The sequence below is a fragment of the Pseudomonas sp. YNh genome, from assembly GCF_037993085.1.
Classification (GTDB): Bacteria; Pseudomonadota; Gammaproteobacteria; order Pseudomonadales; family Pseudomonadaceae; genus Aquipseudomonas; species Aquipseudomonas putida.
In genome coordinates this window covers 1-56,084 of sequence record NZ_JBBMRJ010000013.1, presented here as the reverse complement: position 1 = coordinate 56,084, position 56,084 = coordinate 1, and the positions used below count along the sequence as shown (strand labels likewise).

52 protein-coding genes and 1 pseudogene (1 of these 53 running past the window's edge) are annotated in these 56,084 nt (G+C 63.6%); 32 read left to right on the top strand and 21 right to left on the bottom strand.

From position 1 onward, the window contains the following. From WF331_RS15280 to WF331_RS15235, 10 genes are all read left to right on the top strand, one after another. A protein-coding gene (locus tag WF331_RS15280; protein WP_016501206.1) for a hybrid sensor histidine kinase/response regulator crosses the window boundary here: on the top strand, positions 1-1,294 show its 3' portion. The gene continues 1,004 nt to the left of window position 1, outside the view; only the last 1,294 of its 2,298 coding nucleotides appear in the window; its start codon lies beyond the left edge, outside the window; the stop codon is at positions 1,292-1,294. Then, positions 1,291-2,304, top strand: a complete 1,014-nt coding sequence (gene wspF, locus WF331_RS15275; RefSeq protein ID WP_016501205.1) for a Wsp signal transduction system protein-glutamate methylesterase WspF — start codon at positions 1,291-1,293, stop codon at positions 2,302-2,304. The genes WF331_RS15280 and wspF overlap by 4 nt, the downstream gene beginning before the upstream one ends. Before the next feature lie 51 nt (positions 2,305-2,355). Beyond that, complete coding sequence (wspR, locus tag WF331_RS15270; RefSeq protein ID WP_016501204.1) at positions 2,356-3,360, top strand: Wsp signal transduction system regulator diguanylate cyclase WspR; 1,005 nt, start codon at positions 2,356-2,358, stop codon at positions 3,358-3,360. Between the two features lie 179 nt (positions 3,361-3,539). After that, positions 3,540-4,635, top strand: a protein-coding gene (gene prfB / locus WF331_RS15265) for a peptide chain release factor 2 (RefSeq protein WP_114942480.1) whose coding sequence is annotated in 2 segments (ribosomal slippage) — positions 3,540-3,611 and positions 3,613-4,635 — 1,095 coding nt in all. Because the reading frame shifts where the segments join, the coding sequence is not laid out codon by codon here. A gap of 71 nt (positions 4,636-4,706) precedes the next feature. Beyond that, positions 4,707-6,209, top strand: coding sequence for a lysine--tRNA ligase (gene lysS / locus WF331_RS15260; protein WP_016501201.1), 1,503 nt, complete (start codon positions 4,707-4,709; stop codon positions 6,207-6,209). Positions 6,210-6,419: 210 nt separating this feature from the next. Continuing rightward, positions 6,420-7,124 (top strand): TetR/AcrR family transcriptional regulator, encoded by a 705-nt coding sequence (locus WF331_RS15255; RefSeq protein ID WP_041167855.1) that lies wholly within the window; start codon positions 6,420-6,422, stop codon positions 7,122-7,124. Between the two features lie 29 nt (positions 7,125-7,153). After that, positions 7,154-7,702: a hypothetical protein gene (locus WF331_RS15250; RefSeq protein ID WP_016485172.1), complete on the top strand. Its 549-nt coding sequence runs from the start codon at positions 7,154-7,156 to the stop codon at positions 7,700-7,702. Positions 7,703-7,856: 154 nt separating this feature from the next. Then, a complete protein-coding gene (locus WF331_RS15245) occupies positions 7,857-9,134 on the top strand; it encodes a flavohemoglobin expression-modulating QEGLA motif protein (RefSeq protein ID WP_016501199.1) in 1,278 nt (425 codons plus the stop codon). Then, on the top strand, positions 9,106-10,029 hold the full coding sequence (locus WF331_RS15240; RefSeq protein ID WP_041167854.1) for an alpha/beta hydrolase: 924 nt from the start codon (positions 9,106-9,108) through the stop codon (positions 10,027-10,029). The genes WF331_RS15245 and WF331_RS15240 overlap by 29 nt, the downstream gene beginning before the upstream one ends. Further along, complete coding sequence (locus tag WF331_RS15235) at positions 10,026-10,352, top strand: hypothetical protein (protein ID WP_016501197.1); 327 nt, start codon at positions 10,026-10,028, stop codon at positions 10,350-10,352. The genes WF331_RS15240 and WF331_RS15235 overlap by 4 nt, the downstream gene beginning before the upstream one ends. 176 nt (positions 10,353-10,528) lie before the next feature. On the opposite strand, the gene WF331_RS15230 is transcribed toward WF331_RS15235, so the two are convergent. The 3 genes from WF331_RS15230 to WF331_RS15220 all read right to left on the bottom strand — a co-directional run bounded on the left by WF331_RS15230 (position 10,529) and on the right by WF331_RS15220 (position 12,405). Continuing rightward, a complete protein-coding gene (locus tag WF331_RS15230; protein ID WP_340623058.1) occupies positions 10,529-11,320 on the bottom strand; it encodes an OmpA family protein in 792 nt (263 codons plus the stop codon). Between the two features lie 50 nt (positions 11,321-11,370). Beyond that, positions 11,371-11,784, bottom strand: a complete 414-nt coding sequence (locus tag WF331_RS15225; RefSeq protein ID WP_014592166.1) for a DUF4398 domain-containing protein — start codon at positions 11,782-11,784, stop codon at positions 11,371-11,373. Positions 11,785-12,060: 276 nt separating this feature from the next. Then, positions 12,061-12,405 carry a hypothetical protein gene (locus tag WF331_RS15220; RefSeq protein WP_016501195.1) on the bottom strand — a complete coding sequence of 115 codons (345 nt, stop codon included), beginning with the start codon at positions 12,403-12,405 and terminating at the stop codon, positions 12,061-12,063. A gap of 261 nt (positions 12,406-12,666) precedes the next feature. On the opposite strand from WF331_RS15220, the gene ppc reads away from it, so the two are divergent. The 7 genes from ppc to WF331_RS15185 all read left to right on the top strand — a co-directional run bounded on the left by ppc (position 12,667) and on the right by WF331_RS15185 (position 19,912). Continuing rightward, on the top strand, positions 12,667-15,294 hold the full coding sequence (gene ppc / locus WF331_RS15215; RefSeq protein WP_340623057.1) for a phosphoenolpyruvate carboxylase: 2,628 nt from the start codon (positions 12,667-12,669) through the stop codon (positions 15,292-15,294). 257 nt (positions 15,295-15,551) lie between these two features. Further along, on the top strand, positions 15,552-16,202 hold the full coding sequence (gene adk, locus WF331_RS15210) for an adenylate kinase (RefSeq protein ID WP_016501192.1): 651 nt from the start codon (positions 15,552-15,554) through the stop codon (positions 16,200-16,202). A gap of 192 nt (positions 16,203-16,394) precedes the next feature. After that, positions 16,395-17,069, top strand: a complete 675-nt coding sequence (gene tsaB, locus WF331_RS15205) for a tRNA (adenosine(37)-N6)-threonylcarbamoyltransferase complex dimerization subunit type 1 TsaB (protein WP_016501191.1) — start codon at positions 16,395-16,397, stop codon at positions 17,067-17,069. A 131-nt stretch (positions 17,070-17,200) separates the two neighbouring features. Beyond that, on the top strand, positions 17,201-17,491 hold the full coding sequence (locus WF331_RS15200) for a hypothetical protein (protein ID WP_016501190.1): 291 nt from the start codon (positions 17,201-17,203) through the stop codon (positions 17,489-17,491). A gap of 3 nt (positions 17,492-17,494) precedes the next feature. Further along, the gene (locus tag WF331_RS15195; protein WP_340623056.1) at positions 17,495-18,364 is read left to right on the top strand and encodes a DUF72 domain-containing protein; all 870 of its coding nucleotides are present in this window, start codon (positions 17,495-17,497) and stop codon (positions 18,362-18,364) included. 28 nt (positions 18,365-18,392) lie between these two features. Next, entirely contained in the window at positions 18,393-19,223 is an 831-nt protein-coding gene (locus WF331_RS15190; RefSeq protein ID WP_016485183.1) for an isocitrate lyase/PEP mutase family protein, read from the top strand. Continuing rightward, positions 19,223-19,912: an extensin-like domain-containing protein gene (locus tag WF331_RS15185; RefSeq protein WP_340623055.1), complete on the top strand. Its 690-nt coding sequence runs from the start codon at positions 19,223-19,225 to the stop codon at positions 19,910-19,912. The genes WF331_RS15190 and WF331_RS15185 overlap by 1 nt, the downstream gene beginning before the upstream one ends. 2 nt (positions 19,913-19,914) lie before the next feature. Here the strand turns inward: WF331_RS15185 and WF331_RS15180 are convergent, their stop codons facing one another. Further along, complete coding sequence (locus WF331_RS15180) at positions 19,915-20,535, bottom strand: energy transducer TonB (protein ID WP_340623054.1); 621 nt, start codon at positions 20,533-20,535, stop codon at positions 19,915-19,917. A 103-nt stretch (positions 20,536-20,638) separates the two neighbouring features. Here WF331_RS15180 and WF331_RS15175 point away from each other — a divergent pair, with 103 nt between their 5' ends. Further along, complete coding sequence (locus WF331_RS15175; RefSeq protein WP_241799656.1) at positions 20,639-21,415, top strand: class I SAM-dependent methyltransferase; 777 nt, start codon at positions 20,639-20,641, stop codon at positions 21,413-21,415. 129 nt (positions 21,416-21,544) lie between these two features. Here WF331_RS15175 and WF331_RS15170 read toward each other — a convergent pair whose 3' ends face one another. Next, positions 21,545-22,186, bottom strand: coding sequence for a TetR/AcrR family transcriptional regulator (locus tag WF331_RS15170; protein ID WP_041167852.1), 642 nt, complete (start codon positions 22,184-22,186; stop codon positions 21,545-21,547). A gap of 547 nt (positions 22,187-22,733) precedes the next feature. On the opposite strand from WF331_RS15170, the gene WF331_RS15165 reads away from it, so the two are divergent. Then, positions 22,734-23,834: an efflux RND transporter periplasmic adaptor subunit gene (locus WF331_RS15165; protein ID WP_016501184.1), complete on the top strand. Its 1,101-nt coding sequence runs from the start codon at positions 22,734-22,736 to the stop codon at positions 23,832-23,834. Between the two features lie 6 nt (positions 23,835-23,840). Next, on the top strand, positions 23,841-26,906 hold the full coding sequence (locus tag WF331_RS15160) for an efflux RND transporter permease subunit (protein WP_340623053.1): 3,066 nt from the start codon (positions 23,841-23,843) through the stop codon (positions 26,904-26,906). Positions 26,907-27,040: 134 nt separating this feature from the next. Here the strand turns inward: WF331_RS15160 and WF331_RS15155 are convergent, their stop codons facing one another. The 3 genes from WF331_RS15155 to plsB all read right to left on the bottom strand — a co-directional run bounded on the left by WF331_RS15155 (position 27,041) and on the right by plsB (position 30,726). Then, entirely contained in the window at positions 27,041-27,730 is a 690-nt protein-coding gene (locus WF331_RS15155; protein ID WP_016501182.1) for a DUF4197 domain-containing protein, read from the bottom strand. A gap of 33 nt (positions 27,731-27,763) precedes the next feature. Then, positions 27,764-28,162 (bottom strand): YbaY family lipoprotein, encoded by a 399-nt coding sequence (locus WF331_RS15150; RefSeq protein ID WP_016501181.1) that lies wholly within the window; start codon positions 28,160-28,162, stop codon positions 27,764-27,766. 77 nt (positions 28,163-28,239) lie between these two features. Then, on the bottom strand, positions 28,240-30,726 hold the full coding sequence (gene plsB / locus WF331_RS15145; protein WP_049276667.1) for a glycerol-3-phosphate 1-O-acyltransferase PlsB: 2,487 nt from the start codon (positions 30,724-30,726) through the stop codon (positions 28,240-28,242). A 232-nt stretch (positions 30,727-30,958) separates the two neighbouring features. On the opposite strand from plsB, the gene WF331_RS15140 reads away from it, so the two are divergent. Beyond that, positions 30,959-31,168 (top strand): cold-shock protein, encoded by a 210-nt coding sequence (locus WF331_RS15140; RefSeq protein WP_016501179.1) that lies wholly within the window; start codon positions 30,959-30,961, stop codon positions 31,166-31,168. A gap of 90 nt (positions 31,169-31,258) precedes the next feature. On the opposite strand, the gene WF331_RS15135 is transcribed toward WF331_RS15140, so the two are convergent. The 4 genes from WF331_RS15135 to WF331_RS15120 all read right to left on the bottom strand — a co-directional run bounded on the left by WF331_RS15135 (position 31,259) and on the right by WF331_RS15120 (position 36,409). After that, positions 31,259-31,636: a hypothetical protein gene (locus WF331_RS15135; protein ID WP_016501178.1), complete on the bottom strand. Its 378-nt coding sequence runs from the start codon at positions 31,634-31,636 to the stop codon at positions 31,259-31,261. A gap of 17 nt (positions 31,637-31,653) precedes the next feature. Continuing rightward, the gene (locus tag WF331_RS15130; RefSeq protein WP_284399834.1) at positions 31,654-32,466 is read right to left on the bottom strand and encodes a putative RNA methyltransferase; all 813 of its coding nucleotides are present in this window, start codon (positions 32,464-32,466) and stop codon (positions 31,654-31,656) included. After that, positions 32,466-33,617: a succinyl-diaminopimelate desuccinylase gene (gene dapE, locus WF331_RS15125; protein ID WP_016501176.1), complete on the bottom strand. Its 1,152-nt coding sequence runs from the start codon at positions 33,615-33,617 to the stop codon at positions 32,466-32,468. Before dapE ends, WF331_RS15130 begins: the two co-directional genes overlap by 1 nt. Positions 33,618-33,817: 200 nt before the next feature. Continuing rightward, positions 33,818-36,409 carry a glycosyltransferase gene (locus WF331_RS15120; RefSeq protein ID WP_340623052.1) on the bottom strand — a complete coding sequence of 864 codons (2,592 nt, stop codon included), beginning with the start codon at positions 36,407-36,409 and terminating at the stop codon, positions 33,818-33,820. Positions 36,410-36,528: 119 nt separating this feature from the next. On the opposite strand from WF331_RS15120, the gene tcdA reads away from it, so the two are divergent. Further along, entirely contained in the window at positions 36,529-37,338 is an 810-nt protein-coding gene (tcdA, locus tag WF331_RS15115) for a tRNA cyclic N6-threonylcarbamoyladenosine(37) synthase TcdA (RefSeq protein WP_162465285.1), read from the top strand. A gap of 109 nt (positions 37,339-37,447) precedes the next feature. Here tcdA and WF331_RS15110 read toward each other — a convergent pair whose 3' ends face one another. The 6 genes from WF331_RS15110 to graT all read right to left on the bottom strand — a co-directional run bounded on the left by WF331_RS15110 (position 37,448) and on the right by graT (position 41,262). After that, positions 37,448-37,858 carry a SufE family protein gene (locus WF331_RS15110; protein WP_284399829.1) on the bottom strand — a complete coding sequence of 137 codons (411 nt, stop codon included), beginning with the start codon at positions 37,856-37,858 and terminating at the stop codon, positions 37,448-37,450. Continuing rightward, complete coding sequence (locus WF331_RS15105) at positions 37,855-39,060, bottom strand: cysteine desulfurase (RefSeq protein ID WP_016501172.1); 1,206 nt, start codon at positions 39,058-39,060, stop codon at positions 37,855-37,857. Before WF331_RS15105 ends, WF331_RS15110 begins: the two co-directional genes overlap by 4 nt. A gap of 77 nt (positions 39,061-39,137) precedes the next feature. Further along, the gene (gene dapD, locus WF331_RS15100) at positions 39,138-40,172 is read right to left on the bottom strand and encodes a 2,3,4,5-tetrahydropyridine-2,6-dicarboxylate N-succinyltransferase (RefSeq protein ID WP_016485200.1); all 1,035 of its coding nucleotides are present in this window, start codon (positions 40,170-40,172) and stop codon (positions 39,138-39,140) included. Between the two features lie 31 nt (positions 40,173-40,203). Then, on the bottom strand, positions 40,204-40,551 hold the full coding sequence (locus WF331_RS15095) for an ArsC family reductase (protein ID WP_003252272.1): 348 nt from the start codon (positions 40,549-40,551) through the stop codon (positions 40,204-40,206). 124 nt (positions 40,552-40,675) lie between these two features. Then, complete coding sequence (graA, locus tag WF331_RS15090) at positions 40,676-40,975, bottom strand: type II toxin-antitoxin system antitoxin GraA (protein ID WP_003252274.1); 300 nt, start codon at positions 40,973-40,975, stop codon at positions 40,676-40,678. A gap of 8 nt (positions 40,976-40,983) precedes the next feature. Further along, a complete protein-coding gene (gene graT, locus WF331_RS15085; RefSeq protein ID WP_174369746.1) occupies positions 40,984-41,262 on the bottom strand; it encodes a type II toxin-antitoxin system toxin GraT in 279 nt (92 codons plus the stop codon). A gap of 252 nt (positions 41,263-41,514) precedes the next feature. Here graT and WF331_RS15080 point away from each other — a divergent pair, with 252 nt between their 5' ends. Beyond that, positions 41,515-43,161, top strand: coding sequence for a Na+/H+ antiporter (locus tag WF331_RS15080; RefSeq protein ID WP_016501171.1), 1,647 nt, complete (start codon positions 41,515-41,517; stop codon positions 43,159-43,161). A gap of 141 nt (positions 43,162-43,302) precedes the next feature. On the opposite strand, the gene dapC is transcribed toward WF331_RS15080, so the two are convergent. Genes dapC through map form a run of 3 tightly spaced genes read right to left on the bottom strand, consistent with a single transcriptional unit; the run spans position 43,303 to position 48,056 of the window. Next, a complete protein-coding gene (dapC, locus tag WF331_RS15075) occupies positions 43,303-44,499 on the bottom strand; it encodes a succinyldiaminopimelate transaminase (RefSeq protein ID WP_016501170.1) in 1,197 nt (398 codons plus the stop codon). Positions 44,500-44,529: 30 nt separating this feature from the next. Continuing rightward, positions 44,530-47,232 (bottom strand): [protein-PII] uridylyltransferase, encoded by a 2,703-nt coding sequence (locus WF331_RS15070; RefSeq protein ID WP_016501169.1) that lies wholly within the window; start codon positions 47,230-47,232, stop codon positions 44,530-44,532. A 41-nt stretch (positions 47,233-47,273) separates the two neighbouring features. Continuing rightward, complete coding sequence (gene map, locus WF331_RS15065) at positions 47,274-48,056, bottom strand: type I methionyl aminopeptidase (RefSeq protein WP_016501168.1); 783 nt, start codon at positions 48,054-48,056, stop codon at positions 47,274-47,276. Between the two features lie 345 nt (positions 48,057-48,401). Between map and rpsB the strand changes: the two genes are divergently transcribed. From rpsB to WF331_RS15020, 9 genes and pseudogenes are all read left to right on the top strand, one after another. Beyond that, positions 48,402-49,139 carry a 30S ribosomal protein S2 gene (rpsB, locus tag WF331_RS15060; RefSeq protein ID WP_016501167.1) on the top strand — a complete coding sequence of 246 codons (738 nt, stop codon included), beginning with the start codon at positions 48,402-48,404 and terminating at the stop codon, positions 49,137-49,139. Positions 49,140-49,324: 185 nt separating this feature from the next. Then, positions 49,325-50,188: a translation elongation factor Ts gene (tsf, locus tag WF331_RS15055; RefSeq protein WP_016501166.1), complete on the top strand. Its 864-nt coding sequence runs from the start codon at positions 49,325-49,327 to the stop codon at positions 50,186-50,188. Positions 50,189-50,367: 179 nt separating this feature from the next. After that, positions 50,368-51,111, top strand: coding sequence for a UMP kinase (gene pyrH / locus WF331_RS15050; protein WP_009686950.1), 744 nt, complete (start codon positions 50,368-50,370; stop codon positions 51,109-51,111). Next, on the top strand, positions 51,108-51,665 hold the full coding sequence (frr, locus tag WF331_RS15045) for a ribosome recycling factor (protein ID WP_016501165.1): 558 nt from the start codon (positions 51,108-51,110) through the stop codon (positions 51,663-51,665). Before pyrH ends, frr begins: the two co-directional genes overlap by 4 nt. Positions 51,666-51,680: 15 nt before the next feature. Then, a complete protein-coding gene (gene uppS, locus WF331_RS15040) occupies positions 51,681-52,436 on the top strand; it encodes a polyprenyl diphosphate synthase (protein ID WP_016485210.1) in 756 nt (251 codons plus the stop codon). Beyond that, a complete protein-coding gene (locus WF331_RS15035; RefSeq protein WP_016501164.1) occupies positions 52,436-53,251 on the top strand; it encodes a phosphatidate cytidylyltransferase in 816 nt (271 codons plus the stop codon). Before uppS ends, WF331_RS15035 begins: the two co-directional genes overlap by 1 nt. Then, complete coding sequence (gene ispC / locus WF331_RS15030) at positions 53,248-54,438, top strand: 1-deoxy-D-xylulose-5-phosphate reductoisomerase (protein ID WP_016501163.1); 1,191 nt, start codon at positions 53,248-53,250, stop codon at positions 54,436-54,438. The genes WF331_RS15035 and ispC overlap by 4 nt, the downstream gene beginning before the upstream one ends. Positions 54,439-54,508: 70 nt before the next feature. Next, complete coding sequence (rseP, locus tag WF331_RS15025; protein ID WP_016501162.1) at positions 54,509-55,861, top strand: RIP metalloprotease RseP; 1,353 nt, start codon at positions 54,509-54,511, stop codon at positions 55,859-55,861. 73 nt (positions 55,862-55,934) lie between these two features. Beyond that, positions 55,935-56,084 (top strand): annotated as a pseudogene (locus WF331_RS15020) (POTRA domain-containing protein); the annotation flags it as partial.

The following is a 56,084-nucleotide window of genomic DNA, read 5'->3' as shown; positions in this document are numbered from 1 at the left end:
CGATGTGCTGGAAAAGCTTGAAGCACCGTTGACCCACCTGCTGCGCAACGCGGTTGACCACGGCATCGAGCTGCCGGAGCGTCGCCTGCTGGCGGGCAAGCCAGAGGAAGGCGTGATTCGCCTGCGCGCCTCGCACCAGGCCGGCATGCTCAGCCTGGAACTGATCGACGATGGTGCCGGCATCGACCTGGAGCGCTTGCGCAGCAGCATCGTCGAGCGCGCCCTGTCGCCTGCCGACACGGTGGCGCGGATGAGTGATGCAGAACTGCTGACGTTCCTTTTCCTGCCCGGCTTTAGCCTGCGCGACAAGGTCACCGAGGTATCTGGGCGCGGCGTGGGGCTGGATGCGGTGCAACACATGATCCGCGAGCTACGCGGCTCCATCGAGCTGACCCAGGTGGCGGGTCAGGGCTGTCGCTTCCATCTGCAGGTGCCATTGACCCTGTCGGTGGTGCGCAGCCTGGTGATCGAGGTGGGTGGCGAGGCCTATGCCTTCCCGCTTGCCCACATCGAACGCACGCTGGAAGTGACCACCGAGCAGATCGTGCAGATCGAAGGGCGTCAGCATTTCTGGCACGAAGGCCGGCTTATCGGCCTGGTGGCGGCCAGCCAGTTGTTGAACCGGCCTGCCGGCCAGGCGCAAGACGGCAGCCTGCGGGTGGTGGTGATCCGTGAGCGCGAGCAACTGTACGGCGTGGCCGTGGAGCGGCTGATAGGTGAGCGGGTACTGGTGGTGATGCCGCTCGACCCACGGCTGGGCAAGGTGCAGGACATTTCTTCCGGCGCCTTGCTCGATGACGGCTCGGTGGTGTTGATCGTCGATGTCGAAGACCTGCTGCGTTCGGTGGAGAAACTGCTCAGTACCGGCAGCCTGGAGCGCGTCGAACGCGGGAGCAGCGGCGCCCGTGGTGTGGTGCGCAAGCGCATCCTGGTGGTCGACGATTCGCTGACCGTGCGCGAGCTGCAACGCAAGCTGCTGGGCAACCGTGGCTACGATGTGGCGGTGGCGGTAGATGGCATGGACGGCTGGAACGCCCTGCGCAGCGAGGACTTCGACCTGCTGATCACTGACATCGATATGCCGCGAATGGACGGCATCGAGCTGGTGACCCTGGTACGCCGCGATCAGCGCCTGCAGTCGCTGCCGGTGATGGTGGTGTCCTACAAGGACCGTGAGGAAGACCGACGGCGTGGCCTGGATGCAGGCGCCGACTACTATTTGGCAAAGGCCAGTTTCCACGACGATGCGTTGCTGGATGCTGTGGTGGAGCTGATCGGAGGTGCTCAGGGATGAAGATCGCCATCGTCAATGACATGCCTATGGCCGTCGAGGCGCTGCGTCGGGCGGTCGCCCTGGAGCCTGCGCACCAGGTGGTGTGGGTGGCCAGCAATGGCGCCGAGGCGGTGCAGCGTTGCGCCGAGCAACTGCCGGACCTGATCCTGATGGATCTGATCATGCCGGTCATGGACGGCGTGGAGGCCACGCGGCGGATCATGGCCGAAACCCCCTGCGCCATCGTCATCGTCACGGTCGACCGCAAGCAGAACGTGCACCGGGTGTTCGAAGCCATGGGCCATGGCGCCCTCGACGTGGTCGACACCCCGGCACTGGGCGCTGGCGATGCCCGCGAAGCGGCGGCGCCACTGCTGCGCAAAATCCTCAATATCGGCTGGCTGGTCGGCCAGCAGCGCACGCCAGCGGCAAGGCCGGTGGCTACACCGCTGCGTGAGGCCTCGCAGCGTCGCGGGCTGGTGGCGATCGGTTCGTCGGCGGGTGGCCCGGCAGCCCTCGAAGTGCTGCTCAAGGGCTTGCCTGCTGCGTTTCCGGCGGCCATCGTGCTGGTCCAGCATGTGGACCAGGTGTTTGCTGCCGGCATGGCGGAGTGGCTCAGCAGCGCAGCCGGCCTGCCGGTGCGTCTGGCCCGTGAAGGCGAGCCGCCGCAGCCGGGCCAGGTATTGCTGGCCGGCACCAACCACCATATTCGCCTGCTACAAAATGGCCAACTGGCCTACACTGCCGAACCTGTCAATGAAATCTACCGGCCCTCGATCGATGTGTTCTTCGAGAGCGTGGCACGTTACTGGAATGGCGATGCGGTGGGCGTGCTGCTCACCGGCATGGGGCGCGACGGCGCCCAGGGCCTGAAGCTGATGCGTCAGCAGGGGTTTCTGACCATTGCCCAGGACCAGGCCAGCAGCGCAGTGTACGGCATGCCCAAGGCCGCCGCGGCAATCGATGCCGCAGTGGAAATTCGCCCGCTGGAACGCATCGCCGGGCGCTTGATGGACTTTTTCGCAAAATGACGAAATGTATTGAATCACGCCGCCAGAACGGCAGTGATCGGGTGAACAGGTATGAATGACTTACCGATCGAAGGTTTTGCCACCACCAACGAAAACTCTGCGATGGTGCTGCTGGTCGACGACCAGGCCATGATCGGCGAGGCGGTGCGGCGTGGTCTGGCCAATGAAGACAACATCGACTTCCACTTCTGTGCCGACCCGCACCAGGCGGTGGTCCAGGCCATGCGCATCAAGCCCACGGTCATCCTCCAGGACCTGATCATGCCTGGCCTGGACGGCTTGACCCTGGTACGCGAATACCGCAACAACCCGGCCACCCAGGACATCCCGATCATCGTACTGTCGACCAAGGAGGACCCGCTGGTCAAAAGCGCGGCGTTTGCCGCCGGGGCCAACGATTACCTGGTCAAGCTGCCGGACACCATCGAACTGGTAGCGCGCATTCGCTACCATTCGCGCTCCTACCTTACCCTGCTGCAACGCGACGAGGCTTACCGCGCCCTGCGCGTCAGCCAGCAGCAGTTGCTCGACTCCAACCTGATGCTGCAGCGGCTGATGAACTCCGATGGCCTGACCGGGCTGTCCAACCGCCGCCACTTCGACGAGTACCTGGAGCTGGAATGGCGGCGCGCCATGCGTGAACAGCAGCAGTTGTCGTTGCTGATGATCGATGTGGACTATTTCAAGGCCTACAACGACAGCTTCGGCCACCTGGCCGGCGACGAGGCCTTGCGCCAGGTGGCCGAGGCGATTCGTGGCTCATGCTCGCGGCCGACCGACCTGCCGGCCCGCTATGGCGGCGAGGAGTTTGCCCTGGTGCTGCCCAACACCTCGCCAGGCGGGGCACGCCTGGTGGCTGAAAAGCTGCGTCAGACCGTTTTCGGCCTTGGCATCCCGCACAGCGCCCCGGTGGCCGACTCGCACCTGACCGTGAGCATCGGCCTGGCCACCCATACCCCGGCCGTGGGCAGCCACTGCCGGCAACTGATTTCGGCGGCGGACAAAGGCTTGTACCAGGCCAAGAACAGCGGGCGTAACCAAGTCGGCATCGCCTGAGAAACGGTGCACGGCCCCTTTTAGGAGCGGCCTAGTGTCGCGATGGGCTGCGCAAGGCCGCTCTTGCAAGGGCGGTGATACGTTCTGCGAATGTGACCGCCCGGCGGGTCTGCCGCCGTGCCGCGGACTCGGTTATACTCGCGGGCTTTTCACCGAATTCGTACGAGAGCCGCGCGCCCATGGAAATCCAACCGATTCTGAACACCATCAAGGACCTCACCGAGCGTTCCCAGTCCATTCGGGGGTATCTTTGACTACGATCACAAGCATGACCGCCTGATCGAAGTCAATCGCGAGCTGGAAGACCCAAACGTCTGGAACAAGCCCGAATACGCCCAGGAACTGGGCCGCGAGCTCGCTGCCCTGAAGCAGATCGTCGAAACCCTGGATGAACTGTCCGGTGGCCTGAACGACTGCCGCGACTTGCTGGACATGGCCGTCGAAGAAAAAGACGAAGCCGCTGTCGAGGACGTGACCGCCGAGCTGCAGCGCCTGGAAGAAGCCCTGGCGAAGCTTGAGTTCCGCCGCATGTTCAGCGGCGAGATGGACATGAACAACGCCTACCTGGACATCCAGGCAGGTTCCGGCGGCACCGAAGCCCAGGACTGGGCCAACATTCTGTTGCGCATGTACCTGCGCTGGGCCGACAAGCGCGGTTTCGACGCCACCATCATCGAGCTTTCCGAAGGTGAAGTCGCCGGCATCAAAGGCGCTACCGTGCACATCAAGGGCGAGTACGCCTTTGGCTGGCTGCGCACCGAGATCGGCGTGCACCGCCTGGTGCGCAAGAGCCCGTTCGACTCCGGCGCCCGTCGTCACACCTCGTTCTCGGCGGTATTCGTGTCGCCCGAGATCGACGACAAGGTCGAGATCGACATCAACCCGTCCGACCTGCGTATCGACACCTACCGCTCCTCGGGCGCCGGTGGTCAGCACGTGAACACCACCGACTCCGCGGTACGTATCACCCACGTGCCGACCAACACCGTGGTGGCTTGCCAGAACGAACGCTCCCAGCACGCCAACAAGGACACCGCCATGAAAATGCTGCGGGCCAAGTTGTACGAGCTGGAAATGCAGAAGCGCAACGCCGCTTCGCAAGCGCTGGAAGACAGCAAGTCGGACATCGGCTGGGGTCACCAGATCCGCTCGTACGTGCTCGACGCGTCGCGGATCAAGGACCTGCGTACCAACGTTGAACGCAGCGACTGCAACAAGGTGCTCGACGGTGATATCGACGAATACCTGGAAGCCAGCCTGAAACAGGGCCTGTAAGCTTCACTCCTGCTGAAAGACCCTCGCCTGCGGGCGAGGGCAATGAATTCCCTGATGGAAGATGTGACGACATGAGCGACCTCAAGACCGACTCGCAAGACCTGCAACAGGAAGAAAATGCCCTGATCGCCCTGCGCAAGGAAAAACTTGCCGCCGAGCGCGCCAAAGGCAACGCCTTCCCCAACGACTTCCGTCGCGACAGCTACTGCAACGACCTGCAGAAACAGTACGCGGACAAGACCAAGGAAGAGCTGGAAGCAGCCGCGATTCCGGTCAAGGTTGCCGGCCGTATCATGCTCAACCGTGGCTCGTTCATGGTTATCCAGGACATGACCGGTCGCATCCAGGTCTACGTCAACCGCAAGACCCTGTCGGAAGAAACCCTGGCCGCAGTCAAGACCTGGGACCTGGGCGACATCATCAGCGCCGAAGGCACCCTGGCACGTTCCGGCAAGGGTGACCTGTACGTCGAAATGACCAACGTGCGCCTGCTGACCAAGTCGCTGCGCCCGCTGCCCGACAAGCACCACGGCCTGACCGACACCGAACAGCGCTACCGCCAGCGTTACGTCGACCTGATGGTCAACGAAGAAACCCGCCACACCTTCCGTGTGCGTTCGCAGGTGATCTCGCACATTCGCAAGTTCCTCACCGAGCGTGACTTCCTCGAAGTCGAGACGCCGATGCTGCAAACCATCCCGGGCGGCGCGGCGGCCAAGCCGTTCGAAACCCACCACAACGCCCTGGACATGGCCATGTTCCTGCGTATCGCGCCGGAGCTGTACCTCAAGCGCCTGGTGGTGGGTGGCTTTGAGAAAGTGTTCGAGATCAACCGCAACTTCCGTAACGAAGGTGTTTCGACGCGTCATAACCCCGAATTCACCATGCTCGAGTTTTACCAGGCCTACGCCGACTACAACGACAACATGGACCTCACCGAGGAACTGTTCCGCGAGCTGGCGCAGTTGGTACTGGGCAGCACCGACGTGCCTTACGGCGACAAGGTGTTCCACTTCGGCGAGCCGTTCGTGCGCCTGTCGGTGTTCGACTCGATCCTCAAGTACAACCCGGAACTGACCGCTGCCGACCTGCAGGACGTTGACCGCGCCCGCGACATCGCCAAGAAGGCCGGTGCCAAGGTGCTGGGCCACGAAGGCCTGGGCAAGCTGCAGGTGATGATTTTCGAAGAGCTGGTCGAGCACAAGCTGGAGCAGCCTCACTTCATCACCGAGTACCCGTTCGAAGTGTCGCCGCTGGCTCGTCGCAACGACGACAACCCGGCCGTTACCGACCGCTTCGAGCTGTTCATCGGTGGCCGCGAAATCGCCAACGCCTACTCCGAGCTCAACGATGCCGAAGACCAGGCCGAGCGCTTCCTGGCCCAGGTGGCCGAGAAGGACGCTGGTGACGACGAAGCCATGCACTACGACGCCGACTTCGTGCGTGCGCTGGAGTACGGCATGCCGCCGACCGCCGGTGAAGGCATCGGCATCGACCGCCTGGTCATGTTGCTGACCAACTCGCCGTCGATCCGCGACGTGATCCTGTTCCCGCACATGCGTCCACAGGCCTGAGTGAATTGAACAAGCCGCCTTTCGAGGCGGCTTTTTCTTGCCTGAAGCTTTATGTTGTCTGTACTGGCTCCATCGCTGGCAAGCCAGCTCCCACAGGTGCTGCATAGGTCCTGACTATGGTGCGGGCCCGTGGGAGCTGGCTTGCCGGCGATGAGGCCAGTGCAGGCCGCAGATGACTTGAACCGTGAGGTATGCCCTGTGACACCCGCCATGCCTGATCAAGGCGCCGCCGGCATCGCTACCGCCGTCGCCGAAAACGTGCAATACCAAGGTCGCAAGACTGCCCGCCAAGGCAGCGAACAGCGCCGCCAGCTGATCCTCGACGCCGCCATGCGTATCGTCGTGCGCGATGGCGTGCGCGGTGTGCGCCACCGTGCGGTGGCCGCCGAGGCCGCTGTGCCGCTGTCGGCCACCACCTACTACTTCAAGGACATCGAGGACCTGCTCACCGATACCTTCGCCCAGTATGTCGAGCGTAGTGCCGCCTACATGGCCAAGCTGTGGGCCAACACCGAAGTGGTACTGCGCCAGTTGCTGGCCCAGGGTGACGGCAGCCCGGCGGCACGGGCGCGGCTGGCTGACGAAGTGGCGCGCATGACTGCCGACTATGTTCAGCGGCAACTGCTGAACCGCCGCGACTTCCTGATGGCCGAACAGGCCTTCCGCCAAGAGGCGCTGCTGTGCCCACGCCTGGCTGAGCTGGTGCGTGCCCACGAGCAGATCCTGCTGCACGGCACCCGTCAATTGCTGCAGGTGGTGGGGTCGCGACAACCAGAACAGGACGCCCAGATGTTGACGGCGATTATCGAGCAGATGGAATATCAGGGCCTGCTCAAGGATGCGAACGCGCAAGCCGATGGGCAGATGCTCGCTATGCTTACCCGATACCTGCAGCTGGTGCTGGCATCGGCCTGAGCCGAGACCGATTTTTCAAGGAGAACCTGATGAAAGCCTGGCGTGTGGTGTTGTTGACTCTGTCATTCCTGCTGCTGGGCGGTTGTCTGGTGACCTTCCATGAGCCCTTGCCCAGCAACCAGGCGGCGCCCAAGGCGCTGCTCGGCAAGTGGAGCAGCAAGGACGCCTGGGGCGAGCCGTTGAAGCTGACCATCAGCCGCAGCGGCGGCGGTGCCTACAAGGCGGTGGCCACGGCCAAGGGCAAGGCCCCCGAGGAATACGTGTTCACCGTGTCGCGCCACGGCAACCGCTGGTACCTGTCGGCCGGCGTGCCCAAACGCCTGGGAGGCAACTTCCTGATCGGCGGTTTCGACATCGTCGAGGGCAAGGAGCTGGTGGTCTACAACCTGGATGTCGAGCAGGTGCAGCAGGCGGTGGACAAGAAGGAACTGACCGGGCGCAGCACCGAGGTGCCTGAAGACAACGGCGACGGCGTGCTGATCGATAGCCCCTCGGCGCGGGTGCTGGCGTACCTGGACGACCCGGCCAACTCCGACCTGTTCGTCGAAGTGGCGCGGTTCCAGCGGACTGGCAAGTAGTTACCTGTGCCGGCCTCTTCGCGGCTAAAGCCGCTCCCACAGGTACTGCACCAGGCTTGAGACCTGTGCGGTCCCTGTGGGAGCGGCTTTAGCCGCGAAGAGGCCAGCACAGGCAACACAAGGCTTGGCTCATTGTTGCAATAAGGAGTCCCCAGTGGACGAATACCAGCAAACCATCCGCGCCCTGTCAGACCGCATCGTTGCGGCGCAGACCCCGATCCGGGTCCTGGACGCGGTTAAATGGGACGAAAACATTCGTCAGGGCTTCCTCAAAGCCAAGGGCAAGGAGCCGCCGGCCGTCGACCGTGCCTATTACCAGTCGCGCCCGCTATCGTTCGACTCCGGCGCGGTGAAGGCCGAGTTCCAGGGCATCGAGCGTGACATCATCCGCCAGCTAGGTCAGTTCAACCCGGTCGGGCAGATCATGAAGCGCATGTGCCGTGAGTACCGCATGGTGGTGCGCATGCTCGAAGCGCGCGGTACCGAGGACTTCGGCCTGATCTCCCAGGAGCTGTATGGCGCTGCCTCCGACGCCTTCCATGCCGGTGACCCGACCCTGGCCGACCTCGGTCTGATGCTGTCGGATTACCTCAACAATATCGATGGCCGGGGCGACCTGAAGGACGAGCCGAAGAACCTCACCGCCAAAGAGGCGGTGGAGATCCTCCAGCGCCGGCTGAACAAGGTGTTCGGCGAGGCCGAGGAAACCATCCGCGTGTTCGAGTCCGACGGTATCGTCGCCGATGCCGCGGCCGGTGCCGACTACATCAAGGTGCGCGCCGATGCCATGTTCAATGCCCGCGACGTGCGCGCCCTGGAGGTGCACGAAGGGCTGGTGCATGTCGGTACCACGCTCAATGGCCTGAACCAGCCGATCTGCACCTTCCTGGCCAAGGGCCCGCCCTCGTCGACGGTGACCCAGGAAGGCCTGGCCATCCTCATGGAAGTGATTGCCTTCGCCTCCTACCCCAGCCGGCTGCGCAAGCTCACCAACCGCACTCGCGCCATCCACATGGTCGAGGAGGGCGCCGATTTCCTCCAGGTGTTCGATTTTTTCCGTGGGCAAGGCTTCGAGATGGCACAGAGCTACAGCAACGCCAGCCGGGTGTTCCGCGGTTCGGTGCCCAATGGCCTGCCATTCACCAAGGACTTGTCCTACCTCAAGGGCTTCATCATGGTTTACAACTACATTCAGTTGGCCGTGAAGAAGGGCAAGCTCGAACAGATCCCGTTGCTGTTCTGTGGCAAGACCACCCTGGAAGACATGCGTACCTTGCGCCAGCTGGTGGAGGAGGGCCTGGTTGCGCCGCCCAAGTACTTGCCCGAGCAGTTCCGCGACCTTAACGCGCTGTCGGCCTGGATGTGCTTCTCCAACTTCCTCAACCACCTGAGCCTGGACCGTATTGAAGCCGACTACGCGAACATTCTCTGAGTGCTGCCGCCTGCTGGCCCTGGGCTTGGTCCTGTTGGGCCTTGGCGGCTGCAGCAGCCTGCTGTTCTACCCCGAGCGTGGGCAGGCCTTTACGCCTGAGCGGGCCAAGCTGGCGTACCGCGATGTAACGTTGACCACAACTGATGGCATCCGCCTGCACGGTTGGTGGTTGCCGGCCAAGGCCGGGGTCGAGGTCAAAGGTACGGTACTGCACTTGCACGGCAACGGCGGCAACCTGCCGGGGCACCTGGGTGGCAGCTACTGGCTGCCGGAGCAGGGCTATCAGGTGCTGATGATCGATTACCGCGGTTATGGCCTGTCGCAGGGGGCGCCAAGCCTGCCAGAGGTGTACGAAGATATCGCCGCCGCCATGGCCTGGCTGGACCAGGCGCCCGAGGTAAAGGGCAAGCCCCTGGTGCTGCTGGGGCAAAGCCTTGGCGGCGCCATGGCCATTCATTACCTGGCGGCCCACCCCGAGCAGCGCGAGCGCTTCAGTGCCCTGGTGTTCGATGGCGTACCGGCCAGTTACCGTTCAGTCGGGCGCTTTGCCCTCAGCACGTCGTGGATGACCTGGCCGTTGCAGGTGCCGCTGTCGTGGCTGGTGCCGGACGGCGACAGTGCAATCCGTTCGATCGAGCAACTGAGCAGCCCGCCCAAGCTGTTCTTCCACAGCATCGACGACAACCTGGTGCCGATGGACAACGGTATTCGCCTGTACCAGCACGCGCCACCTCCGCGGGTGCTGCAACTGACCCGCGGTGGCCACGTGCAGACCTTCGCCGACCCCACATGGCGCCAGGTGATGCTGCGTTTCCTCGACGACCCTAGCCATTTCAACGGCCTGCGGCGGCTTGCCGAAGTGCCCAATTTCCCTGACGAGAAGAACAAGCAATGAGTGAAGAACGCAACGCCATCCCGCTGATCCTGACCGGCGTCGGCAGCATCATCGTGACGGTGGGGGCCTTGTGGTACTACGGTTACCTGCATTTCGCCAAACCCGAGGATGCCCTGTTGCTGCAGGACTTCACCATGCTCAAGACCATCCCGGGCGAGGACTACAAGGTTTCGCTGGACCCGGCGCCGCAAGTGGCCCAGTGCGTCGATGGCGTGCTGGTGTTGTTCGACACCGAGCAGAAAGGCCTGACCGGCGTGCTGGTGGACAACCGCAAGCGTGCGGTGCGCTGCATGGGCGAGGAAACCCCGCAGCAGGTGAAGTGAGCCAACCTTTTCAGCGCCTGTTCCGGCCCATTCGCGGCTAAAGCCGCTCCCACAGGGACCGCTTCAGTTTCGGGGGGGGGCAATACCTGTGGGAGCGGCTTTAGCCGCGAAGAGGCCGGTACAGGCAAAAAAAAGCCCCACGTCGAGCGCGGGGCTTTTTTTTCAGCTAGCCAGCCTTACCGCTGAACCTGGCTCCCCGAACGGGGTGCCACTGGCTGGTTGTCGTTGGAGATGGTCACCTCCACGCGACGGTTTTGCGCACGGCCCGAGTTGCTGCCGTTGTCCGCTACCGGGTACTCCTTGCCATAGCCCTGGGAGACGATGCGCGCCGGGTCTACGCCGGTACGTACCAGTGCCATGCGTACGCTGTTGGCGCGGCGCTCGGACAGGGTCTGGTTGTAGTTGGCCGAGCCGACGCTGTCGGTGTAGCCCTCGACAATCACCTTGCGCTCCGGGTTTTCCTGGAGGAACTGGGCCAGCTTGGTGACGTTCGGGTAGGCGTTGCTCTTGAGCTCGGCCTTGTTGAAGTCGAACAGCACATCGCCAAAGGTCACCAGCGTACCGCGGTCGGTCTGCTTGGCGTTGAGGCTGTCCTGCAGCTTGGCGATCTGCGCGTCGCGGGCATCCAGCTTGGCCTGTGCGCGTTGGGCCGAGGCGTTTTTCAGCTCGCCTTCGGCGGTGCGCAGGGCAATGGTCTGCTTGGCCACTTCAACACGCTGGTTGGTCAGGTAGGCGAGTTGGTCGACCTTCTTCTCGTCTTCACGGTCCATGTAGGCCTTGTCGGCCTTGTTCAGCCAGTCCTGGGCGTCCTTGGTCTCCAGTGCCGCGACCTTGCTCGATTGCGGATCGCTCTGCAGCGAGGAGAAGTTGGTGCGGGCCGATTCCAGGTTGGCGTTAGGGTCGTGCGAGCAGGCAGCAAGACCAACGCTGAGGGCCAGCAGGGCGGGAATCATTACGTAATTGCGCATAGTGTTCATCCTTTGATCGTGTGCGAAGGCTAAGGTTGGCGGTGCAGGGCTCACTGAGCGCTGCGCAGGCCTTCCTCACGTACGTCCTGAACGCCCTGGCGGGCATCCTGCACGGCCTTCTGGGCCTTGGCCGCCTGGGCCTTGCGTTCGGCGAGGCGGGCGTCCCACTCGGCCTGTTGGGCCAGGCGCTTGGCCTCGTCGTACTTCTTGTCGTGCATGGCGATTTCGGCTTGCTTGAACTTGTCCTGGGCCGCTTTCATTTCCACGGCGGCGAACTCAGTGCCACCCGCGCTCACGGCGGAGTTCACGGCGGACTGGGTGACAGCATACTGCTCGGTAGGCGGGTTGCCCGCACAGCCGGCCAGGACCAGGCTACTGCCCAGGGCCAGCGCGGCCAGCTTGAACCCGCGCACATGAGTGGATGACAGTTTGCTAGTGCGGGTCTTCATGGTGGTCAGTTCCATTGGATCACTCCTGATTACGACGATGTCCGTAGCAGTCCATCGCTTATTCCCTGACAAAACCGCGCGCTTCAGCTGAACGGTGCACGAGGGCGGTGTGCAGGGTTTTAGCGTGATGGCTATTGGCTCCGACTCGACCGTTTTTGGAATGGTTCAGAAAAAAGTGCACTGAACGAGGAATTATTTCTGACTGATCGGTCAGCGCGATTTGACTGGAACTTTCGCAGGCAAAGGCGGTATTCCGGGCCTTGCCGAGGCCCGGAACGGTGGGGCGGGTGGTTATCTTTCGCTATCGTCGTCGGTGGTGCTCAGGCTGTGCAGGTGCTGTCGCGAGAGGGACAGAAAGCGCGGAGTAGAGCCGACATCCTCGTACAGCGGGTCACCTTCTTCATCGGTGGCGATGACCTGGTGACCCTGCACATAGGGGAAGCTGGCTTCCAGCTCTTCGAGGGCGGCCGCCACCAGTTCGCCGAGCAGTTCCTCGGCGGTCCGCTTGGGGTACATGTCGATCAGCGCGGCCAGGCGCGCCTCGGACTCCAGGTCCAGGTGCAATACATGGCCCGTGCGGCTGAGAGTGCCGGCGGCATTCTGTTCCCAGTGCTGGGCGAGTTCACGGATTTTCATGATGACCTCTGTTGACGCCTGCTAAGGCTGCATTGCATGGGAGTGCTTGCTTTCACTTTAGTTTGCTTTGGCTGATCACGGCTTGCCATTGGCGTTCGGCTGGGGGCACTCTTCAGTGCAGATGCAGTGCCTGTGGGAGCGGGCATGCCCGCGAAGAATCAAAACGCGGTGCCTGGCACCGGCTGCGCCGGTGTTCACGGGCATGCCCGCTCCCACAGGGATCGCGTGGAGCCTGAAAGGGATGCGACGGAGAGAGGGCCGATGACTGATATCGATGTGCGTTTGCGTGAAGATGTCCATGTGTTGGGTGAGCTGCTCGGCGAAACCATTCGCCAGCAGCATGGCGATGCGTTCTTGCAGAAAATCGAAGACATCCGCCACAGCGCCAAGGCCGACCGCCGCGGCCCCGGCGAGCAATTGACCTCGACCCTGGCCGACCTTGCCGAAAAAGACTTGCTACCCGTCGCCAGGGCCTTCAACCAGTTCCTCAACCTCGCCAACATGGCGGAGCAGTACCAGTTGATCCGCCGCCGCGACGCCGGCCAGCCCGAACCCTTCGAGGCCCGTGTGCTGCCCGAATTGCTGGCGCGCCTGAAGCAGGCCGGGCATAGCAACGATGCCCTGGCCCGGCAACTGGCCAAGCTCGACATCCAATTGGTGCTTACGGCGCACCCCACCGAGGTGGCCCGTCGCACCTTGATCCAGAAGTACGACGCCATCGCCGGCCAGCTGGCTGCCCAGGACCACCGTGACCTGACCCCGGACGAACGCCATCAGGTGCGTGAACGCTTGCGCCGGCTGATTGCCGAGGCCTGGCACACCGAAGAAATCCGCCGCACCCGGCCGACGCCGGTAGACGAAGCCAAGTGGGGCTTCGCGGTGATCGAGCATTCGCTGTGGCACGCCATCCCCAGCCACCTGCGCAAGGTCGACAAGGCCCTGCTGGATGCCACCGGCTTGCGCCTGCCGCTGGAGGCCGCGCCAATTCGCTTTGCCTCGTGGATGGGCGGTGACCGTGACGGCAACCCCAATGTGACTGCCGCCGTTACCCGGGAAGTGCTGTTGCTGGCGCGCTGGATGGCCGCCGACCTGTTCCTGCGCGACATCGATGCACTGGCCGCCGAGTTGTCCATGCAGCAGGCCAGTGACGCGTTGCGCGAACGGGTGGGCGACAGTGCCGAACCCTACCGCGCCGTGCTCAAGCAACTGCGCGACCGCCTGCGGGCGACGCGTGCATGGGCGCATACCGCTTTGACCAGCAGCCAGCCGGCCAGCGCCGAGGTGCTGGTGGATAACCGCGACCTGATTGCGCCACTGGAGCTGTGCTATCAGTCGCTGCACGAATGCGGCATGGGCGTTATCGCCGAAGGGCCGTTGCTCGATTGCCTGCGCCGCGCCGTCACTTTCGGCCTTTTCCTGGGCCGCCTGGACGTGCGCCAGGACGCTGCCCGCCACCGTGACGCGCTGACCGAAATCACCGACTACCTGGGCCTGGGCCGCTATGCCGACTGGGATGAAGATCGCCGCATCGAATTCCTTCAGGCCGAGCTGAAAAACCGCCGCCCGCTGTTGCCCGCGCACTTCAGGCCGCAGGCAGACACCGCCGAGGTGCTGGCCACCTGCCGGGAAGTCGCCGCCGCGCCCGCTGCCTCGCTGGGCTCCTATGTCATTTCCATGGCCGGTGCCGCTTCGGATGTGCTGGCGGTGCAACTGTTGCTCAAGGAAGCCGGCCTGACCCGCCCCATGCGTGTGGTACCGCTGTTCGAGACCCTGGCTGACCTGGACAACGCCGGGCCGGTGATGCAGCGCCTGCTCGGCCTGCCGGGTTACCGGGCCGGGCTGCGCGGCCCGCAGGAAGTGATGATCGGCTACTCCGACTCGGCCAAGGATGCTGGCACCACGGCGGCGGCCTGGGCGCAGTACCGGGCCCAGGAAAACCTGGTGCGCATCTGCGCCGAACACCAGGTCGAACTGCTGCTGTTCCACGGCCGGGGCGGTACGGTAGGGCGCGGCGGTGGCCCGGCCCACGCAGCGATCCTGTCGCAGCCACCGGGTTCGGTGGCGGGGCGGTTCCGCACCACCGAGCAGGGCGAAATGATCCGCTTCAAGTTCGGTTTGCCGGGCATCGCCGAGCAAAACCTGAACCTGTACCTGGCCGCTGTGCTCGAAGCCACGCTGTTGCCACCGCCGCCCCCGCAACCGGCCTGGCGCGAGGTGATGGACCAGTTGGCTGCTGATGGCGTCAAGGCGTACCGCAGCGTGGTGCGCGACAACCCCGATTTCGTCGAGTACTTCCGCCAGTCGACGCCAGAACAGGAACTGGGGCGCCTGCCGCTGGGCAGCCGCCCGGCCAAGCGCCGGGCAGGCGGGATCGAAAGCCTGCGGGCCATCCCATGGATCTTCGGCTGGACCCAGACCCGGCTGATGCTGCCGGCCTGGCTGGGCTGGGAAACCGCGCTGAGCAATGCCTTGGCCCGTGGCCAAAGTGAGTTGCTGGCACAGATGCGCGAGCAGTGGCCGTTTTTCCGTACCCGCATCGACATGCTGGAAATGGTGCTGGCCAAGGCCGATGCGCAAATAGCCGAGGCCTACGACGAACGTCTGGTGCAACCGCACTTGCTTCCTTTAGGTGCACACCTGCGCGACCTATTGTCGCAGTCTTGCCAGGTGGTACTGGGGCTGACCGGGCAGCAGGTGCTACTGGCGCACAGCCCCGAGACGCTGGAATTCATCAGCCTGCGCAACACCTACCTGGACCCGCTGCACCGCCTGCAGGCCGAGTTGCTGGCCCGCTCGCGCAGCCGCGAAGCCGCTCTGGACAGCCCGTTGGAGCAGGCCTTGCTGGTGACCGTGGCGGGTATTGCCGCCGGGCTGCGCAATACCGGCTGAAGGTGTGCCCAAGCCAGCAGGGGTGAGTGGCGTGCAGGCCATGCACGGGTAAGGGGAGGGTGGTTGCGCCGGGCGCAACCACCTGCCCGGTCGGCCACAAGTGGCGCATTCCTGCAACTTTGGGACGCTTGTATGGCTGCCGGGCGCTGTGTATCTTGAGCAGCCTTCTGACCGTTTTATGGTCATACCCGATTTTCCGGACTTGGCCCTGGTTGCCGAATCCATTGAATTTCATAAAAAAATTTGAGGAGCACAAGATGCGCGTAATTCTGCTGGGAGCTCCCGGGGCCGGTAAAGGTACTCAGGCAAAGTTCATCACCGAAAAGTTCGGTATTCCACAGATCTCCACCGGCGACATGCTGCGTGCCGCCGTCAAGGCCGGCACCCCGCTGGGCCTGGAACTGAAGAAAGTCATGGATGCCGGCCAGCTGGTCTCCGACGAGCTGATCATCAGCCTGGTCAAGGAGCGCATCGCCCAGCCTGATTGCGCCAACGGCTGCCTGTTCGACGGCTTCCCACGCACCATCCCGCAGGCCGAAGCCATGGTCTCTGCCGGTGTCGACATCGACGCCGTGGTCGAAATCGCCGTGGACGACGAAGAAATCGTCGGCCGCATGGCTGGCCGCCGCGTACACCTGGCCTCGGGCCGTACCTACCACATTCAGTACAACCCGCCGAAAGTGGAAGGCAAGGACGACGTCACTGGTGAAGACCTGATCCAGCGCGACGACGACAAGGAAGAAACCGTTCGTCATCGCCTGTCGGTCTACCACACCCAGACCAAGCCGCTGGTGGAGTTCTACCAGAAGCTGTCGGCCGCCAATGCCGGCAAGCCGAAGTACAGCCACATTGAAGGTGTCGGTTCGGTCGACGCCATCACTGCCAAGGTCCTGGCAGCCCTGAGCTGATCAGCGCCTGACGCCCCCCGACAACGGCCCGCTAGCGGGCCGTTGTCGTTTCCGGCCTGCGATCCACGGCCTGGCGCTCCTACAGGGACCGCGCCAGGCCACCTGCAAAGGCCGCACAGCGCCCCTTCGGGACACAACGCCGCTGCTGCTCTATACTGCCGCTCTTTTCATTCGCACCTGGATACCCGTTCGATGACCACCCTGCTGGCCCTGGATACCGCCACCGAAGCCTGTTCCGTCGCGCTGCTGCATGACGGCAAGGTAACCAGCCATTACGAGGTGATCCCGCGTCAGCACGCGCAGAAGCTGCTGCCGATGATCAAGCAGTTGCTGGCCGAATCCGGCGTTGCGCTGAATGCACTGGATGCCATCGCCTTTGGCCGTGGCCCGGGCGCTTTCACCGGCGTGCGCATTGCCATTGGTGTGGTCCAGGGCCTGGCCTTCGCGCTGGAGCGCCCGGTGCTGCCGGTGTCCAACCTGGCCGCGCTGGCCCAGGGTGCCTTGCGCGAGCAGGGCGTGCAGCAGGTGGCGGCTGCCATCGATGCGCGCATGGATGAAGTGTACTGGGGCTGCTACCAGGCCACGGCCGGCGAAATGCGCCTGGTCGGCCGCGAGGCGGTGTTGCCGCCCGAACAGGTAGCGCTGCCGGCGGGCAGCAGTGGCGAGTGGTTCGGTGCCGGTACCGGATGGGGCTATGCCGAGCGCCTGGCGGTACAGGTGGCGGCCAGCAACCCTGGCGCCTTGCCCAATGCGCTGGACATTCTCAGCCTGGCTACCTTCGCCTGGGCTCGTGATGAGGCAATCGTTGCCGAGCAGGCGCAACCGGTATATCTGCGCGATAATGTAGCTACGCCCAAGAAGCACTGAGTGCTGTTCGTCGGTTATCGCCGATCACTCTAAAACCTTTTGCGCGATCTGTGGTCCAGTTATCAGTCAAGCATTAGCGACGGAACCCTGATGCTGCTAAATTGCCATCATTGGTCCTGAGTGCTCATGCCATGCGTATCGACGGTTTCTCTTCGCAGTCCTACCCGGTCAAGCGCACCCCGCGCAAGGCACCGGCGCGTGACGAGGCCATCGATGATGCCGAGCTGATTGAAGACAGCCAGGGCGCCCCCGTGGAGGCCACCGCCCGCCGCCGCAGCGGTGGCCTGCCAGCCCGCCAGCAGGACATGGTCTTCCCCCGCGCCCGTGACCGGCGCACCGCCACTGCCTTGGCCAGCTACCTGAGCACCGCCGGTTTCACCGACTGGGACATGGAAGTACTGGGGCTCGACCTGTACATTTAGTGGATGAGTCCACCACCACTGCCTTATTTTCTCGGTTGCCCGTCCTGGAGCGAAAACGCCTGGCGCGACTACCTCTATCCCGCCGACGCCACCAGTAACGAAATGCTTGGCCTCTACAGCCAGGTGTTCAACGCCGTCGAGGGCAATACCACCTTCTATGCACGCCCCGCTCCCGGCACCATTGCCCGCTGGGCGCAGGTGATGCCCGGGCACTTCCGTTTCACCGCCAAGTTTCCCCGGGACATCAGCCACGAGGGTGACCTGCGTGCTCAACTGGAGCCTGCCTTCGACTTCACACGGCTGATGGCCCCGCTGGGCAAGCGCGTTTCGCCGTACTGGCTGCAGTTGCCGGCCAAGTTCGGCCCGGCGCGCCTGGGCGAGCTTTGCCACTTCCTCGACGAGATCGGCCTGCCGGTGGCCGTGGAAGTGCGTAACCAGGCCTTCTTCGCCAAGGGTGAAGAAGAACGCCTGCTCAACCGCCTGCTGCACGAACGCGGCGTGGAGCGCATCTGCCTGGACCCGCGGGCGTTGTTCAGCTGCACCTCGCGCGACCCTGCCGTGCTGCATGCGCAGTCGAAGAAGCCCAAGGTACCACCACGCCCTGCGGCCTTCAGCCAGCACCCACAGGTGCGCTTCATCGGCCATCCGGAGCTGGAGGCCAATCACACCTTCCTCAGCCCTTGGGTAGAAAAAATCGCCGATTGGATCGAGGAAGGTCGCAACCCCTATATCTTCCTGCACACTTCGGACAATCGCCTGGCTGCGGCGTTGGCCCGGCATTTCCATCAACGCCTGATGGCACGCCTGCCAGGTCTTGCACCTTTGCCGGAATTGCCGCGCGCGCCCGAGGTCGAACAACTGGGCTTACTCTGACCTTTCCCTGACTGCCGGAGGTTGAACCATGGATGTGCAAACCCTGCGAGCCGAAGCCTTCAAGGCTTTACACGAGCGCGAAGGCGCGTTCGTCATCCCCAACCCGTGGGACGCCGGCTCCGCCAAGCTGCTTGCCAGCCTGGGTTTCGAGGCGCTGGCCACTACCAGTGCCGGCCTGGCGTTCAGCCTGGGCCGGCCAGACGCCGAAGGCGCCTTGAGCCTGGACGATACCCTGGACAATGCCGGCGAGATCGTCGATGCCACTGCGTTGCCAGTGGCCGCGGACCTTGAGAACGGCTTCGGCGACATGCCTGAAGATTGTGCCCAGACCATCTTGCGTGCGGCAGAAATCGGCCTGGTAGGTGGCTCCATCGAGGATGCCAGTGGCCGCAGTGATGCGCCCATCTATGACCTCGGGCTGGCCGTGGAGCGCGTGCGCGCCGCCGTGCAGGCTGCGCGTAGCCTGCCGTTCCCGTTCACGTTGTGCGCCCGGGCAGAAAACCTGCTGCATGGCCGCATGGACCTCGACGACACCATCCTGCGCCTGCAAGCCTATGCCGAGGCCGGCGCCGATGTGCTCTATGCCCCCGGGCTGCGCACCGTCGAGGAAGTACGTGCGGTGGTGCAGGCGGTCGCCCCGCGGCCGGTGAATGTATTGATGGGCATGGCGGGTGTGCCACTGAGCGTGAACCAGTTGCAGGACCTGGGCGTGCGCCGCATCAGCGTCGGCTCGTCGCTGGCCCGTGCCGCGCTGGGGGCCTTCCACCGTGCTGCGTTGGAGATTCGCAACGAGGGTACGTTCGGCTACGGTGAGCAGGCACTGCCGTTTGCCCAGCTCAACGACCTGTTCCGCCGCTGATGCGGGCAATGCTGGCGCTGCTGGCCGGCCTGTTGGTGCTGGCCGGCCTGGCCTGGCACTTCGGCTGGCGCCTGCCTGCCGTGTGGAACCCCTGGGCGCCGCTGGATGTGCGTCAGCCGCCCAACCTGCTGACGCCGTACAAGCTTTCACGCCTGCGCGATGACCCGGCCTTGTGCCGGCAGGCACTGGAAACCAGCCAGCTGCGTTACCGGGCGCAAGCCGACAGCCCGGCTGCGGCCAACTGCCCGTTGCAGAACGTGTGGCGCATCGAGGGCGGGCAGGCGCGGCTCAGCAGCAGCTTCCTGGCCAGTTGCCCGCTGGCGGTGGCCTACGCGCTGTTCGAGAACCATGGCTTGCAGCCGGTGGCGCAGCGGGTGCTGGGCCAACCGGTGACCCAGGTCGATCACCTGGGCAGCTTCGCCTGTCGCAATGTCTACCACCGCAAGCAGGGCCGCTTGAGCCAGCACGCTACCGCCAATGCGTTGGACATCAGCGGTTTTCGCTTGCAGGACGGCCGGCGCATCGTGCTGGCGCGTGACTGGCAGGTGGGTGGGCAGAAGGCAGAGTTCTTGCGGCAGGTGCAGCAGGCGGCTTGCGAGAGCTTCAGCACGGTACTGGGGCCGGATTACAACGCCGCGCACCACAATCACTTCCACCTGGACATGGGGCGCTGGCAGATCTGCCGTTAGCTTCAGGCGTGAACGCGCACGTTGTTCAGCACCACCGGGCGCGCCCAGTGGATGTCGAACTCCAGGTCGTTTTGCTGTTTGGCCAGGGTGGCGTCGTCGAACGGTTCGGGTGCCGGGTCCAGCAGGTTGGTCTCGAACTCGGCAATGGGCAGGAACAACGACCGCGGGGCAGGGCCCGGGCCGGGCTCGGCAATCGGATGGCCCTGGCTCATCACCACCGGGCGCATCCAGCTGTTGCTGGTGTCGAGCTGGCGCTGCTGTTCAATCAGTTCCATGGCACTGAACGGCTCAGGCGCAGGCGGCAGCAGGCTGGCTTCAAGCTCTGCCTTGGGCAAGAACAGCGGCTCGGGCGGTGTTACCTCGGTGTCCAGCACCGGGCAGGCGCGTTGGGCGTCGATCAGGGCCAGCGCACGGGCGCCGCCGATGGGTTCGCCGCTGTCGTGGTCGTACTGCACGAACGACTGGCTGACGCTGTCTACGGGCTCTTCCTGCTGCTCGGCCATGGCCCGGGCAAAGAAATCCTGCCACAGGTGGCTGACGCCCCCGAGTGCCTGGGTGTTGTGCTGACTGTAGTTGCCGATAGGCGACAAATAGGTCAAGCCGATAGGAAGAGTATCTGACATGGCAGTCGCGCGCGTTGTGCTCTGGCAGAATAGCGGGATATTGCCTGTATCGGCCGTGGCTGCTGATTCATTAAGGCTTGGTTTGATTTTTTAGGTGTGGACGATGGAAGAGCAAGGCACGGGTATCAGGGTCGAGGCGATGTCGGCTGAGTATGCGGAGCAGGCCAAGGTCTGGGCTGAACGCCTAAGCCTGCCGCTACAGGACGAGAGCGCCGGCTTCGCCGTGCAGGTGGGCGCCGAGGGTTTGCAGATCCAGCAGCTTGGGCCGCAGGCACCAGGGCCGGTGCGGGTGGACTTTGTCGAAGGCCAGGCCGCGCACCGGCGCCAGTTTGGTGGTGGCAACGGGCAGATGATTGCCAAGGCCGTGGGCATTGCCCAAGGCGTGCGGCCACAAGTGCTGGATGCCACGGCAGGCCTTGGCAAAGATGCGTTCGTGCTGGCCAGCCTGGGCTGCCAGATGACCCTGATCGAGCGCCAGCCGCTGATTGCCGCGCTGCTGGAAGATGGCCTGGCGCGGGCGCGCTCGGATGACGAGGTGGGCCCGATTGTCGGGCGCATGCGCCTGCTGAGCGGCAACGCCATCGAGCGTATGCGCGCCTGGGAAGGCGAAGCGCCGCAGGTGATCTACCTCGACCCGATGTTCCCGCACCGCGACAAGAGCGCCCTGGTGAAAAAGGAAATGCGCGTGTTCCGGCCCTTGGTGGGTGACGACCTGGATGCCCCGGCCCTGCTCGAAGCAGCCCTGGCGCTGGCCAGCCACCGGGTGGTGGTGAAGCGCCCGCGCAAGGCGCCGATCATCGACGGGCCGAAGCCGAGCCATAGCCTGGAAGGCAAGTCGAGCCGGTATGACATTTACCCGAAGAGAGCCTTGAAGGCCTGAATTTCGTTATATCTGTGCTGGCCTCTTCGCGGGTAAACCCGCTCCCACAGGATCGACTTGGCGTTGAATCCTGTGCAGTACCAGTGGGAGCGGGTTTACCCGCGAAGAGGCCGCACAGGCATCCAGATATCAGGGTTTGAACGCCCGCAAGAACACCCTCACCACCTCGCGCACATGTGCCTCGGCCTCTTCGCCCTGCAGCGGCCCCGCGCACCCCAGCAGCAAGCGATAATCCGGTGCCCCCTTGACCAGGCAGAAGAAGTGCTCCGCCGCACGCAGCGGGTTGTCGATACGCAGCAGCCCGCGTTCATTGGCCCCGCGCAGCAGCGCTTCCATCCCTGCCAGCACGCGCTTGGGGCCGGCTTCGTAGAAGTACTCGCCAAAGCTTGGGTCCAGGCTCCCCTGGGCCATGATCAGGCGGCTGAGCTTGACCGCTTCGTCGCTGCTGATCAGTGCCTGGAAGCCACGGGCAATGGTCAACAATACCTCCTCCACCGGTGCCCCCTCGGGATACTCGAACAGCAGGTCAGGTAGCTGGATCTGGCAGGTGGCCATGACCGCTGAGCAGAACAGGGTCTGCTTGTCGGTGAAGTGGCTGTACACGGTAAGTTTTGAAACACCTGCCGCCGCAGCGACCGCATCCATGCTGGTGTTGGCGTAACCAAGGCTGAGGAACAGGGCCTTGGCTGCTTCGAGAATCGCCTCGCGCTTGACCAGGTCCTTTGGCCGGCCTGGGCCGATGGGTGCGTCGTTGGGCATTGTGGTCTGCATCTGGTTTAAGGATCACCATCTTAACGGGTCGGGCGCGATCCGGCTAAAACCAGGTCACATTGCCTGCTGTCTGCCAGCGGACAGTTGTCCGCCAGTGATGCCGTCGCTCAGGCGTCAGCGAGGTGTCGACACCACCCCCGACAAACCGAACACCACAGATATAGCGCTATCCTCGACACCGACGCAAATCCCTGTGGGAGCGGCGGTGCGGCGGTCCGATTTACCCGCGAAGAATACGACGCGGTGCATGGCACCGGCTTCGCCGGTGTTCGCGGGTGAACCCGCTCCCACAATGTACGCGCTGCGCTTGCGATCACTGTTTCATGACCACCCGCGCAGCCCTGGCCTCAGGACTGCTTGGCACCCCACCAATCTGCCACACGTATGGCGGATGCGCCGTGCGGGCGGCGCTCGATCTCCAAGGCGCCAAAAAGACTTCAGCCGTACCCCTGGAAAAACCACCGCAAACCCTTCCCGGCATCGCTAACCTGACTTAATATACTCGCCAGTACAAATATTCGAAGTGCCCTCCGCGAAAGGATTCATCATGTTGCGCCATGCCTTGTCCATCGCCTTGCCCGCCGTTGCCGCGTTGCTACTGACGGCATGCGGTCAGGAAGCCACCCCGCCTGCCGCGCCGCGCCCGGCGCTGGTGGTGCAGCCGCAGCCGGCCGAAGCGGCTGCCGACAGCTACCCCGGCGAAGTACGTGCGCGCTTCGAGCCGGACCTGGCCTTCCGCATTGGCGGCAAGGTCACCAAGCGTCTGGTTGAGGAGGGGCAGCGAGTCAAGGCCGACCAGCCGCTGGCTGAGCTGGACCCGCAGGACGTGCGCCTGCAACTGGAAGCCAACCGCGCCCAGATGGCGGCTGCCGAGGCCAACCTGGCGCTGGTGCGCGCCGAGCGTGACCGCTACCAGAAGCTGCTGGACCGGCAGATGGTCAGCCATTCCCAGTTCGACAATGCCGAGAATTTGTACCGCGCCGGCCTTGCCCGGCTGAAACAGGCCAAGGCCGAGTTCGACGTGGCTGGCAACCAGGCCGAATATGCCGTGCTGCGCGCGCCGCAGGCCGGGGTGGTTGCCAAGCGTCAGGTAGAAGTGGGCCAGGTGGTTGCCGCCGGGCAAACCGTGTTCACCCTGGCCGCCGATGGCGAGCGCGAAGTGGTGATCGGCCTGCCGGAGCAGCAGTTCGCCCGCTTTGCCGTGGGGCAACCGGTCAGTGTGGAGCTGTGGTCACACCCGCAAGCGCGCTTTCAAGGGCGTATCCGCGAGCTGTCACCGGCCGCCGACCCCCGCTCGCGCACCTTTGCTGCGCGCATCGCCTTTACTTCGGCCGCCACGCCGGCGGAGCTGGGCCAGAGTGCCCGGGTGTTCATCGCCCATGATGGGCTGATCCCGTTGGCAGTGCCGCTGTCAGCGGTTACAGCGGAAAACGGCCAGGCCTATGTGTGGCGCGTCAACAAGGACAGCCGCCTGGAGCGGGCCGAGGTGCGTCTGGGGGCTTATGGCAGCGACAGTGTGCCAGTGCTCGAAGGCCTCGCCGCCGGTGACTGGGTGGTCGCCGCCGGTGGCCATGTACTGCGTGAGGGCCAGGAAATACGCCCTGTGGACCGCAGCAACCGTGTAGTGAAGCTGACGGCCAAGGAGTAAGTCCCGATGGGTTTCAACCTTTCTGCCTGGGCGCTGCGCAACCGCCAGATCGTCCTGTTCCTGATGATCCTGCTGGCGGCCATTGGCGCCATGTCCTACACCAAGCTCGGCCAGAGCGAGGACCCGCCATTCATCTTCAAGGCCATGGTCATTCGTACCCTGTGGCCGGGCGCCAGCGCCGAGGAAGTGTCGCGCCAGGTCACCGAACGTATCGAGAAGAAGCTGATGGAAACCGGCGAGTACGAGAAGATTGTCTCGTTCTCGCGCCCCGGCGAGTCGCAAGTCACTTTCATGGCCCGCGACTCGCTGCATTCCAAGGACATCCCCGAGCTGTGGTACCAGATCCGCAAGAAGGTCGCGGACATTCGCCACACCCTGCCACCGGAGATCCAGGGCCCGTTCTTCAACGATGAGTTCGGCACCACCTTCGGCAATATCTATGCGCTGACCGGTAAGGGCTTCGACTACGCGGTGCTCAAGGACTACGCAGACCGCATCCAGATCCAGCTGCAGCGGGTCAAGGATGTGGGCAAGGTCGAGCTGGTGGGCCTGCAGGACGAGAAAATCTGGATCGAGCTGTCCAACCTCAAGCTGGCCACCCTCGGCGTACCCCTGGAGGCCGTGCAGCAGGCCCTGCAGGAACAGAACGCGGTGAGCACCGCCGGCTTCTTCGAGACGCCCAGCGAGCGGCTGCAACTGCGGGTGAGCGGGCGCTTCGACAGCGTGGAGCAGATTCGCCAGTTCCCCATCCGCGTAGGTGACCGCACGTTCCGCATCGGCGATGTGGCCGAAGTGCACCGTGGCTTCAATGACCCACCCGCGCCACGTATGCGCTTCATGGGCGAGGATGCCATTGGCCTGGCCGTGTCGATGAAGGACGGCGGCGACATCCTGGTACTGGGCAAGGCCCTGGAAGGCGAGTTCGAGCGCGTGGCGCGCAACCTGCCGGCTGGCATGGAGTTGCGCAAGGTCTCGGACCAACCTGCGGCGGTCAAGGCCGGTGTGGGCGAATTTGTCCAGGTGCTGGTCGAGGCACTGGTCATCGTGCTGCTGGTGAGCTTCTTCTCGCTGGGCCTGCGCACCGGCCTGGTGGTGGCGCTGGCCATCCCGCTGGTGCTGGCCATGACTTTCGCCGCCATGCACTATTTCGGCATCGGCCTGCACAAGATTTCCCTTGGTGCGCTGGTGCTGGCGCTGGGCCTGCTGGTGGACGACGCGATCATTGCCGTGGAAATGATGGCGATCAAGATGGAGCAGGGTTACGACCGGCTCAAGGCAGCCAGCTATGCCTGGAGCAGCACTGCCTTCCCGATGCTTACTGGTACCCTGATCACTGCAGCAGGCTTCTTGCCCATCGCCACTGCTGCTTCCAGCACTGGCGAATACACCCGCTCGATCTTCCAGGTGGTGACCATCGCCCTGTTGACCTCGTGGGTGGCGGCGGTGGTGTTCGTGCCCTACCTGGGCGAGCGCCTGCTGCCAGACCTGGCCAAGCTGCACGCTGCGCGTCATGGCAAGGACGGCCACGCGCCAGACCCTTACGCCACGCCCTTCTACCAGCGTGTGCGGCGGGTGGTGGAGTGGTGCGTGCGGCGGCGCAAGACGGTGATCCTGCTGACCATCGCGGCCTTTGTCGGCAGTATCCTGCTGTTCCGCTTCGTGCCCCAGCAGTTCTTCCCTGCCTCCGGGCGCCCGGAGTTGATGGTTGACCTGAAGCTGGCCGAAGGCGCCTCGCTGGCCAATACCGCCGAGCGGGTCAAGCAATTGGAGGCACTGCTCAAGCAGCAGGACGGTATCGATAACTACGTGGCCTACGTGGGCACCGGCTCGCCGCGCTTCTACCTGCCGCTGGACCAGCAGCTGCCTGCAGCCAGCTTTGCCCAGTTCGTGGTGCTGGCCAAGTCGATGGAGGACCGCGAGCGCCTGCGCAGCTGGCTGATCAGCACCGTGGACCAGCAATTCCCCGACTTGCGTGCCCGCGTCACGCGCCTGGAAAACGGCCCGCCCGTGGGTTACCCGGTGCAGTTCCGGGTCACCGGCGAGCACATCGAGAAGGCCCGTGCGCTGGCCCGCGAAGTGGCCGACAGGGTGCGCGAGAACCCGCATGTGGTGAACGTGCACCTGGACTGGGAAGAACCCAGCAAGGCTGTGTTCCTCGAAATCGACCAGGACCGCGCCCGCGCCCTGGGCGTGAGCACCGCGCACCTGGCCAGCTTCCTGCAAAGCTCGTTGACTGGTACCACGGTCAGCCAGTACCGCGAGGACAACGAGCTGATCGAGATCCTGTTGCGCGGCACCCAGCAGGAGCGCGGTGACCTGGGTAACCTCGGCAGCCTGGCGTTGCCGACCGACAATGGTCAGAGCGTGGCGCTGTCGCAGGTAGCGACCCTGGAGTACGGCTTCGAGGAAGGCATCATCTGGCACCGCAACCGCCTGCCCACGGTGACCGTGCGCGCCGATATCTACGACAAGGAGCAACCGGCCACGCTGGTGAAACAGATAGAGCCGACCCTGCAGTCGATACGCGCCAAGCTGCCGGACGGCTACCTGCTGGAAGTGGGCGGCACGGTTGAAGACTCCGAGCGTGGGCAGAAGTCGGTGAACGCTGGCATGCCGCTGTTCGTAGTAGTGGTGCTGAGCCTGCTGATGATCCAGCTGCGCAGCTTCTCGCGCACGGTGATGGTGTTCCTCACCGCACCGCTGGGGCTGATTGGCGTGACTCTGTTCCTGCTGGTGTTCCGCCAGCCGTTCGGTTTTGTCGCCATGCTGGGCACCATTGCCCTGGCGGGCATGATCATGCGCAACTCGGTGATCCTGGTGGACCAGATCGAGCAGGACATTGCGGCAGGGATGGAGCGTTGGCAGGCGATCATCGAAGCCACGGTGCGGCGCTTCCGGCCAATCGTGCTGACTGCACTGGCGGCGGTGCTGGCGATGATCCCGTTGTCGCGGAGCGTGTTCTACGGGCCGATGGCGGTGGCGATCATGGGTGGCTTGATCGTGGCCACGGCGTTGACCCTGTTGTTCCTGCCGGCATTGTATGCGGCGTGGTTCAGGGTGAAGAAAACCTGACTGACCTCACCGCCCTGCAGGAGCAGCCTTGCGCTGCGAAGAGGCCGGTGCAGCAAATGAAAATTCATCTTGCTGTCCCGGAATCTTCGCAGCACAAGGCTGCTCCTGCGAGGGTACTGCGGCCGCGTTGCGGATCAGAGGGCGCCGAAGACCTTCTTGGCCAGGCTGGTAGCGGCCTGCGCCGGGTTCTGGCGAATGCTCTGCTCCTGCTTGCCAATCATCTCGAACAGGCCGTCCAGCGCCTTCTCGGTCACGTAGTTCTCGATGCTGGCGCTCTTGGCGTCGACCACACCCAGTGCCACCGCCTGCCCGGCGAAGTTGTTGTACTGCTGGGCCAGGCCGACCTTGTCGGTGGCCTGCTTGACGATAGGCAGGAACTTGGCGCGGATCTGCTCGCGGCTGCTCTTGTTCAGGTACTGCGTGGCCGAGTCGTCACCGCCGCTGAGGATGCCTTTGGCATCGGTCACGCTCATGTTCTTCACGGCATCGACCAGAATCGCCTGGGCCTGCGGCACGGCGGCTTCGGCGGCCTTGTTCATGCTGGCTTCAAGGGCATCGACCTGTGCACCTTTGCCGAACATCTTCATGGCCTTGGCCGCTTTGCCCAGGTTGCCCGGCAATTCGATGCGCACGTCGGGGTTATTGCTGAAACCACCCGGGGTGCTCAACTGCTTGACGGCCAGCTGCGCACCCTGGGTCAGGGTATCTTTCAGGCCGCCAGTGGCGTCTTTCTGGCTCAGGTCGCCCAGCGACAGGGCCAGTGCGCTGGCCGACAGCAGCAGGCCGGCGCACAGGGTGGAAAAACGCAGGGAAGTGCGGATCATGAAGCTTTCCTTGTAAACAGATGAATACGGGTGTCAGCGAACCTGGTCGACCTTGATGCGTACAGTTTTCGGGTCACTGCCGTCGAGCATGACACCATGGTGTTCGGTATTGATGAACAGCAGTTTGCCATCCAGCTCGATGCGCGCACTCACCGCATAGCGGTGGCCGGGTTTGACCTGGGCTGGGTCGTAGCTGAGGTGGAACGGCAGCGGCACGTTGCCTTTGACCGGGCCGGCCTGGCGGGCGAGGGTCACGGCAGGGGCGTCCATCAGCGAAACATCCTGCAGCTCCACGCTCAAGGTAGCCGCAGGCGGCAGGGCGATACGCTGCAGGTAGAAGACTTCGCCGTCCAGGCTGGCCTGGGTGGATGGGCTTTGGCTGGAACAGGCTGCGAGCAGGGATGCGCAACACAGCATAAAGAGCTTTTTCATGGAATCTCCATAGGTCCTTGGAGCTGGCTTGTGGCCAACCCCAGGGACTTTAGCGGATTTTCCCGGTAGATGAACCGTCAGATGGTCGAAGTTTCCAGGCCATCGTCACGGTGCAGGGCCACCTGGCGGATCGACAGGCGCAGCTCGGCCGACAGCACACGCTTGGCCACGCCCTCGGCCAGCTCGGCGAGCTTGTCGTGATAACCCAGCTTGCCGTGCCCGTCTGCATGCACCACGCCTTGCTGGAGCAGGGTCTGGATGAAGTGGCGGAACAGCGTCTTGTCGAAGAACTCCGGGGCATTCAGGCCATGCAGGATCGACAGGCGCTGGGCCATCATCACGCAGAGGTCTTCCAGCGCTTCGGCGCTGAGTGTGTTTTGTCCGCTGTTGAGCAGCAGCGAGGTGGCCATGTAGAAGCGCTGCAGGGTCTGGGTGATGGTGCGGGCGAGCAGGGTGAGCAGCACGAACTGCCGCGAGCTGGGCGCCGGGCGTACGTACACGTCGTTCTCCTGGCGCAGCAGGCCTTGCTCGACCAGCGCGGCCAGCCATTGGTCGATCACCTCGTCCAGTTGCTCTGGCGTCCAGCGCAGGAACAGTTCGGCCTGCAGGTATGGATACAACGCGTGCACATACTGGCCCAGCAGTTCGCGGCTCATGCGCGAGCTGCTGAGGAAGAAGCTGGCCAGCAGCGCCGGCAGGGCGAAGATGTGCAGCACGTTGTTGCGGTAATAGGTCATCAGTACCGCATTGCCTTCATCCAGGTAGAGGATGCGGCCCAGGGCGTCCTTCTGCTCGGCCACCAGGTTCATGCTACGCACGTGTTCGATCAGTGCCTGGCCGTCGCCGTCGGGCAGGGTGGTGTGCGGCGAGTAGGGCACCTGGCGCAACAAGGCCAGGTAAAGGTCGAGCACGCGGGTCAGGGCGCGTTCGTCAAGGGCCAGGCGGCTGGTGGACAGCAGCGCCAGGGCCACCAGGTTGACAGGGTTGATGGCGGCCGCCTCGTTGAGGTGACGGGCCACGGTTTCGCCCAGGCGGGTAGTGGCGGCGTTGAGCCAGGCCGGGCGGTACTGCGGGCCGTGATCCTGTTCACGCCAGCCGGGCTGTTGCTCATCGAGGAAACCGGCGAGACGGATCGGTTCACCGAAGTTGACGTAGACCTGGCCAAAGCGCTGCCTGAGCGCGCCAAACACCTTGAAGATGTCGAACACCGACTCCTTCTTTTTGCTGGCACCGCGCAACTCGCCCAGGTAGGTGCGGCCTTCGAGCACGCGCTCGTAGCCGATGTACACCGGCACGAACACGACCGGCGTGCGTGACGAGCGCAGGAAGCTGCGCAGGGTAATGGCCAGCATCCCGGTACGCGGCTGCAGCATGCGCCCGGTACGCGATCGGCCACCTTCGACGAAGTACTCGACCGGAAAACCCTTGGTGTACAGGGTATGCAGGTACTCGTTGAACACGGCGGTGTACAGCGGGTTACCCTTGAACGTACGGCGCATGAAGAAGGCGCCGCCCCGGCGCAGCAGGTTACCCACCACCGGCATGTTGAGGTTGATGCCAGCGGCCACGTGCGGTGGGGTAAGGCCGTTGCGGAACAGCAGGTACGACAGCAGCAGGTAATCGATGTGGCTGCGGTGGCACGGCACGTAGATCACTTCGTGGCCGGGGGCTATGCCCTGAACCTGTTCGATATGGTTGACCTTGATGCCGTCGTAGATCTTGTTCCAGAACCAGCTGAGCACCACTTCGAGAAAGCGGATGACCGTGTAGGTGTAGTCCGAGGCGATCTCGTTGCCATAACGCAGTGCCTGTGCTTCGGCCTTGGCCAGCGGCAGGTTCTCGCGTTGGGCCTCGTCGGCGATGGCCTGGCGCACCTGCGGGGCATGGATCAGGCCTTTGACCAGGTTGCGCCGGTGCGAGATGTCCGGGCCGATGACGGCGGTCTTGAGGTTGCGAAAATGCACGCGCATCAGGCGCTGGGCCATGCGCACGGTGCGCTCGTGGCCCTTGTTGTGCTGCACCAGTTCGCGCAGGTGGATGGGCGCGGAGAACTGCACCCGGGTCTTGCGCCCCAGGATCAGCACGGTCAGCAGCCGGCGCAAACGCCCGGTCACCGCCCAGCTGTCGGCGAACAGCAGCTTCCATGGGCTGGACTCACTGGCCGGCGTCTGGCCCCAGAACACGCTGACCGGGATGATCTGCGCATCTTCTTCGGCATGCTGGCTGACGGCAGCCACCAGGCGCTCAAGCGTGGGCGGGGCGCCGCTTTTGTCCTGGCGGCCAAGCCAGTCCGGATCGGGAGTCAGGTAGAAGAACCCGGCCGGCTCCTGCAGCGGGCCGACAGCCACCGGCAGCACCGGGCGCGGCAGCCCCGCCTTGGTGCACTCGTGGTCGAGCACGGCCAGGTCGGTGAGCGCGGGCGAGGGCAGCGCATAGAACACCGGCCGACTGCGGTCGAGGTTGAGGGACATGGAAGACTGGTTGATGGTCTCGGAGCGCACCCACAGGTACAACAGGCGACGCAGGGCGCCGAAGATCAGGCGGCGCAGGGGGGAACGGGTCATGGGGTGAGTGCCCTGGGTGTGATTTTCAGGTGAGTATCCAGCTATTTAGTCTGCCGTATCGGCGTAAGTTCAGCAAAAAACGGCCAACGGCGGGACCGTCATCAATTTTTTTTGTTCTGTGTCATATACTCGGCCTGCCACTTGCAGGATATTTCAGCAAGCGGCGTTGGCACGGGGCCGTGAGCTCATGCCTACAAGGCGATCTTCACAATAAAAATCCGGAGTAGTTCAGATGTCGTCTCGTGAGACTGGGAATGTAAAGTGGTTCAACGATGCCAAAGGCTTTGGCTTCATTCAGCGCGAAGGTGGTGCGGATGTGTTCGTCCATTATCGGGCGATCCGCGGTGAGGGGCATCGTTCCCTGGTCGAGGGGCAGCGGGTTGAGTACTCCTGCGTGCAGGGCCAGAAAGGCCTGCAAGCCGAGGACGTAGTAGGGCTCTGAGCCTCAAGCTGTAAGCCTCAAGCTGCAAGTGACCGTGTACTTGCAGCCTGATGCGATCCGTCTTGGCGCTTGCAGATCAAAGCTTGCAGCTCAAGAAGTGCGCCAGGTGATTTCCTCTTCACCGTCGGCGCTGATGCGGACCCAGCGGTCGGCATCTTCTTCCCCGTCTTCCTCGACCCAGCCACCCGGCGCGCAGCGCACTTCTACACCCAGTGCGGCGAATGCAGCGCGGGCGCAGGCGATATCATCGGCCCATGGCGTCTGATCGCTTTCCAGGTACAGGCTGTTCCATTTCCCTACAGCCTTGGGTAGCCAGGTGACCGGAATGTTACCGGCCTTGCATTTGAACGTCTGGCCTTTCTGCTGCCATTCGCTGCACGGGCCAATCGCCTGGGCGAGCCACTCGGCAATCTGCTTGTGGTCGACGTCGGCGTCCTTCAGGTAGATCTCGATATCGGGTTGGCGCATAAGGGCTCCGGGTTTGCTCAGTCTTGGCGCACGAAATAGTCATAACGCATTGAAACCGTGACCTCGAACGGCTCGGGCTGGTCGATCACCTTGGCGCGTTTTTCGGCGCTGGCGCGCCACCCGTGCGGGGTCATCGCCAGCAGGTCGGCGCGTGCCTTGGGCACGGCCAGGCTCAGGCGGAACTCGAGCGTTTCGCTGTGGGCGTGGGCCATGCCTTCAGGGACGAGGGCCAGGTGCTTGTCGTCGGCGTAAGGGCGTACCTCATCGTACAGCACCTCGCGCAACTCCATCAGGTGGCCGCTGGTCGGGCCCACCCGCATCAGGCCACCGCCGGGGCTGAGCAGGCGCTTGGCCTCGGCCCAGTCCAGCGGGCTGAACACGCTGGCGATGAACTGGCAGCTGGCGTCGGCCAGCGGCACGCGGGCCATGCTGGCGACCATCCAGGTAACCTGGGGCGCGCGGCGGCAGGCACGCTTGACCGCCTCGCGGGAGATGTCCAGGGCGTAACCGTCGGCAGCCGGCAGGGCCTGGGCGAGCAGTGCGGTGTAGTAACCCTCGCCGCAGCCGATGTCCAGCCAGGCGCCGGGCTGGCGCTCGGCGGCCAGCTCGGCCAGGCGGCGGGCCACCGGGGCGTAGTGGCCAGCGTCGAGGAAGTCGCGGCGGGCCTCGACCATGGCCTGGTTGTCACCTGGGTCGCGGCTGTTCTTGTGCTGCACCGGCAGCAGGTTCAGGTAACCCTGGCGGGCGCGGTCGAAGCGGTGGCCGGCCGGGCACACCACACTGTTGTCGAGCCGGCTCAGCGGCGCCTGGCAAAGGGGGCAGGCGAGCATCAGGCGAGCAACCGAACCAGAGTCTGGTAGTAGATTTCGGTCAGCAGGTCCAGGTCGCTGGCCAGGATCCGCTCGTCCACCTGGTGAATGGTGGCGTTGACCGGGCCAAGCTCCACCACCTGGGTGCCCATGGTGGCGATGAAACGGCCATCGGAAGTGCCGCCGCTGGTGGATGGCTGGGTATCGCGGCCGGTGACGCCCTTGATGCTGTGTGCCACGGCGTCGAGCAGTTCACCAGGTTCGGTGAGGAACGGCAGGCCAGACAGCGCCCAGTCGATCGACCAGTCCAGTTCATGCTTGTCGAGAATCGCCGACACTCGCGCCTGCAGGCCTTCGACAGTCGACTCGGTGGAGAAGCGGAAGTTGAACAGCGCGGTCAGCTCGCCCGGTACCACGTTGGTGGCGCCGGTGCCGGAATTGAGGTTGGAGATCTGGAAGCTGGTTGGCGGGAAGAACGCATTGCCTTCGTCCCAGTGCTCGGCTGCCAGTTCCGCCAAGGCCGGGGCGGCCAGGTGGATCGGGTTACGTGCCAGGTGCGGGTAGGCCACGTGGCCCTGCTTGCCGCGCACGGTCAGCTTGGCACCCAGCGAGCCACGGCGGCCGTTCTTGACCACGTCACCCAGGAGGGTGGTGCTGGAGGGTTCGCCTACGATGCACCAGTCCAGGCGTTCGTTGCGTGCTTTCAGGCGCTCGACCACTGCCTTGGTGCCGTGGTGCGCAGGGCCTTCCTCGTCGCTGGTGATCAGGAAGGCGACCTTGCCGCGGTGGTTCGGGTAGTCGTGCACGAAGCGCTCGCTGGCGATCACCATGGAGGCCAGGCTGCCTTTCATGTCGGCGGCGCCGCGGCCGCAGAGCATGCCGTCAGCGTCGATCAGTGCTTCGAACGGTTCGTGCTGCCATTGCTGCACCGGGCCGGTGGGCACCACGTCGGTGTGGCCGGCAAAGCACAGCACCGGGCCGTCCTGGCTGCCGTGGGTGGCCCAGAAGTTGTCTACGTCTTCAATGCGCATCGGCTCGAGCCTGAAGCCCACGGCGCCCAGGCGTTTCATCATCTGCGCCTGGCAGTCGGCGTCGACAGGGGTGACCGAGGGGCGACGGATCAGGTCGCAGGCCAGTTGAAGGGTAGGCGAGAGCTCGGCAGGGGCCGTCATGGGGGACTCCGGGGCAAGGCAAGGCGGGGAAATCTGAGGGGCGTTATCTTATATCAAACCGAAGGGCCAATGGGGCCGCTTTGCGGCCCTGTCGCGACGCAAGGCCGCTGCCACAAGCGATCGCGGGTTATCTGGCTGCCGCGGTCCCCTGTGGGAGCGGCCTTGCGCCGCGAAAGGGCTGCAAAGCAGCCCCGGCAATCTCAAGCCTGTTGCGGCTCGGCAGCCTTCTCCACTGGCTTGGGCAGCGAAGACAGCAACGCCATCACCAGCGCCGCCACGTAAGGCAACGACTGCACCAGCAGCATCGCCACCCAGAAGCGCATGTCCGAACTCGGCAGCCCCTGCACCAGGTAGATGCCCAGCGCCGCACCCCACAGCAGCAACATGATGAACAGCTCTTCCCGCGCTTCGGAAAGTGCTACCAGCAGTCCATGGCTGTCGGCATTCTTTGGCGTGCGGAAGAACGGCATGCTGCTGGTGAAGAAACCGTACAGCACCGCCTTGGCAATGGTATGCGACAGCGCCAGCCCGGCCAGTGCTGCGGCAAAGGCGTCCTTGAGGTTGACCCCCACTGCGCGGCGGTAAAGGAAGATGATCTTGCCGACCTTGAAGAAGAACAACGCCAGCGGCGGGATGGCGAAGATCATCAGCGGCGGGTCGACCCGGTGCGGCACGATGATCATCGCCGCCGACCACAGCAGCGCGCCTATGGTGAAGAAGATGTTCATGCCGTCGGCGACCCACGGCAGCCAGCCGGCCAGGAAGTGGTAGCGCTGGCCACGGGTCAGCTCGCTGCCCTTGCCGCGCAGCAGGGCACTGGCGTGGTGCTTGATGATCTGGATGGCGCCGTAGGCCCAGCGGAAGCGCTGCTTCTTGAAGTCGATGAAGGTGTCGGGCATCAGGCCCTTGCCGTAGCTGTTGTGGGCGTAGGCGGCCGACAGGCCCTTCTCGAACACGCGCAGGCCCAGCTCGGCGTCCTCGCAGATGCACCATTCGGCCCAGCCCAGCTTTTCCAGTACCGTGCGCCGGGTCATGGTCATGGTGCCGTGCTGGATGATGGCGTCACGGTCGTTGCGGGTGACCATGCCGATGTGGAAGAAACCCTTGTACTCGCTGTAGCACAGCTTCTTGAAGGCGCTTTCGTGCTGGTCACGATAGTCCTGCGGCGACTGCACCACGGCAATTTTCGGGTCGGCGAAATGCGGCACCATGTGCTTGAGCCAGTTGCGGTCGACGCAGTAGTCCGAGTCGATCACTGCGATCACTTCGGCGTCCTTGGCCGTATGCGGGAGCAGGTAGTTCAGCGCGCCGCCCTTGAAGCCGGCCAGTGGCGCGACGTGGAAGAACTTGAAGCGCTCGCCGAGCTTCTCGCAGTGAGCCTTCAGCGGCTCCCATACGGCCGGGTCCTTGGTGTTGTTGTCGATCACCAGCACTTCGTAGTCGGGGTAGTCCAGCGCGGCCAGGGCGTCGAGGGTCTGCTTTACCATCTCGGGTGGCTCGTTGTAGCACGGCACATGCACCGACACCTTGGGCCGGTAGGCGCTGTCGGCCTGCACCGGCAGGAACTCGCGTCGGCGCTTGTGTATCCATACTGCCTCGGCCAGTTCATGGGCCTCGGTCAGCAGCACGATGAACACGCCCAGCGCGCCAAGGGCAAGCAGCACGCCCACGGTGAGGCTGAACCAGGTGCTGTATTGCTGGCTGTAGTCATAGGCAATCCACACCAGCACCGACCCGCACAGGAAGGTGATGAAGGTGAGGAATGTGCGGCCACGCTGGCGCAGCGCCGAGCCGTCGATGAACAGCACCATCAGCGCAATCATCGCCAGCACCACCGAGGCTACCGCCAGGGCGCGCCACTGCGGGATCGCCACCACGGGGCCGTCGAAGTTGAATTTTTGCTGGCGCTCGGCGTTGTACACGCCCCAGTAGGCGCCTACCGAGCCTTCGTCGCTGGCCTTCCACGGCTGGTCATAGGCTTCGATGACGAAGTAGTTGTAGCCACGGCGGTTGAGGGTGTTGACCAAGGTGCGCAGGTAGATGGCCTGGTCGGCCTGGCTGGCATCGGCACCACCTCGCATGCGGCCGTTGCTCGGCCAGCCGACCTCCGACAGCAGCAGCGGTTTGCGCGGGAACTGGTGCTTCAGCTCGCGGGCGCGGTCGAGCACGAACTCGACCGAATCCTTCATCGGCACGAATTCCCAGTAGGGCAGGATGTGCGCGGCAATCAGGTCGACGTGCTTGGCGATCTCCGGGTTTTCCTTCCAGATGTGCCATTGCTCACTGGTGGTCACCGGTACCTTGACGGCTGCGCGTACCCGGTCCAGGTATTTGATCAGGTTTTCCGGGGTGACTTCTTCACGGAACAGCGCCTCGTTGCCGACCACTACCCGCACCACGCTGCGCGAGGTGTTGGCCAACTGGATGGCCGTGGCGATTTCGCGTTCGTTGCGCTCCAGGTCCGGGCTGATCCATATCCCCAGGGTCACGCGCAGGCCGAATTCCTCGGCCAGACGCGGGATGTCGGCCTGGGTGCCTTCCACCGTATAGATACGGATGCTGTCGGTCAGTTTGCTCAACTGCTCCAGGTCCTGGCGCATCTCGTCGTCAGTGGGGTACTGGCCCTTCTGCGGGCTTTCACCCAGACGGAACGGCGAATACGAAAAGCCAGAGATCTGCTCTGGCCAGGCGGGGGCGGAGACCGGGCGGTTGATCAGTGCCCAGAACCCGGTGAACAGCGCGGCGATGGCCAGCACCACAACCAGGTTCAGGCCGAATTTACGTGAAGACATTGTCGTCCATTTGTGTCGAAGTGATAGGACATTAAAGCAGGGTTGGTAGTGTCTTTCCTAACGATGCAGGCCATGGGCCCGCTGGCATATAATGCGCGCCGGTTTTTTGGGGTATGAACATGAGCACAGAAGATCCACGCTTCGCCGGCGTTGCCCGGCTGTATGGCGACCAGGGGCTGCAACGCCTGGGCCAGGCCCATGTGGGCGTGGTCGGTATTGGCGGGGTTGGCTCGTGGGTGGCCGAAGCGCTGGCCCGCAGCGGCGTGGGTGAAATTTCCCTGTTTGATCTGGACGACGTCTGCGTCAGCAACACCAACCGCCAGGCCCATGCCTTGGAAGGGCAGGTGGGGCGGCCCAAGGTGGAGGTCATGGCTGAGCGCCTGCGGGCGATCAACCCGGCATGCACGGTGCATGCGGTGGCCGACTTCGTCACCCGTGAAACCATGGCCGAGCACATCCACGAGCAGCTGGACTGTGTAATTGACTGCATCGACAGCGTCATGGCCAAGGCTGCGTTGATTGCCTGGTGCCGGCGGCGCAAGATCGCCATCGTGACCACAGGTGGCGCTGGTGGTCAGATCGACCCGACACAGATCCAGATCGCCGACCTGAACAAGACCTTCAACGACCCGCTGGCCTCGCGGGTGCGCTCCACCCTGCGCCGCGATTACAACTTCTCGCGCAATGTCAGCCGCAACTATGGTGTGCCGTGCGTGTTCTCCAGCGAACAGCTGCGTTACCCCAAGGGAGATGGCAGCGTTTGTCTGCAGAAGAGCTTCGTGGGTGAGGGTGTAAGGCTGGACTGCTCGGGTGGCTTTGGCGCGGTGATGATGGTGACCGCGACCTTTGGCATGGTGGCGGCGAGCAAGGCGATCGAGAAGCTGGTGGCCGGTGCGCGGCGGCCTTCGGAACGTATCAAGCCTGAGTAAACCGGCAGAGCCTCTTCGCGGGCTCGCCCGCTCCCACAGGTGCCTCACCTTTGCTGAGAGATGCAGTACCTGTGGGAGCGGGCAAGCCCGCGAAGAAGCCAGCACACATTCAGCAACTGGACGCCAACTGCGCCATCCGCTGTAACACTGCATGCAGCCCATTGCTGCGTGACGGCGAGAGCTGGCGCTCTAGCCCCAGTTGGGTGAACCACTCGCGCAGATCAAGCCTGGCCAGCTCTTCACTGGTCAAACCCTGCACTCGCACCAGCAACAACGCCAGCAGCCCGCGCAACAAGCGTGCATCGCTACTGGCCTTGAACCGCCACTGCCCATCGACGAGTTCGGCCACCAGCCAGACCAGGCTTTCGCAGCCATGCACCCGGTTGGCTTCGGTCTTGTCAGTCTCGGCCAACGGTTCCAGGCGGTCGCCCCACTGCATCAGCAGCCGGGCGCGCTGTTCCCAGCCCTTGCCTTGCTCAAACGCTTCCAGCGCCTGGCGCGCCTGTTCCGGCATGCTCATCGCAGCAACTCCAGGCCCTGATCAAGCGCAGCGAAGAAGCGCTGCAAGTCGTCGCTGTCGTTGTACAAGCCCAGCGATACACGGATTGCGCCCTCCAGCCCCAGCCCTTGCAAGAGCGGCATGGCGCAGTGGTGTCCGGCACGCACGGCTATCCCTTGCTCGGTGAGCAGGTGGGCGATATCGGCGTTGTGCACGCCCTCGATGACGAAGCTGGCCAGCGCCGTCTGCGGTGCCCCCAATACCCGCACGCCCTCACGGTCAGCCAGGCCGCGCAGCAAATGCTGGTGCAGGCTGGTTTCGTGGGCTTCGACAGCCTGGGCGTCGAGGCTGGCCAAATAATCCAGGGTTGCCCCCAGGCCTATCACCCCGGCGATTGGCGGCGTACCTGCCTCGAACCCCAGCGGTGCGGGGCGAAAGCTGGCGCTCTGGTACTCGGCCAGTTGCACCATCTCGCCACCGAACTGCCAATGGCGCAGCAGCTCCAGCGCCCTAGTGTGGCCGTACAGCACGCCAACCCCATCCGGGCCGTACAACTTGTGGCTGGAGAACACATAGAAGTCGCAGCCCAGTTGCTGCACATCGTGGCGGCCATGCACCACGCCCTGGGCACCGTCTACCACGGTCAGCGCGCCTTGTGCGCGGGCATGGGAAAGCAGGGCCGGCAGCGGTTGCCAGGTACCCAGTACGTTGGACAGCTGGCTGACGGCGAGCACCCGGGTGCGCGGGCCTATCAGTTGCAGTGCCTGGTTCAGGTCGATGCGGCCAAAGGGATCCAGCGGCAGTATCACCAGGCGCAGGTTGCGCCGGCGTGCCAGCTGCTGCCAGGGCAGCAGGTTGGCATGGTGTTCCAGCGCGCTGATGGCAATTTCGTCACCGGCTTCGAAGCGGTGCTCAAGGCCGTAGGCCAGCAGATTCAAGGCCGAGGTGGCACCGTGAGTGAACACGATCTGCCGTGAGTCAGCGGCATTCAACCAGGCGGCGACCTTGTCGCGGCTGGTTTCGAAGGCCTGGGTCGCCAGTGCACCGGGCAGGTGCTGGGCACGGTGTACGTTGGCCGCGCCGTGGCCGTAGTAATGGCTCAAGGCATCGATCAGGGCTTGCGGCTTTTGGGTGGTAGCGGCGCTGTCCAGATAGGTCTGGTGCTGCCGTTGCAGGGCGGCGATGGCGGGGAAGTCGGCACGCCAGGGGGAGGGCTGGAACATGGTCACGGGGCCTGGAATGAAAATCGGGTCTGGCGTGGTGCCAGACCCGATCTTAACATTTCAAACGCCGAGCATGCTCAGTTGTGAGCGTGCAGGGCCTCGTTCAGCTCGATGGCCGACTTGTGGGTCTTGCACTCTACCGCGCCGTTCAGCGAGTTGCGGCGGAACAGCAGGTCGGTCTGGCCGGCCAGGTCGCGGGCCTTGACCACTTTGACCAGCTCGTTGTTTTCGTCCAGCAGGTTCACCTTGGTGCCAGCGGTGATGTACAGGCCGGCTTCAACGGTGTTGCGGTCGCCCAGCGGGATGCCGATACCAGCGTTGGCGCCGATCAGGCAGCCTTCACCCACCTTGATGACGATGTTGCCGCCACCGGACAGGGTACCCATGGTCGAGCAACCGCCGCCCAGGTCGGAACCTTTGCCAACGAATACGCCGGCGGACACGCGGCCTTCGATCATGCCCGGGCCTTCGGTGCCAGCGTTAAAGTTGACGAAGCCTTCGTGCATGATGGTGGTGCCTTCGCCGATGTAGGCGCCCAGGCGCACACGGGCGGTATCGGCGATGCGCACGCCGGCCGGGACCACGTAGTCGGTCATCTTCGGGAACTTGTCCACCGAGAACACTTCCAGCAGCTCGCCCTTCAGGCGCGCTTCCAGTTGCAGCTCGGCCAGTTCGGCCAGGTCGACCGCGCCCTGGTTGGTCCAGGCTACGTTCGGCAGCAGCGGGAAGATGCCAGCCAGGCTCAGGCCATGTGGCTTGACCAGGCGGTGCGACAGCAGGTGCAGCTTGAGGTAGGCCTCCGGGGTGGAGGTCAGGGCAGCGTCTTCGGCCAGCAGGGTGGCTACCAGCGGCTTGTGGCTTTCGGCCAGGCGGGTCAGCAGGGCGGCCTGGGCAGCATCCACGCCTTTCAAGGCTTCGGCCAGTTTCAAGGCCTGGCCGTTGCTGAAGGCGATGGCCTGGTTGCCACCTTCGTAACCGAGAACAGGTGCTACAGCGGCAACCAGCTCGGCGCTCGGGTTGAGCAGCGGTTGTGCGTAGAACACTTCCAGCCAGGCGCCCTGGCGGTTCTGGGAGCCGACACCGAAGGCCAGGCTGAACAGGGTATTGGACATGTGATTACCTCGTGCGAAATAGGGTGGGGGCTCAGGCCAGGGCAGCGGCGTACAGGTCCGGCTTGAAGCCGACCAGGGTGCGCGCGCCAAGGTCAAGCACCGGGCGTTTGATCATCGACGGCTGGGCCAGCATCAGCTCGACGGCCTTGGCCTGGTCGAGGTCTGCCTTGCTGGCGTCGTCCAGCTTGCGGAAGGTGGTGCCGGCACGGTTGAGGATGACTTCCCAGCCGTGTTCGTCGCACCAGCGGTTCAGGCTGTCGCGGTCGATGCCTTGGGTTTTGTAGTCATGGAATTCGTAGGCGATGGCTTTGTCTTCGAGCCAGGTACGCGCCTTTTTCATGGTGTCACAGGCTTTGATGCCGTAGAGCGTGTAGGTCATTGTGTACATTGGGGTTACAAGTCGCCCCAATCTCTCCGTTTTTCGATGTCAGTCGCGGGATTATGCGGGAACGATCCTCGCGGCGCCACGCCCGTGGCGCCCCTGTTTATTGATCAGGATGTGTTCAAGCGACCAGGCGCTGGACCGATCCGATGATCTCATCGCCGTGTTGCTGTTCGGCGGTGCGCAGATCGAAGGCCGTCTGCAGGTTGAGCCAGAACTCAGGGGTGGTGTCCAGGCAGATGGACAGACGCAGTGCCATGTCGGCGGAAACACCGCCCCGTTCGCGCAGGATGTTGTTGACGGTTGGCGTTGCTACACCCAACGCCCTGGCCAGAGCTGCGGCGCTGAAGCCCATCTCCTTCTGGAAGTCCTCCCGCAGGATTTCACCCGGATGGATTGGACGCATACCGTTCTTGAGCATGATGCACCTCAGTGGTAATCGACAATTTCAACGTTAATTGGCCCGTGTTCTGTCCAGGTGAAGCACAGCCGCCATTGGTCATTTACACGGATACTGTGTTGGCCGGCGCGGTTGCCGCTCAGTGACTCGAGGCGGTTGCCAGGTGGCGACCTAAGGTCTCGCAACGCTGTTGCGGCATCGAGCATGGCCAGTTTGCGCTCCGCGACTGACTTGATATCTGACCATCGCCGTGTCTTTCCCGTTGTGAAGAGCGCTTCCGTGTCGGCACAGCTAAAGCTTTGAATCATGAGCTTGAACGCTTAACGTTATTCGTTAATATCGATTATACGACGGGATCGCTGTAGTTCAAGTCTTCATTAACGGGGCACGCGACTCGCAAGCCCCGGTCACATTAGCTGGGTATCATCATGTTACATATTCCCCCGTCACCTGCGACTATCGTGCAGCGGTCCCGAACCGTCGGTCGCCGCTAACATATTGTTCCAATGGCGATGTTTCGCCTTGCTATCGTTTCTGGTTCACAAAGGAAGCTTTCCCGGATGCAGTCCGCCTACACCGTCCTCATCCTGCTGACGCTGGTCAGCCTGTCGAAGCTGGTCGGCCGCATGATTCCGCTGCCCCTGCCGCTGGTACAGATCGCTGCCGGTGCCTTGCTGGCCCTGCCGACCCTGGGCCTGCACGTGGCCCTGGACCCCGAGTTGTTCCTGTTCCTGTTCTTGCCGCCGCTGCTGTTTGCCGATGGCTGGCGCATCCCCAAGCGTGAGTTGTGGCGCATTCGCGGGCCAGTGGTGGCGCTGGCCGTCGGTCTGGTGCTGTTCACCGTGGTCGGGGCCGGCTACTTCATTCACTGGCTGCTGCCGAGCATCCCCCTGCCGGTAGCGTTCGCCCTGGCGGCGGTACTCTCGCCGACCGATGCCGTGGCGGTTTCGGCCATCGCCCAGGATCGCCTGCCCACCCCGCTGATGCACATGCTGCAGGGGGAGGCCCTGATGAACGATGCATCGGGCCTTGTCACCTTCAAGTTCGCCCTGGCGGCGGCGATCACCGGGGTGTTCTCGCTGACTGATGCAAGCTTCAGTTTCGTCCTGGTGGCGCTTGGCGGCCTCGCGGTGGGTGTGGGCCTCAGCTGGCTGGTGGGCCGCCTGCGCGCCTGGATGATCGCCCGCGGTTGGGACGACCCGGCCACCCACGTGGTGTTCATGTTGTTGCTGCCATTCGCCGCCTACGTGCTGGCCGAGCGCCTGGGCGTGTCGGGCATCCTGTCGGCGGTGGCGGCCGGCATGATGCAAAGCTGGCTTGACCTGCTGCCGCGGCAGACCAGCACCCGCCTGCTCAACCGCAGCGTGTGGTCGCTGCTGGAGTTCGCCTTCAATGGCCTCATCTTCCTGCTATTGGGCCTGCAGTTGCCGGACATCATCAAGGCGGTGGTCAGCCACGAAGCCACCGTGTGGCCGACCCTGGCCTACCGATGCCTGGACGTGGTGGCGATCTTTGCTGCGCTGATCCTGCTGCGGTTCATCTGGGTGCAGAGCATCTGGCGCTCGATCGGCGTGGTGCGCCGCTGGCGCGGCAAACCGGCGCTGGTGCTGATGCCTACGGCGCGCTCCTGCTGGCTGCTGACCCTGGGCGGTGTGCGCGGTGCGGTGACCCTGGCGGGTGTGATGTCGGTGCCGTTGCTGATGGGCGCGGGCAAGGCCTTCCCTGAGCGTGACTTGCTGATATTCATTGCCGCCGGGGTGATCCTGCTGTCGTTGATCAGCGCCTGCATCGCGCTGCCGATACTGCTGCGCGGGGTGACCAAAAGCCCGGACGAGCGCTTGCACCAGGAAGTGCAGGAAGCCTGGCGCCGCACGGCCGAGGCGGCGATCCATGCCCTGGAAGCAGAAGAAGTGATCGACGCCAATGCCCCGCAGGATGCTGCGCAGGCAACCTTGGCGACCGAGCTGAAGGCGCGGTTGATGGCTGAGTACCGGGATGAGCTGAACAGCTACAACGACAGTGCCGAAGCCAAGGCCCTGGCCGACCAGATGGACTTGCTGGAGCGGCGCTTGCGTTTGCGTGCGCTGAGGGCGCAGCGGCTGGAGCTGTATAACCTGCATCGCCAGCACCTGGTGGGGGATGAGGTGGTCCGGCAGGTGCTTGGGGAGCTGGATATGAGCGAGGCCAACCTGGGGCAGGTCAGGTAGACCCGCAGGGGGCCGCTTTGCGGCCCTGTGGGAGCGAGTTCACTCGCGAATCAGGCGATACGGTGTATGGCACCGGCTGCGCCGGTGTTCGCGGGTGAACCCGCTCCCACAGGTTCTGCACAAAATTAAAGCATTGCTGAATCAGCGGTTCTGCAGGAAGGCGCGAATCCGCTCCGCCGCCTCGATGCATTCGGCCAGCGGTGCCACCAGCGCCATGCGCACACGCCCTGCGCCCGGGTTCACGCCATCCACATCACGCGACAGGTACGACCCCGGTACCACCGTCACATGCTGGGCTTCGAACAGGTCGCGGGTGAACTCGGCATCACAGCCCGGCACCTTGGCCCAGAGGTAGAAGCTGCCGTCCGGGCGCTGCACGTCCAGCACCGGCTGCAGGATGTCCAGCACGGCATCGTACTTGGCGCGGTACTGGTCGCGGTTCGCGCGTACATGCGCCTCATCCTGCCAGGCGGCGATGCTGGCCAGCTGGGTTTGTACCGGCATGGCGCAGCCGTGGTAGGTGCGGTACAGCAGGAACGGTTTGATGATCTCGGCATCGCCAGCCACGAAGCCCGAGCGCAGGCCCGGCAGGTTGGAGCGCTTGGACAGGCTGTGGAACACCACGCAGCGCTTGAAATCACTGCGGCCGAGCTCGGCGCAGGCGGTCAGCAGGCCCGGTGGTGGCGCGTCTTCATCGAAGTAAAGCTCGCTGTAGCACTCGTCGGCGGCGATCACGAAGTCGTGTTCGTCGGCCAGGGCGATCAGCTTCTTCAGGGTGTCCATCGGCACCAGCGCGCCGGTGGGGTTGCCCGGTGAGCACAGGAACAGGATCTGGCAGCGCTTCCACACCTCGGCCGGTACGGCGTCGAAGTCAGGGTTGAAACCGTTGTTTTCCAGGCACGGCAGGTAGTGCGGGGTAGCCCCGGCCAGCAGCGCTGCGCCTTCGTAGATCTGGTAGAACGGGTTCGGGCTGATCACCAGGCCGTCATCGGCACGGTTGACCACCGCCTGGGTGAAGGCGAACAGCGCTTCACGGGTGCCATTGACCGGCAGGATGTGACGGTCGGCATCCAGCCAGCCGGCTGGCACGCCAAAGCGACGCTCGCACCACTGACCGATCGCCTGGCGCAGGCCCGGCAGGCCGATGGTGCTGGGGTATACCGCCAGTTTGTCGAGGTTGTCGGCCATGGCCTGGGCGACGAATGCCGGAGATTCGTGCTTTGGCTCACCGATTGACAGGGCGATGGCGCGTTTGTCTGCCGCAGGCTTCACGCTGCCCAGCAGGGCACGGAGTTTCTCGAACGGGTAGGGCTGAAGCTGGGTCAAGGCATGGTTCATCGGCGCAAGGTCTCGTCAATCGTCTAGTCGTTAAAAGGTCACGCGGGTAGGGCTGGCATCGCTGGCCTGGCCGGCCTGCAACTGCTGGACGATGGCCTCCTGCAGGCGGCTGCACAGCTGCGGGTCGGACAGCGGCTGGTTGTCGGCATCAGTGATGAAGAACACGTCTTCCACCCGTTCGCCGAGGGTGGCGATCTTGGCGTTCTGCAGCGACAGGTCGAACTCCAGGAAGATCCGCCCCAGCCGGGCCAGCAGGCCTGGGCGGTCTGGTGCGGTGATTTCGAGGATGGTCACCGGCCGCTGGGCATCGTTGAGGATGGTCACCTGCGGCGGGAAGTTGAAGTGTTTGAGCTGGCGCGGTACCCGGCGCTGGATGATGGTCGGGTAGTCCTCGGGGTTGCGCAGCGCTTCGGTCAGGCCGTCGCGAATTTGCTTGACCCGCTGCGGGTTGTCGCCGATAGACCCGCCGTCGTTGTCCAGCACGATGTAGGTGTCGAGGGTGAACTGGCTGCTCGACGTGATGATGCGTGCATCGTGGATGTTCAGGTTCAGCTGCGACATGGCTGCCACCGTCACGGCGAAGAAATCGTGCTGGTCAGGGGCGTAGATGAAGATCTGCGTGCCGCCTTCGAACTCGCGCTGGGTGGTTTCCTTGATCAGCACCAGCGGCCCGCCATCGGCCGGTTGCTGCAGGATCGCGTCCGTGTGCCAGGCGACATCGCCGGCGTTGTGCTTGAGAAAGTAGTCATCGCCCAGCTGCGACCACAGTTGCTCGACATCGTCCGGGTCGGTGCCCTCGCGTACAAGGATGTCCAAGGCTGCAGACTGGGTCTGGCGAATCTGTTCTTCGCGGTCCAGCGGGTTTTCCAGGCCGCGGCGCAGGGCGCGCTTGGTCTCGCTGTAGAGCTGGCGCAGCAGGCTGGCCCGCCACGAGTTCCACAGGCTGGGGTTGGTGGCGTTGATATCGGCCACGGTCAGCACGTACAGGTAGTCCAGGCGCGTCTCGTCGCCCACGTGCAGGGCAAAGTCGTTGATCACCTGCGGGTCGGACAAGTCCTTGCGCTGGGCGGTGGTCGACATCACCAGGTGGTTTAGCACCAGCCAGACGATCAGCCGGCTGTCCCAGGCCGGCAACTGGTGGCGCTCGCAGAACTTCTGCGCATCCACCGCGCCCAGTTCGGAATGGTCGCCCTGGCGACCTTTGCCGATGTCGTGGTAGAGGCCGGCCAGGTAGATCAGCTCGGGCTTGGGCAGGCGCCCCATCAGCTTGCTTGCCAGCGGGAATTTCTCGGACACCGGCGTGTACTGCAGCTTGCGCAGGTGCTTGATGAGGTTGAGGGTGTGCGCATCGACCGTATAGATGTGGAACAGGTCGTGCTGCATCTGCCCGACGATCAGGCCGAACTCCGGCAGGTAGCGGCCAAGGATGCCGTAGCGGTTCATCCGCCGCAGGTTGCGGTGGATGCCGATTTCGCACTTGAACAGCTCGATGAACAGGCTGGTGTTGCGGATATCGGTGCGGAAGGTGTCGTCGATCAGGTGGCGGTGCTCACGCAGCAGGCGCACCGTATCGGCACGCACGCCCTTGATTTCGGGGTGCTGGGCCATCAGCACGAAGATTTCCAGCATGGCGAACGGTGTGCGCTTGAACACGTTCGGGTTGGTAGCCTCGATATAGCCGTCATGCAGGCGAAAGCGTGCATTCAGCGGCTGGGTGGTGCCGCTGTCTTCGTCGGCGAGGATGACCTCTTCGAAGTGTTGAATGATCAGGTCGCACAACTGGCTGATGCTCATCACCACCCGGTAGTACTGCTGCATGAACTGCTCGATTGCCCGCTTGGGATTCTCGTCGCTGTAGCCCAGCAGTGCGGCGAGGCTGCGCTGGTGGTCGAACAGCAGGCGGTCCTCGGCGCGACCGGCCAGCATGTGCAGGGCGTAGCGCACCTTCCACAGAAAATCCTGGGACGAAGCCAGCAGCTCGTTCTCGCTTTCCAGCAAGAAACCTTCGCCGGCCAATGCGTGCAGGTTCAGGGTGCCGTACTGACGGCGGGCCACCCACAGCACTGTCTGGATGTCACGCAGGCCACCGGGCGAGCCCTTGACGTTGGGTTCGAGGTTGTACTCGGTGTCGTTGTACTTGTGGTGACGGGCCTTGAGTTCGGCGCGTTTGGCCAGGAAGAAGTCTTTGCTCGGCCACATGTGCGCGGTGCTGGTCACCTCCAGCATGCGCTGGCGCAGGGCTTCGGGCCCGGCAATGGTGCGGCTTTCCATCAGGTTGGTAATCACCGTCAGGTCGGCGCGGGCCTGTTCGGCGCACTCGTCGACGGTGCGCACGCTCTGGCCCACTTCCAGGCCGATGTCCCACAGCAGGGTGAGAAAACGCTCAATGGCGTTGCGGTACTGCTCGTGCTCGGCGGCGCCCAGTAAAATGAGCAGGTCGATGTCGGAATGCGGGTGCAGCTCACCACGCCCGTAGCCACCCACTGCGACCAGGGCGATACCGCTGTGGTCGCCCCAGTCGAACTGGTTCCAGGCCTGTTGCAGGATATTGTCGACGAGCCAGGCGCGGGCTTCGATCAGCGGGCGGATTTCGCCGCCACTGCGGAAACGTTTGTCGAGCACCTCGCCGGCCTGGCGGATGGCTTTCTTGAAGGCGGCGATGGGGCTCGCCTTGAGGGCCAGTTCCGCCTGGAACTGGCCGCGATCGAACAGCTCGGGGTCCACCTGGGGCATCGCGTCACGTTCCTGTCGTCGGGTGGCCTGTCTCGGTGCGGTCAGGCCGAGGTGCGCGGGATGGTGTCGTCCTTGCGCAGGGTGAAGATCTCGTAGCCGGTCGCAGTCACCACCAGGGTGTGTTCCCACTGAGCCGAGAGCTTGCGGTCCTTGGTGATGGCGGTCCAGCCGTCGCCCAGCACCTTGGTGTCGGCCTTGCCCTGGTTGATCATCGGTTCGATGGTGAAGGTCATGCCTTCTTTCAGTTCCATGCCGGTGCCGGCGCGGCCGTAGTGCAGGATCTGCGGCTCTTCGTGGAACACCTTGCCAATGCCGTGGCCGCAGAACTCGCGCACCACCGAGAAGCCGTTCTTTTCAGCGTGCTTCTGGATCACTTCGCCGATATCGCCCAGGCGGCAGCCCGGCTTGACCAGCTCGATGGCCTTGTACATGCACTCCTGGGTAACCCTGGACAGGCGCTCGGCCCACACCGGCACGGTACCGACGTGGAACATGCGGCTGGTATCGCCGTGGTAGCCGTCCTTGATCACGGTGACGTCGATGTTCAGCGTGTCACCGTCCTTGAGCGGCTTGTCGTTGGGGATGCCGTGGCAGACCACATGGTTGATCGAGGTGCAGATCGACTTCGGGTAGCCCTTGTAGTTGAGGGGCGCCGGGATGGCCTGCTGGACGTTGACGATATAGTCGTGGCACAGGCGGTCGAGCTCCTCGGTGGTAACTCCGGGCTTGACGTGCTCCTCGATCATTTCCAGCACCTCGGCGGCCAGGCGGCCGGCGACGCGCATCTTCTCGATGTCTTCTGCGGTCTTGATGTTGACAGTCATTACAGGCTCTCTACGGCGCCGCACGCGGCGCGAACAAACGGGAAAGGCCGGATTCTAGCAGAGCAGGGCGGCATTCTGTCGGGATAAAGGCGGCCATGCTGCTGTCTACAGGAGGCATTCTGGCCTGTTTGGCGGGGCGCTGCAAAAACCGCTGACAGACGCAACCTTATTCGGGTTTCGTTCGCTCGCGGTCTGTGGTATAACATGCGCCGCTTTCGGGGACGACCCCGTGAGCTTAAACCCACACACGTGTCGACACGATGACCTGGGTGCCCCGGATTTTCGAATTTGCGGGTTGGTCATTGGGATGCGTGGAGGCCCAACCCGACTTATCAAGGAACTATCATGTCCCAAGTCAACATGCGCGATATGCTGAAGGCCGGTGTGCACTTCGGCCACCAGACCCGTTACTGGAACCCGAAAATGGGCAAGTACATTTTCGGCGCGCGTAACAAGATCCACATCATCAACCTGGAAAAAACCCTGCCAATGTTCAACGAAGCTCTGGCTTTCGTAGAGCGTCTGGCTCAGGGCAAGAACAAGATCATGTTCGTCGGCACCAAGCGTTCCGCCGGCAAGATCGTCGCCGAGCAAGCTGCTCGTGCCGGTTCGCCATACGTTGACCACCGCTGGTTGGGCGGCATGCTGACCAACTACAAAACCATCCGTGCTTCGATCAAGCGTCTGCGCGACCTGGAAACCCAGGCCGAAGATGGCACCTTCGCCAAGCTGACCAAGAAAGAAGCCCTGATGCGTTCGCGCGATCTGGAAAAGCTGGACCGCAGCCTGGGTGGTATCAAGGACATGGGCGGTCTGCCTGATGCCCTGTTCGTGATCGACGTTGATCACGAGCGCATTGCTATCACCGAAGCTAACAAGCTGGGCATCCCGGTTATCGGCGTTGTCGATACCAACAGCAGCCCGGAAGGTGTTGACTACATCATCCCAGGCAACGACGACGCCATCCGCGCCATCGAGCTGTACATGACTTCGATGGCCGACGCCATCATCCGCGGCCGCAACAACGTTGCTGGCGGCACCGAAGTCTATGTTGAAGAAGCGGCTGCACCTGCTGCTGAGTAATAGGCGCTAGCGTCTACTTGGCACGCAAAAAGGGGGCTTTGCCCCCTTTTTGCCACCTTGAAATCCTGCTGTCAGCAAGGGCCCCGCATTATGGGTTGGCTGAGATAACAACAGCGGATTCGCAGAATTTAACGCCCGTGTCGAGCGGGTGGAATGGTTGAAAAACTTTCCAAGAGGATTTTGAAATGGCAGCAATTACTGCAGCGCTGGTAAAAGAACTGCGCGAGCGTACTGGCGAAGGCATGATGGATTGCAAGAAAGCCCTGGAAAAGGCTGGCGGCGACATCGAAAAAGCCATTGACGACATGCGTGCCTCGGGCGCCATCAAGGCCGCCAAAAAGGCTGGCAACGTCGCTGCTGAAGGCGCTATCGCGGTCAAGACCGACGGTAAATCCGCCGTTCTGCTGGAAGTGAACTCGCAGACCGACTTCCTGGCCCTGCAAGACGACTTCAAGAACTTCGTTGCCGAAAGCCTTGAAGAAGCCTTCGCCCAGAAGCTGACCGACGCTGCTCCGCTGATCGCATCGCGTGAAGCTGCTCGTGAAGCCCTGGTTGCCAAGTGTGGCGAAAACGTCAACATTCGTCGCCTGGTGCGCGTTGAGGGTGACGTTGTTGGTGCCTACCTGCACGGCAACAAGATCGGCGCTGCCGTCGTTCTGAAAGGCGGTGACGTCGAGCTGGCCAAGAACATTGCCATGCACGTTGCAGCGTCGAACCCTGAGTTCCTGGATTCGTCGGAAATCTCCGCCGAGGCCATCGAGCGCGAGAAGAATGTCTTCCTGCAGCTGAACGCCGACAAGATCGCCGGCAAGCCGGAAAACATCGTTGAGAACATGATCAACGGCCGTATCACCAAGTTCAAGGCCGAAGCTTCGCTGAAAGAGCAGGCTTTCGTCATGAACCCGGAAGTCAAGGTTGGCGAGCTGGCCAAGAAAGCCGGCGCTGAAATCGTTTCGTTCACCTACTTCAAAGTCGGTGAAGGCATCGAGAAGCCAGTCGACGACTTCGCTGCTGAAGTTGCTGCTCAGGTAGCTGCTGCCAAGCAGTAAGACAGCCCCGTCTGTCGCCCCAAAGAGGCTGCCCGCTCACGCGCGCAGCCTCTTTGTCAAAGCGGGAGCGGTTTACGAGACCGTTGCTCGCTGACGCAGTCGCTGCGTCACGTTAGAGTTACATGCAGGCTCAAGCAGCCCGCCAGAATTTTTTACAAACGCCGCAGGAGAGATTCGCAATGGCTCAGCAGGGCAGTGGTCATCAGGCTCGCTATAAACGCATTCTACTCAAACTTAGCGGCGAGGCCCTGATGGGCTCGGAAGAGTTCGGGATCGACCCAAAAGTCCTGGATCGCATGGCGCTGGAAGTCGGCCAACTGGTCGGCATCGGTGTTCAGGTAGGTCTGGTGATCGGTGGTGGCAACCTGTTCCGTGGTGCGGCGCTCAGTGCAGCCGGCATGGACCGCGTCACCGGTGACCACATGGGCATGCTGGCGACCGTAATGAACGCCCTGGCCATGCGCGACGCGCTGGAGCGGGCGAACATTACCGCCATTGTCATGTCGGCTATTTCCATGGTTGGCGTGACCGATCACTATGATCGCCGCAAAGCCATGCGCCACCTGAACGCCAAAGAAGTCGTAATTTTCGCTGCCGGTACCGGCAACCCGTTCTTCACCACCGACTCTGCTGCCTGCCTGCGCGCCATCGAAATCGATGCCGACGTGGTATTGAAGGCAACCAAGGTCGATGGTGTATACACTGCTGATCCATTCAAGGACCCGCATGCCGAGAAGTTCGATCATCTGACCTACGATGAAGTGCTGGATCGCAAGCTGGGTGTGATGGATCTGACGGCAATCTGTCTCTGCCGCGACCACAAGATGCCGTTGCGCGTCTTCAATATGAACAAGCCCGGCGCCCTGCTGAACATCGTGCACGGCGGCGCGGAAGGAACCCTGATCGAGGAAGTTCAAAAATGATCAACGACATCAAGAAAGACGCCCAGGACCGCATGGGCAAGTCCATCGAGGCGCTGGGTCGTCACCTGGCGGCGATCCGTACCGGTCGTGCCCACCCAAGCATCCTGGACAGCGTCAAAGTCACTGCCTGGGGTAGCGAAATGCCGCTGAACCAGGTCGCTGCGATCAGCGTCGAAGATGCCCGCACCCTGAAGATTGTCGCTCACGACAAGAACCTCAGCGCTGCCATTGAGAAGGCCATTCTCACCTCCGACCTGGGCCTGAACCCGTCCAGCGCCGGCACCACCATTCGTGTGCCGATGCCAGCCCTGACCGAGGAAACCCGCAAGGGTTACACCAAGCAGGCCAGCGGCGTGTGCGAGGATGCCAAGGTAGCTGTGCGCAACGTGCGCCGCGACGCCCTGGCCGACCTGAAGAAGCTGACCAAGGACAAGGAAATCAGCGAGGACGAAGAACGTCGCGCCGCTGACGAGATCCAGAAGCTTACCGACAAGTTCGTTGCCGAAGTCGATGCCGCCTTCAAGGCCAAGGAAAAGGACCTGATGGCCGTCTAAGGCCGGGGTTTCTTAATGGAAAAGACCAAGCCAGTGGCGCCGTCCTCGGTGCCGCGTCATGTCGCGATCATCATGGATGGCAACAACCGCTGGGCGAAAAAACGCCTGCTGCCCGGCGTTGCCGGGCACAAGGCGGGTGTCGACGCCGTTCGCGCGGTCATCGAGGTGTGTGCCAAGTCCGGGGTCGAGGTATTGACCCTGTTCGCGTTCTCCAGCGAAAACTGGCAGCGCCCCGCCGAAGAGGTCGGTGCGCTGATGGAGCTGTTCTTCTCGGCCCTGCGCCGTGAAGCCAAGCGCCTCAACGAGAACAACATCAGCTTGCGCATCATCGGTGACCGTTCGCGCTTCCATCCCGAGTTGCAGGCTGCCATGCGCGAAGCCGAAGCGCTGACCGCCGGCAACAACCGCTTCATCCTGCAGATCGCGGCCAACTACGGTGGCCAGTGGGACATCGCCCAGGCCGCCCAGCGGCTGGCGCGGGAAGTGCAAGCCGGGCACCTGCGTCCGGAAGACATCACCCCGGGCCTGCTGCAGACCTGCCTGGCAACCGGCGAGTTACCTCTGCCGGACCTGTGTATTCGTACCGGTGGCGAGCACCGCATCAGCAATTTCCTGTTGTGGCAGCTGGCCTACGCCGAGTTGTACTTCTCCGACCTGTACTGGCCGGACTTCAAACACGAGGCCATGCGCAATGCCCTGGCCGATTTCGCTTCGCGCCAGCGCCGCTTTGGTAAGACCAGCGAGCAGGTCGAGGCTGGAGCTCGTGCTTAATGCTTAAACAACGCATCATTACCGCGCTGATCCTGCTGCCGATTGCGCTGGGTGGCTTCTTCCTGCTCAACGGCGGGGATTTCGCCCTGTTCATCGGCTTCGTGGTGACCCTTGGCGCCTGGGAGTGGGCGCGCCTGGCCGGGTTGATGACCCAGCCGCTGCGCATCGCCTATGCCGCGGTGGTCGCCGGAGCGCTGATGTTGCTGTACATCCTTCCGGAGCTGGCGCCCTGGGTGCTGGGTGCCGCGGTGATCTGGTGGGGGCTGGCCACCTGGCTGGTGCTTACCTACCCGCGCAGCAGCGAGCTGTGGGCCAGCGCGGCCTGCCGGTTGCTGATCGGCCTGCTGGTATTGCTGCCGGCCTGGCAGGGGCTGGTGCTGCTCAAGCACTGGCCGCTGGGCAACTGGCTGATCCTGTCGGTCATGGTGCTGGTGTGGGCTGCCGATATTGGCGCCTACTTCTCTGGCAGGGCTTTCGGCAAGCGCAAGCTGGCCCCGCAGGTCAGCCCGGGCAAGAGCTGGGAAGGCGTGTATGGCGGCCTGGCAGTCAGCCTGGCAATTACCTTGGCGGTCGGCATCAGCCGCGACTGGGGTTTCGGCCAGATCCTGCTGGGCCTGCTGGGTGCTGCGCTGCTGGTCATGTCCTCGGTGGTCGGTGACCTGACAGAGAGCATGTTCAAGCGCCGTTCCGGCATCAAGGACAGCAGCAACCTGCTGCCTGGCCATGGCGGCGTGCTCGACCGCATTGATAGCCTTACTGCGGCGATCCCGATTTTCGCCGTGCTGTTGTGGGCTGCCGAATGGGGTGTGATGTGAGCCGCCCGCAACGTATTACCGTACTCGGGGCGACCGGCTCCATCGGCCTGAGCACGCTGGATGTGATTGCGCGCCACCCTGATCGCTATCAGGTATTCGCCCTCAGCGGGTATTCGCGGATCGACGAGTTGCTGGCCCTGTGTGTACGCCATCGCCCTGCGTTCGCGGTAGTCCCGAGTGCCGAGGCGGCCGTGCGGCTGCGCGAAACCCTTGCAGCGGCCGGCTGCGCCACCGAGGTGCTGGAAGGCGAGGCCGGGCTTTGCCAGGTGGCTTCGGCAGCGGAAGTGGATGCAGTGATGGCAGCGATTGTCGGTGCCGCCGGCCTGCGCCCGACCTTGGCTGCCGTGGAGGCGGGCAAAAAGGTGTTGCTGGCCAACAAGGAAGCCCTGGTGATGTCAGGTGCGCTGTTCATCGAGGCAGTGCGGCGCAGCGGCGCCGTATTGTTGCCGATCGATAGCGAGCACAATGCGATCTTCCAGTGCATGCCTGGCGACTACGCTCGCGGCCTGAGCGCGGTTGGCGTACGCCGGATACTGCTGACAGCTTCCGGTGGCCCGTTCCGCGAGACACCGGTCGAGGCGTTGCTCGATGTGACGCCGGAGCAGGCCTGTGCGCACCCCAACTGGTCCATGGGGCGCAAGATTTCTGTGGATTCGGCCAGCATGATGAACAAGGGGCTCGAACTGATCGAGGCTTGCTGGTTGTTCGATGCCGCGCCGGCCAAGGTCGAGGTGGTGGTACACCCACAGAGTGTCATCCACTCCCTGGTCGATTACGTGGACGGCTCGGTATTGGCGCAGCTGGGTAACCCGGACATGCGCACGCCCATCGCCAATGCCCTGGCCTGGCCTGAGCGCATCGATTCCGGGGTGGCTCCGCTGGACCTGTTTGCCATTGCTCGCCTGGATTTCCAGGCGCCCGACGAACAGCGCTTCCCTTGCCTGCGCCTGGCGCGGCAGGCTGCCGAGGCCGGCAACAGCGCACCCGCCGTACTCAATGCGGCCAACGAAGTGGCGGTCGAGGCATTTCTTGAGCGGCGTATCCGCTTCCCGGAGATCGCGGGTATGATCGAACAGGTGCTCGATCAGGAGCCCGTTGTGCCGCTGCCGTCGCTGGACGCGGTGTTCGCCGCCGACCAGCGTGCCCGGGAGCTTTCCCGTGAGTGGCTGAGGCGTCACGGTCGCTGATGCAAGCCCGCCCAGGTTCGTGAGGGGGTTGGCATGATGCCGGCCCGCTGAACATCATTCGGAGATGGACATGACAGCGCTCTACATGATTATCGGCACCCTCGTGGCTTTGGGTGTGCTGGTCACTTTCCATGAATTCGGCCACTTCTGGGTGGCACGCCGCTGCGGCGTCAAGGTGCTGCGCTTCTCGGTGGGCTTCGGCACGCCGCTGCTGCGCTGGCATGACCGCCATGGCACCGAGTTTGTGGTCGCAGCAATTCCGCTGGGCGGCTACGTGAAGATGCTCGACGAGCGCGAGGGCGATGTGCCGCCTGCGCTGGCTGATCAGTCGTTCAACCGCAAGTCCGTAGGCCAGCGTATCGCGATTGTCGCGGCGGGCCCGATTGCCAACTTCCTGCTGGCCATCCTGTTCTTCTGGGTGCTGGCGATGCTGGGTACCCAGCAGGTCCGTCCCGTGATCGGTACGGTCGATGCTGGCAGCCTGGCAGCATCGGCCGGGCTGACTGCAGGTCAGGAAATCGTTTCTATCGACGGCAAACCGACCAACGGTTGGTCGGCGGTCAACCTGCAGCTGGTTCGTCGCCTGGGCGAAAGCGGCACGTTGCAGGTTGGCGTGCGCGACGAAGGCGCCACGGCCGAGCGCCAGCTGCAGGTCAAGCTGGACAGCTGGCTCAAGGGTGCTGACGAGCCGGACCCTATCCAGTCCCTGGGGCTGCACCCTTGGCGCCCGGCGATGGTGCCGGTGCTGGCCGAGATTGATCCGAAGGGGCCGGCTGCCGCTGCGGGCCTCAAGACAGGCGACAAGCTGCTGAGCGTCGATGGCGTGCCGGTGACGGAATGGCAGCAGGTCGTCGACAGTGTGCGTGCCCGCCCGGATGCCAAAGTGGTCGTGCGTGTGGAGCGCGACGGCGCTGCCCTGGAAGTGCCGGTGACCCTGGCGCGCAAGGGTGAGGGCAAGGCTGCCGGTGGCTATCTTGGCGCCGGGGTAAAAGGTGGCGAATGGCCTGCCAGCATGCTCCGCGAAATCAGCTACGGCCCGCTCGAGGCGGTGGGTGAGGGCTTGTCCCGCACCTGGAACATGAGCGTGCTGACCCTTGAATCGCTGAAGAAAATGCTGTTCGGGGAGCTCTCGGTAAAAAACTTGAGTGGACCGATAACCATTGCTAAAGTGGCGGGCGCTTCAGCCCAGTCCGGCGTGGGGGATTTCCTGAATTTCCTGGCCTACCTGAGCATAAGCCTGGGGGTTCTTAACTTGCTGCCCATCCCGGTACTGGATGGGGGGCATTTGCTGTTTTACCTGGTCGAGTTGGCGCGCGGTCGTCCGCTGTCAGATCGGGTGCAAGGTTGGGGGGTCCAGATCGGTATCAGTTTGGTCATAGGGGTGATGTTGCTCGCCCTGATCAACGATCTGGGTCGACTATAAAGCTTCGCTCAATTGCGAACCTGCCGCGTTGTCGCGGCGGGTTGTTTATTGCCAGTTGGAATAAAAGGACTTCATGAAACGTCTGCTGCTAACTGCGGTCATGTCCGCACTGATGATCGCTGAAGTTCACGCCGAGTCCTTCACCATCTCCGATATTCGCGTCAACGGCCTGCAGCGGGTTTCCGCTGGCAGTGTCTTCGGTGCCTTGCCGCTGAACGTCGGC

What these genes read in the sequence shown, in the direction of transcription:
- map (WP_016501168.1), bottom strand. Translation starts at nt 48,056, where the DNA reads ATGACTGTCAACATCAAGACCGCAGAAGACATCGAGAAGATGCGCGTC.
- uppS (WP_016485210.1), top strand. Translation starts at nt 51,681, where the DNA reads ATGGAAAAGACCAAGCCAGTGGCGCCGTCCTCGGTGCCGCGTCATGTC.
- WF331_RS15235 (WP_016501197.1), top strand. Translation starts at nt 10,026, where the DNA reads ATGAGTGAAGAACGCAACGCCATCCCGCTGATCCTGACCGGCGTCGGC.
- dapC (WP_016501170.1), bottom strand. Translation starts at nt 44,499, where the DNA reads ATGAACCATGCCTTGACCCAGCTTCAGCCCTACCCGTTCGAGAAACTC.
- WF331_RS15150 (WP_016501181.1), bottom strand. Translation starts at nt 28,162, where the DNA reads ATGAAAAAGCTCTTTATGCTGTGTTGCGCATCCCTGCTCGCAGCCTGT.
- WF331_RS15230 (WP_340623058.1), bottom strand. Translation starts at nt 11,320, where the DNA reads ATGCGCAATTACGTAATGATTCCCGCCCTGCTGGCCCTCAGCGTTGGT.
- wspF (WP_016501205.1), top strand. Translation starts at nt 1,291, where the DNA reads ATGAAGATCGCCATCGTCAATGACATGCCTATGGCCGTCGAGGCGCTG.
- WF331_RS15135 (WP_016501178.1), bottom strand. Translation starts at nt 31,636, where the DNA reads ATGCGCCAACCCGATATCGAGATCTACCTGAAGGACGCCGACGTCGAC.
- WF331_RS15185 (WP_340623055.1), top strand. Translation starts at nt 19,223, where the DNA reads ATGCGGGCAATGCTGGCGCTGCTGGCCGGCCTGTTGGTGCTGGCCGGC.
- lysS (WP_016501201.1), top strand. Translation starts at nt 4,707, where the DNA reads ATGAGCGACCTCAAGACCGACTCGCAAGACCTGCAACAGGAAGAAAAT.
- tsf (WP_016501166.1), top strand. Translation starts at nt 49,325, where the DNA reads ATGGCAGCAATTACTGCAGCGCTGGTAAAAGAACTGCGCGAGCGTACT.
- WF331_RS15175 (WP_241799656.1), top strand. Translation starts at nt 20,639, where the DNA reads ATGGAAGAGCAAGGCACGGGTATCAGGGTCGAGGCGATGTCGGCTGAG.
- WF331_RS15190 (WP_016485183.1), top strand. Translation starts at nt 18,393, where the DNA reads ATGGATGTGCAAACCCTGCGAGCCGAAGCCTTCAAGGCTTTACACGAG.
- WF331_RS15195 (WP_340623056.1), top strand. Translation starts at nt 17,495, where the DNA reads ATGAGTCCACCACCACTGCCTTATTTTCTCGGTTGCCCGTCCTGGAGC.
- WF331_RS15155 (WP_016501182.1), bottom strand. Translation starts at nt 27,730, where the DNA reads ATGATCCGCACTTCCCTGCGTTTTTCCACCCTGTGCGCCGGCCTGCTG.
- WF331_RS15250 (WP_016485172.1), top strand. Translation starts at nt 7,154, where the DNA reads ATGAAAGCCTGGCGTGTGGTGTTGTTGACTCTGTCATTCCTGCTGCTG.
- graT (WP_174369746.1), bottom strand. Translation starts at nt 41,262, where the DNA reads ATGATTCAAAGCTTTAGCTGTGCCGACACGGAAGCGCTCTTCACAACG.
- WF331_RS15220 (WP_016501195.1), bottom strand. Translation starts at nt 12,405, where the DNA reads ATGAAAATCCGTGAACTCGCCCAGCACTGGGAACAGAATGCCGCCGGC.
- WF331_RS15225 (WP_014592166.1), bottom strand. Translation starts at nt 11,784, where the DNA reads ATGGAACTGACCACCATGAAGACCCGCACTAGCAAACTGTCATCCACT.
- WF331_RS15180 (WP_340623054.1), bottom strand. Translation starts at nt 20,535, where the DNA reads ATGTCAGATACTCTTCCTATCGGCTTGACCTATTTGTCGCCTATCGGC.
- dapE (WP_016501176.1), bottom strand. Translation starts at nt 33,617, where the DNA reads ATGACGGCCCCTGCCGAGCTCTCGCCTACCCTTCAACTGGCCTGCGAC.
- WF331_RS15110 (WP_284399829.1), bottom strand. Translation starts at nt 37,858, where the DNA reads ATGAGCATGCCGGAACAGGCGCGCCAGGCGCTGGAAGCGTTTGAGCAA.
- adk (WP_016501192.1), top strand. Translation starts at nt 15,552, where the DNA reads ATGCGCGTAATTCTGCTGGGAGCTCCCGGGGCCGGTAAAGGTACTCAG.
- WF331_RS15255 (WP_041167855.1), top strand. Translation starts at nt 6,420, where the DNA reads ATGCCTGATCAAGGCGCCGCCGGCATCGCTACCGCCGTCGCCGAAAAC.
- graA (WP_003252274.1), bottom strand. Translation starts at nt 40,975, where the DNA reads ATGCTCAAGAACGGTATGCGTCCAATCCATCCGGGTGAAATCCTGCGG.
- ppc (WP_340623057.1), top strand. Translation starts at nt 12,667, where the DNA reads ATGACTGATATCGATGTGCGTTTGCGTGAAGATGTCCATGTGTTGGGT.
- WF331_RS15165 (WP_016501184.1), top strand. Translation starts at nt 22,734, where the DNA reads ATGTTGCGCCATGCCTTGTCCATCGCCTTGCCCGCCGTTGCCGCGTTG.
- pyrH (WP_009686950.1), top strand. Translation starts at nt 50,368, where the DNA reads ATGGCTCAGCAGGGCAGTGGTCATCAGGCTCGCTATAAACGCATTCTA.
- rseP (WP_016501162.1), top strand. Translation starts at nt 54,509, where the DNA reads ATGACAGCGCTCTACATGATTATCGGCACCCTCGTGGCTTTGGGTGTG.
- WF331_RS15080 (WP_016501171.1), top strand. Translation starts at nt 41,515, where the DNA reads ATGCAGTCCGCCTACACCGTCCTCATCCTGCTGACGCTGGTCAGCCTG.
- plsB (WP_049276667.1), bottom strand. Translation starts at nt 30,726, where the DNA reads ATGACCCGTTCCCCCCTGCGCCGCCTGATCTTCGGCGCCCTGCGTCGC.
- dapD (WP_016485200.1), bottom strand. Translation starts at nt 40,172, where the DNA reads ATGTCCAATACCCTGTTCAGCCTGGCCTTCGGTGTCGGCTCCCAGAAC.
- tsaB (WP_016501191.1), top strand. Translation starts at nt 16,395, where the DNA reads ATGACCACCCTGCTGGCCCTGGATACCGCCACCGAAGCCTGTTCCGTC.
- WF331_RS15035 (WP_016501164.1), top strand. Translation starts at nt 52,436, where the DNA reads ATGCTTAAACAACGCATCATTACCGCGCTGATCCTGCTGCCGATTGCG.
- WF331_RS15140 (WP_016501179.1), top strand. Translation starts at nt 30,959, where the DNA reads ATGTCGTCTCGTGAGACTGGGAATGTAAAGTGGTTCAACGATGCCAAA.
- tcdA (WP_162465285.1), top strand. Translation starts at nt 36,529, where the DNA reads ATGAGCACAGAAGATCCACGCTTCGCCGGCGTTGCCCGGCTGTATGGC.
- WF331_RS15120 (WP_340623052.1), bottom strand. Translation starts at nt 36,409, where the DNA reads ATGTCTTCACGTAAATTCGGCCTGAACCTGGTTGTGGTGCTGGCCATC.
- wspR (WP_016501204.1), top strand. Translation starts at nt 2,356, where the DNA reads ATGAATGACTTACCGATCGAAGGTTTTGCCACCACCAACGAAAACTCT.
- WF331_RS15200 (WP_016501190.1), top strand. Translation starts at nt 17,201, where the DNA reads ATGCGTATCGACGGTTTCTCTTCGCAGTCCTACCCGGTCAAGCGCACC.
- frr (WP_016501165.1), top strand. Translation starts at nt 51,108, where the DNA reads ATGATCAACGACATCAAGAAAGACGCCCAGGACCGCATGGGCAAGTCC.
- WF331_RS15070 (WP_016501169.1), bottom strand. Translation starts at nt 47,232, where the DNA reads ATGCCCCAGGTGGACCCCGAGCTGTTCGATCGCGGCCAGTTCCAGGCG.
- WF331_RS15130 (WP_284399834.1), bottom strand. Translation starts at nt 32,466, where the DNA reads ATGCTCGCCTGCCCCCTTTGCCAGGCGCCGCTGAGCCGGCTCGACAAC.
- WF331_RS15170 (WP_041167852.1), bottom strand. Translation starts at nt 22,186, where the DNA reads ATGCAGACCACAATGCCCAACGACGCACCCATCGGCCCAGGCCGGCCA.
- WF331_RS15105 (WP_016501172.1), bottom strand. Translation starts at nt 39,060, where the DNA reads ATGTTCCAGCCCTCCCCCTGGCGTGCCGACTTCCCCGCCATCGCCGCC.
- WF331_RS15160 (WP_340623053.1), top strand. Translation starts at nt 23,841, where the DNA reads ATGGGTTTCAACCTTTCTGCCTGGGCGCTGCGCAACCGCCAGATCGTC.
- rpsB (WP_016501167.1), top strand. Translation starts at nt 48,402, where the DNA reads ATGTCCCAAGTCAACATGCGCGATATGCTGAAGGCCGGTGTGCACTTC.
- WF331_RS15095 (WP_003252272.1), bottom strand. Translation starts at nt 40,551, where the DNA reads ATGACCTACACGCTCTACGGCATCAAAGCCTGTGACACCATGAAAAAG.